Origin of the sequence: Thauera sp. SDU_THAU2 (assembly GCF_038260575.1) — a bacterium.
GTDB lineage: Bacteria > Pseudomonadota > Gammaproteobacteria > Burkholderiales > Rhodocyclaceae > Thauera.
The window spans coordinates 1,762,105-1,818,138 of the sequence record NZ_JBBWUN010000003.1 but is presented as its reverse complement, the minus strand read 5'-3'; the positions used below and the strand labels follow the sequence as shown (position 1 = coordinate 1,818,138).

The 56,034-nt window shown below is 64.4% G+C and carries 54 protein-coding genes, 1 tRNA gene and 4 pseudogenes (2 of these 59 cut by a window edge); 30 read left to right on the top strand and 29 right to left on the bottom strand.

All coding sequences use genetic code 11. The annotated features are described in order from the left end of the window. The 4 genes in view from AAFL97_RS09875 to AAFL97_RS09860 are tightly spaced (at most 29 nt apart) and all read left to right on the top strand, a layout consistent with a single transcriptional unit that may run on beyond the window. Window positions 1–598, top strand: partial view of an electron transfer flavoprotein subunit beta/FixA family protein gene (locus AAFL97_RS09875; RefSeq protein WP_263459647.1) — the 3' portion only. The gene continues 152 nt to the left of window position 1, outside the view; the window shows 598 of its 750 coding nt (coding positions 153–750); the start codon falls outside the window, past its left edge; the stop codon is at window positions 596–598. Further along, window positions 598–1,527, top strand: coding sequence for an electron transfer flavoprotein subunit alpha/FixB family protein (locus AAFL97_RS09870; protein WP_341644750.1), 930 nt, complete (start codon window positions 598–600; stop codon window positions 1,525–1,527). The genes AAFL97_RS09875 and AAFL97_RS09870 overlap by 1 nt, the downstream gene beginning before the upstream one ends. A gap of 27 nt (window positions 1,528–1,554) precedes the next feature. After that, on the top strand, window positions 1,555–2,220 hold the full coding sequence (locus tag AAFL97_RS09865; RefSeq protein WP_341644749.1) for an energy-coupling factor ABC transporter permease: 666 nt from the start codon (window positions 1,555–1,557) through the stop codon (window positions 2,218–2,220). 29 nt (window positions 2,221–2,249) lie between these two features. Continuing rightward, window positions 2,250–4,046 carry an acyl-CoA dehydrogenase gene (locus AAFL97_RS09860; protein ID WP_341644748.1) on the top strand — a complete coding sequence of 599 codons (1,797 nt, stop codon included), beginning with the start codon at window positions 2,250–2,252 and terminating at the stop codon, window positions 4,044–4,046. Window positions 4,047–4,185: 139 nt separating this feature from the next. Here the strand turns inward: AAFL97_RS09860 and AAFL97_RS09855 are convergent, their stop codons facing one another. Genes AAFL97_RS09855 through ompR form a run of 7 tightly spaced genes read right to left on the bottom strand, consistent with a single transcriptional unit; the run spans window position 4,186 to window position 8,848 of the window. Beyond that, the gene (locus tag AAFL97_RS09855; protein ID WP_341644747.1) at window positions 4,186–4,968 is read right to left on the bottom strand and encodes a peptidylprolyl isomerase; all 783 of its coding nucleotides are present in this window, start codon (window positions 4,966–4,968) and stop codon (window positions 4,186–4,188) included. A 10-nt stretch (window positions 4,969–4,978) separates the two neighbouring features. Continuing rightward, entirely contained in the window at window positions 4,979–5,269 is a 291-nt protein-coding gene (locus AAFL97_RS09850; protein ID WP_341644746.1) for a BolA family protein, read from the bottom strand. Further along, window positions 5,266–5,565, bottom strand: coding sequence for a YciI family protein (locus tag AAFL97_RS09845; protein WP_263459641.1), 300 nt, complete (start codon window positions 5,563–5,565; stop codon window positions 5,266–5,268). Before AAFL97_RS09845 ends, AAFL97_RS09850 begins: the two co-directional genes overlap by 4 nt. Beyond that, on the bottom strand, window positions 5,565–6,173 hold the full coding sequence (locus AAFL97_RS09840) for a septation protein A (RefSeq protein WP_341644745.1): 609 nt from the start codon (window positions 6,171–6,173) through the stop codon (window positions 5,565–5,567). Before AAFL97_RS09840 ends, AAFL97_RS09845 begins: the two co-directional genes overlap by 1 nt. A 24-nt stretch (window positions 6,174–6,197) precedes the next feature. Next, entirely contained in the window at window positions 6,198–6,659 is a 462-nt protein-coding gene (locus AAFL97_RS09835) for a group II truncated hemoglobin (protein ID WP_341644744.1), read from the bottom strand. Then, window positions 6,649–8,082 carry an ATP-binding protein gene (locus AAFL97_RS09830; protein WP_341644743.1) on the bottom strand — a complete coding sequence of 478 codons (1,434 nt, stop codon included), beginning with the start codon at window positions 8,080–8,082 and terminating at the stop codon, window positions 6,649–6,651. Before AAFL97_RS09830 ends, AAFL97_RS09835 begins: the two co-directional genes overlap by 11 nt. A gap of 7 nt (window positions 8,083–8,089) precedes the next feature. Then, complete coding sequence (gene ompR / locus AAFL97_RS09825; protein ID WP_068637850.1) at window positions 8,090–8,848, bottom strand: osmolarity response regulator transcription factor OmpR; 759 nt, start codon at window positions 8,846–8,848, stop codon at window positions 8,090–8,092. A 201-nt stretch (window positions 8,849–9,049) separates the two neighbouring features. On the opposite strand from ompR, the gene AAFL97_RS09820 reads away from it, so the two are divergent. Genes AAFL97_RS09820 through AAFL97_RS09800 form a run of 5 tightly spaced genes read left to right on the top strand, consistent with a single transcriptional unit; the run spans window position 9,050 to window position 11,489 of the window. Further along, window positions 9,050–9,415 carry a hypothetical protein gene (locus AAFL97_RS09820; RefSeq protein ID WP_341644742.1) on the top strand — a complete coding sequence of 122 codons (366 nt, stop codon included), beginning with the start codon at window positions 9,050–9,052 and terminating at the stop codon, window positions 9,413–9,415. A 34-nt stretch (window positions 9,416–9,449) separates the two neighbouring features. Beyond that, a complete protein-coding gene (gene tsaB / locus AAFL97_RS09815; RefSeq protein ID WP_341644741.1) occupies window positions 9,450–9,962 on the top strand; it encodes a tRNA (adenosine(37)-N6)-threonylcarbamoyltransferase complex dimerization subunit type 1 TsaB in 513 nt (170 codons plus the stop codon). Window positions 9,963–9,987: 25 nt separating this feature from the next. Then, the gene (locus tag AAFL97_RS09810) at window positions 9,988–10,140 is read left to right on the top strand and encodes a hypothetical protein (protein WP_341644740.1); all 153 of its coding nucleotides are present in this window, start codon (window positions 9,988–9,990) and stop codon (window positions 10,138–10,140) included. Between the two features lie 2 nt (window positions 10,141–10,142). After that, window positions 10,143–10,592 carry a ribosomal protein S18-alanine N-acetyltransferase gene (rimI, locus tag AAFL97_RS09805; protein WP_341644739.1) on the top strand — a complete coding sequence of 150 codons (450 nt, stop codon included), beginning with the start codon at window positions 10,143–10,145 and terminating at the stop codon, window positions 10,590–10,592. A gap of 15 nt (window positions 10,593–10,607) precedes the next feature. Next, entirely contained in the window at window positions 10,608–11,489 is an 882-nt protein-coding gene (locus AAFL97_RS09800; RefSeq protein WP_341644738.1) for a uracil-DNA glycosylase, read from the top strand. A 36-nt stretch (window positions 11,490–11,525) separates the two neighbouring features. Here AAFL97_RS09800 and lplT read toward each other — a convergent pair whose 3' ends face one another. Continuing rightward, window positions 11,526–12,776 carry a lysophospholipid transporter LplT gene (lplT, locus tag AAFL97_RS09795; protein ID WP_341644737.1) on the bottom strand — a complete coding sequence of 417 codons (1,251 nt, stop codon included), beginning with the start codon at window positions 12,774–12,776 and terminating at the stop codon, window positions 11,526–11,528. A gap of 166 nt (window positions 12,777–12,942) precedes the next feature. Here lplT and AAFL97_RS09790 point away from each other — a divergent pair, with 166 nt between their 5' ends. The 14 genes and pseudogenes from AAFL97_RS09790 to AAFL97_RS09725 all read left to right on the top strand — a co-directional run bounded on the left by AAFL97_RS09790 (window position 12,943) and on the right by AAFL97_RS09725 (window position 31,368). Further along, on the top strand, window positions 12,943–13,863 hold the full coding sequence (locus AAFL97_RS09790) for a LysR family transcriptional regulator (RefSeq protein ID WP_341644736.1): 921 nt from the start codon (window positions 12,943–12,945) through the stop codon (window positions 13,861–13,863). Window positions 13,864–13,876: 13 nt separating this feature from the next. Then, the gene (radA, locus tag AAFL97_RS09785; RefSeq protein ID WP_341644735.1) at window positions 13,877–15,247 is read left to right on the top strand and encodes a DNA repair protein RadA; all 1,371 of its coding nucleotides are present in this window, start codon (window positions 13,877–13,879) and stop codon (window positions 15,245–15,247) included. A 276-nt stretch (window positions 15,248–15,523) separates the two neighbouring features. Beyond that, a complete protein-coding gene (locus AAFL97_RS09780) occupies window positions 15,524–16,762 on the top strand; it encodes a polysaccharide export protein (RefSeq protein WP_341644734.1) in 1,239 nt (412 codons plus the stop codon). Window positions 16,763–16,826: 64 nt separating this feature from the next. Beyond that, entirely contained in the window at window positions 16,827–17,165 is a 339-nt protein-coding gene (locus AAFL97_RS09775) for a Wzz/FepE/Etk N-terminal domain-containing protein (RefSeq protein WP_341644733.1), read from the top strand. Further along, a complete protein-coding gene (locus AAFL97_RS09770) occupies window positions 17,162–19,075 on the top strand; it encodes a polysaccharide biosynthesis tyrosine autokinase (RefSeq protein WP_341644732.1) in 1,914 nt (637 codons plus the stop codon). Before AAFL97_RS09775 ends, AAFL97_RS09770 begins: the two co-directional genes overlap by 4 nt. 134 nt (window positions 19,076–19,209) lie before the next feature. Further along, window positions 19,210–20,778, top strand: coding sequence for an MraY family glycosyltransferase (locus AAFL97_RS09765; protein ID WP_341644731.1), 1,569 nt, complete (start codon window positions 19,210–19,212; stop codon window positions 20,776–20,778). Between the two features lie 37 nt (window positions 20,779–20,815). Beyond that, window positions 20,816–22,097 (top strand): annotated as a pseudogene (gene tviB, locus AAFL97_RS09760) (Vi polysaccharide biosynthesis UDP-N-acetylglucosamine C-6 dehydrogenase TviB). 191 nt (window positions 22,098–22,288) lie between these two features. Further along, entirely contained in the window at window positions 22,289–23,560 is a 1,272-nt protein-coding gene (locus AAFL97_RS09755; RefSeq protein WP_341644730.1) for an oligosaccharide flippase family protein, read from the top strand. Further along, window positions 23,557–24,675: an ATP-grasp domain-containing protein gene (locus tag AAFL97_RS09750; protein WP_341644729.1), complete on the top strand. Its 1,119-nt coding sequence runs from the start codon at window positions 23,557–23,559 to the stop codon at window positions 24,673–24,675. The genes AAFL97_RS09755 and AAFL97_RS09750 overlap by 4 nt, the downstream gene beginning before the upstream one ends. A gap of 183 nt (window positions 24,676–24,858) precedes the next feature. Continuing rightward, window positions 24,859–25,842 (top strand): glycosyltransferase, encoded by a 984-nt coding sequence (locus AAFL97_RS09745; RefSeq protein ID WP_341644728.1) that lies wholly within the window; start codon window positions 24,859–24,861, stop codon window positions 25,840–25,842. Between the two features lie 53 nt (window positions 25,843–25,895). Next, window positions 25,896–27,278 (top strand): hypothetical protein, encoded by a 1,383-nt coding sequence (locus AAFL97_RS09740; protein WP_341644727.1) that lies wholly within the window; start codon window positions 25,896–25,898, stop codon window positions 27,276–27,278. Between the two features lie 55 nt (window positions 27,279–27,333). After that, a complete protein-coding gene (locus AAFL97_RS09735; protein WP_341644726.1) occupies window positions 27,334–28,308 on the top strand; it encodes a glycosyltransferase in 975 nt (324 codons plus the stop codon). Window positions 28,309–28,564: 256 nt separating this feature from the next. Next, the gene (locus tag AAFL97_RS09730) at window positions 28,565–30,067 is read left to right on the top strand and encodes a heparinase II/III family protein (RefSeq protein ID WP_341644725.1); all 1,503 of its coding nucleotides are present in this window, start codon (window positions 28,565–28,567) and stop codon (window positions 30,065–30,067) included. Window positions 30,068–30,111: 44 nt separating this feature from the next. After that, window positions 30,112–31,368: a glycosyltransferase family 4 protein gene (locus AAFL97_RS09725; protein ID WP_341644724.1), complete on the top strand. Its 1,257-nt coding sequence runs from the start codon at window positions 30,112–30,114 to the stop codon at window positions 31,366–31,368. A gap of 6 nt (window positions 31,369–31,374) precedes the next feature. Here AAFL97_RS09725 and AAFL97_RS09720 read toward each other — a convergent pair whose 3' ends face one another. From AAFL97_RS09720 to AAFL97_RS09710, 3 genes are all read right to left on the bottom strand, one after another. Further along, on the bottom strand, window positions 31,375–32,097 hold the full coding sequence (locus tag AAFL97_RS09720) for an SIMPL domain-containing protein (protein ID WP_263459620.1): 723 nt from the start codon (window positions 32,095–32,097) through the stop codon (window positions 31,375–31,377). Between the two features lie 36 nt (window positions 32,098–32,133). Next, window positions 32,134–32,571, bottom strand: coding sequence for a low molecular weight protein-tyrosine-phosphatase (locus tag AAFL97_RS09715; RefSeq protein WP_341644723.1), 438 nt, complete (start codon window positions 32,569–32,571; stop codon window positions 32,134–32,136). A 72-nt stretch (window positions 32,572–32,643) separates the two neighbouring features. Then, window positions 32,644–33,408, bottom strand: a complete 765-nt coding sequence (locus AAFL97_RS09710; RefSeq protein ID WP_341644722.1) for a PEP-CTERM sorting domain-containing protein — start codon at window positions 33,406–33,408, stop codon at window positions 32,644–32,646. A gap of 205 nt (window positions 33,409–33,613) precedes the next feature. Between AAFL97_RS09710 and def the strand changes: the two genes are divergently transcribed. Beyond that, window positions 33,614–34,141: a peptide deformylase gene (gene def, locus AAFL97_RS09705; RefSeq protein ID WP_341644721.1), complete on the top strand. Its 528-nt coding sequence runs from the start codon at window positions 33,614–33,616 to the stop codon at window positions 34,139–34,141. 84 nt (window positions 34,142–34,225) lie between these two features. Next, a complete protein-coding gene (locus tag AAFL97_RS09700; RefSeq protein WP_341644720.1) occupies window positions 34,226–35,215 on the top strand; it encodes a diaminopimelate dehydrogenase in 990 nt (329 codons plus the stop codon). Between the two features lie 55 nt (window positions 35,216–35,270). Here AAFL97_RS09700 and AAFL97_RS09695 read toward each other — a convergent pair whose 3' ends face one another. Further along, complete coding sequence (locus AAFL97_RS09695; RefSeq protein WP_341644719.1) at window positions 35,271–35,435, bottom strand: hypothetical protein; 165 nt, start codon at window positions 35,433–35,435, stop codon at window positions 35,271–35,273. Between the two features lie 217 nt (window positions 35,436–35,652). Between AAFL97_RS09695 and AAFL97_RS09690 the strand changes: the two genes are divergently transcribed. Further along, a complete protein-coding gene (locus tag AAFL97_RS09690) occupies window positions 35,653–35,988 on the top strand; it encodes a hypothetical protein (RefSeq protein ID WP_341644718.1) in 336 nt (111 codons plus the stop codon). A 161-nt stretch (window positions 35,989–36,149) separates the two neighbouring features. After that, complete coding sequence (locus tag AAFL97_RS09685; RefSeq protein WP_341644717.1) at window positions 36,150–36,656, top strand: hypothetical protein; 507 nt, start codon at window positions 36,150–36,152, stop codon at window positions 36,654–36,656. Window positions 36,657–36,740: 84 nt separating this feature from the next. On the opposite strand, the gene AAFL97_RS09680 is transcribed toward AAFL97_RS09685, so the two are convergent. From AAFL97_RS09680 to AAFL97_RS09640, 9 genes and pseudogenes are all read right to left on the bottom strand, one after another. Next, window positions 36,741–37,286, bottom strand: a complete 546-nt coding sequence (locus AAFL97_RS09680) for a flavin reductase family protein (RefSeq protein ID WP_341644716.1) — start codon at window positions 37,284–37,286, stop codon at window positions 36,741–36,743. After that, window positions 37,283–38,506 (bottom strand): cyclopropane-fatty-acyl-phospholipid synthase family protein, encoded by a 1,224-nt coding sequence (locus AAFL97_RS09675; RefSeq protein ID WP_341644715.1) that lies wholly within the window; start codon window positions 38,504–38,506, stop codon window positions 37,283–37,285. Before AAFL97_RS09675 ends, AAFL97_RS09680 begins: the two co-directional genes overlap by 4 nt. A 234-nt stretch (window positions 38,507–38,740) precedes the next feature. Continuing rightward, a tRNA-Leu gene (locus AAFL97_RS09670) sits at window positions 38,741–38,826 on the bottom strand. A gap of 107 nt (window positions 38,827–38,933) precedes the next feature. After that, window positions 38,934–40,373: a mannose-1-phosphate guanylyltransferase/mannose-6-phosphate isomerase gene (locus tag AAFL97_RS09665; RefSeq protein WP_341644714.1), complete on the bottom strand. Its 1,440-nt coding sequence runs from the start codon at window positions 40,371–40,373 to the stop codon at window positions 38,934–38,936. A 51-nt stretch (window positions 40,374–40,424) separates the two neighbouring features. Further along, entirely contained in the window at window positions 40,425–41,312 is an 888-nt protein-coding gene (gene rfbD / locus AAFL97_RS09660) for a dTDP-4-dehydrorhamnose reductase (RefSeq protein ID WP_341644713.1), read from the bottom strand. Then, window positions 41,309–42,378 (bottom strand): annotated as a pseudogene (gene rfbB / locus AAFL97_RS09655) (dTDP-glucose 4,6-dehydratase). The gene rfbD and the pseudogene rfbB overlap by 4 nt, the downstream one beginning before the upstream one ends. Before the next feature lie 54 nt (window positions 42,379–42,432). Beyond that, window positions 42,433–43,525: pseudogene (locus AAFL97_RS09650) on the bottom strand (lipocalin-like domain-containing protein). Window positions 43,526–43,706: 181 nt separating this feature from the next. Next, window positions 43,707–46,286, bottom strand: coding sequence for an FtsX-like permease family protein (locus AAFL97_RS09645; RefSeq protein ID WP_341644712.1), 2,580 nt, complete (start codon window positions 46,284–46,286; stop codon window positions 43,707–43,709). Between the two features lie 78 nt (window positions 46,287–46,364). Then, window positions 46,365–47,042 carry an ABC transporter ATP-binding protein gene (locus AAFL97_RS09640; protein ID WP_341647132.1) on the bottom strand — a complete coding sequence of 226 codons (678 nt, stop codon included), beginning with the start codon at window positions 47,040–47,042 and terminating at the stop codon, window positions 46,365–46,367. A gap of 256 nt (window positions 47,043–47,298) precedes the next feature. Here AAFL97_RS09640 and hpnC point away from each other — a divergent pair, with 256 nt between their 5' ends. Genes hpnC through hpnE form a run of 3 tightly spaced genes read left to right on the top strand, consistent with a single transcriptional unit; the run spans window position 47,299 to window position 50,307 of the window. Continuing rightward, entirely contained in the window at window positions 47,299–48,132 is an 834-nt protein-coding gene (hpnC, locus tag AAFL97_RS09635) for a squalene synthase HpnC (RefSeq protein WP_341644711.1), read from the top strand. Further along, the gene (hpnD, locus tag AAFL97_RS09630) at window positions 48,129–48,962 is read left to right on the top strand and encodes a presqualene diphosphate synthase HpnD (RefSeq protein ID WP_341644710.1); all 834 of its coding nucleotides are present in this window, start codon (window positions 48,129–48,131) and stop codon (window positions 48,960–48,962) included. Before hpnC ends, hpnD begins: the two co-directional genes overlap by 4 nt. 4 nt (window positions 48,963–48,966) lie before the next feature. Next, window positions 48,967–50,307, top strand: coding sequence for a hydroxysqualene dehydroxylase HpnE (gene hpnE / locus AAFL97_RS09625; RefSeq protein ID WP_341644709.1), 1,341 nt, complete (start codon window positions 48,967–48,969; stop codon window positions 50,305–50,307). A 49-nt stretch (window positions 50,308–50,356) separates the two neighbouring features. On the opposite strand, the gene AAFL97_RS09620 is transcribed toward hpnE, so the two are convergent. From AAFL97_RS09620 to lpxA, 8 genes and pseudogenes are all read right to left on the bottom strand, one after another. Then, window positions 50,357–51,493, bottom strand: coding sequence for a M14 family metallopeptidase (locus AAFL97_RS09620; RefSeq protein ID WP_341644708.1), 1,137 nt, complete (start codon window positions 51,491–51,493; stop codon window positions 50,357–50,359). 23 nt (window positions 51,494–51,516) lie between these two features. Next, a pseudogene (gene yaaA, locus AAFL97_RS09615) lies at window positions 51,517–52,301 on the bottom strand (peroxide stress protein YaaA). A gap of 51 nt (window positions 52,302–52,352) precedes the next feature. Next, a complete protein-coding gene (locus AAFL97_RS09610; RefSeq protein ID WP_341644707.1) occupies window positions 52,353–52,541 on the bottom strand; it encodes a hypothetical protein in 189 nt (62 codons plus the stop codon). Further along, entirely contained in the window at window positions 52,538–52,825 is a 288-nt protein-coding gene (locus tag AAFL97_RS09605; protein WP_341644706.1) for a hypothetical protein, read from the bottom strand. Before AAFL97_RS09605 ends, AAFL97_RS09610 begins: the two co-directional genes overlap by 4 nt. A 108-nt stretch (window positions 52,826–52,933) precedes the next feature. Next, window positions 52,934–53,752, bottom strand: coding sequence for a TrmH family RNA methyltransferase (locus AAFL97_RS09600; protein WP_341644705.1), 819 nt, complete (start codon window positions 53,750–53,752; stop codon window positions 52,934–52,936). Further along, window positions 53,749–54,366 carry a ribonuclease HII gene (rnhB, locus tag AAFL97_RS09595; RefSeq protein WP_445954484.1) on the bottom strand — a complete coding sequence of 206 codons (618 nt, stop codon included), beginning with the start codon at window positions 54,364–54,366 and terminating at the stop codon, window positions 53,749–53,751. Before rnhB ends, AAFL97_RS09600 begins: the two co-directional genes overlap by 4 nt. Continuing rightward, on the bottom strand, window positions 54,363–55,514 hold the full coding sequence (lpxB, locus tag AAFL97_RS09590; protein WP_341644704.1) for a lipid-A-disaccharide synthase: 1,152 nt from the start codon (window positions 55,512–55,514) through the stop codon (window positions 54,363–54,365). The genes rnhB and lpxB overlap by 4 nt, the downstream gene beginning before the upstream one ends. Window positions 55,515–55,519: 5 nt before the next feature. Beyond that, on the bottom strand, window positions 55,520–56,034 hold the 3' portion of the coding sequence (gene lpxA, locus AAFL97_RS09585) for an acyl-ACP--UDP-N-acetylglucosamine O-acyltransferase (protein ID WP_341644703.1). Its footprint extends 256 nt past the window's final position; only the last 515 of its 771 coding nucleotides appear in the window; its start codon lies beyond the right edge, outside the window; the stop codon is at window positions 55,520–55,522.

Sequence of the window (56,034 nt, the reverse complement as noted above, 5' to 3'; positions counted from 1 at the left end):
AGCGGGCGTGGCCACGGAGGTGGTGGCGGTGAGCTGCGGCGTGGGCGCATGCCAGGAGACGCTGCGTGCGGCGCTGGCGATCGGCGCCGACCGTGCGATCCTGGTCGAGACCGATGCCGAGCTGCAGCCGCTGGCGGTGGCCAAGCTGCTGAAGGCGGTGGCCGAGCGTGAGCAGCCGACGCTGGTGATCGGCGGCAAGCAGGCGATCGACGACGACGCCAACCAGACCGGCCAGATGCTGGCGGCGCTGGCGGGCTGGCCGCAGGCGACGTTTGCCTCGAAGCTGGTGATCGCCGACGGCAAGGCGCAGGTCACGCGCGAGATCGACGGCGGGCTGGAGACGCTGTCGATTTCGCTGCCGGCGGTGGTGACGACGGACCTGCGGCTGAACGAGCCGCGCTATGCGACGCTGCCCAACATCATGAAGGCGAAGAAAAAGCCGCTCGACACGCTGAAGCCCGAAGAGCTGGGCGTGGATGTGGCGCCGCGGCTGCAGACGCTGAAAGTGGCCGAGCCGCCCAAGCGCAGCGCAGGTGAGCGGGTGGCGGACGTCGCCCAGCTGGTCGACAAACTCAAGAACGTTGCGAAGGTGATCTGATGACCATTCTCGTCATTGCCGAACACGACAACCAATCGCTCAAGGCCGCCACGCTCAACACCGTGACCGCGGCGACCAAGCTGGGCGGCGACATCCATGTGCTGGTGGCCGGTGCCGGCTGCGGCGCGGCGGCCGAGGCGGCGGCGAAGATCGCCGGCGTGGCCAAGGTGCTGGTGTGCGATGCACCGCACTACGAAGCGCAGACGGCGGAGAACGTCGCCGAACTGGTCAAGGGCCTCGCGCCGAGCTACAGCCACGTGCTGGCGCCGGCGACGCCGAACGGCAAGAACATGCTGCCGCGGGTGGCGGCGCTGCTGGACGTGGCGCAGATCAGCGACATCGTCGCCGTCGAAAGTGCCGACACCTTCGTGCGCCCGATCTACGCCGGCAACGCGCTGGCGACGGTCAAGAGCGCGGATGCGATCAAGGTCGTCACGGTGCGCACCACCGCCTTCGATGCGGCCGCAGAAGGCGGTGCCGCCCCGCTCGAAGCGCTGGCGGCGGGTGCCGACCTGGGCGTGACGGTGCTGGTCGGCCGCGAGCTGACCAAGAGCGAGCGCCCCGAGCTGGGTGCGGCCAAGGTCATCGTCTCGGGCGGCCGGGGCGTGGGCAGCGGAGAGAACTACCACCGGCTGCTCGAGCCGCTGGCGGACAAGCTGGGGGCGGCGCTGGGCGCGAGCCGTGCGGCGGTCGATGCGGGCTACGTGCCCAACGACTACCAGGTGGGGCAGACGGGCAAGATCGTCGCACCGCAGCTGTACATCGCGGTGGGCATCTCGGGGGCGATCCAGCATCTGGCGGGGATGAAGGACTCGAAGGTGATCGTGGCGATCAACAAGGATCCGGAGGCGCCGATCTTCCAGGTGGCCGACTACGGCCTGGTGGGCGATCTGTTCGAGGTCGTGCCGGAACTGACCGCCGCCGTCTGAGCGCGGCCAGCAACGGACAGCGTCGGCATGAACCTCGCAAGCTCGCTGTTTCCGGCGACCTGGCACTGGGTCATGCTGGCGCTGTCCGTGCTCATCCTGTCGAAGCTGTTGCTGCGTGCGCCGTGGCGGCGCCTGCAGAGCGGCTCGCAGCTCAATCTGCTGCTGGGCTTCATCGTCGGGCTGATGCTGCTGTGGAGCATGCGCGCGGGCGTGAAGCCCGGCCTGAACCTGCACATGCTCGGCGCGATGGCAGCGACCCTGATTCTCGGCCCCTGGCTGGGCTTGCTGGCGCTGGCGGGAGCTCTGACGGGAATCACCTTGAACGGGGCGGTGGAGTGGAGCGCATGGCCGATCAACTTCATCCTGATGGCGGCCATCCCGGTGGCCGTCGCGCACCTGCTCCAGCGCGCCATAGAGCGCTGGCTGCCGGCTCATTTCTTCGTCTTCATCTTCGTCACCGGCTTTGCCGGGGCTGCACTGACCGTCATGCTCCAGGGCCTGACCGCGTCGGCGGCGCTGGCCGCGGCAGGCGCCTATCCCGCCGATTACCTGCTGACGGAATACCTGCCCTATTTCCTGCTCCTCGGCTTTGCCGAGGCCTGGATCAACGGTGCGATCGTGACTTTGCTGGTGGTTTACCGGCCGGACTGGGTAGCCGGCTTCGATGACAATCGCTACCTGATCAACAAGTGATTCCAACAAACTGAGGAGATATCGAATCCATGAGCAATTACAACGCCCCGATTCGCGACATGCAGTTCGTGATGCGTGAGCTGGCCGGTCTCGACGAAGTCGCGCAGTTGCCTGGTAACGAAGAAGTCTCGGTCGACCTGGTCGATGCCATCCTCGAAGAAGCCGACAAGTTCGCCAGCGGCGTGCTCGCGCCGCTGAACCGGATCGGCGACCAGGAAGGGGCCAAGTGGAAGGACACCGAAGTACATACCGTGCCGGGCTGGAAACACGCCTACGACCAGTTCCGTGCATCCGGCTGGACGGCGATCGCCTGCGATCCCCGGTATGGCGGCCAGGGCCTGCCCAAGCTGCTGTCCACCGCCGTGATGGAAATGTGGAAGTCGGCCAACATGGCCTTTTCGCTGTGTCCGATGCTGACCACCGGCGCCATCGAGGCGCTGATGCTGCGCGGCACCGACGAGCAGAAGGACATGTACCTGCCGAAGATGGTCTCCGGCGAATGGACCGGCACCATGAACCTGACCGAACCCCTGGCGGGCTCGGATCTGGCTGCGGTGCGCACGAAGGCCGAGCCGCAGGGTGATGGCACCTACAAGATCTTCGGCCAGAAGATCTTCATCACCTACGGCGAGCACGACATGACCGACAACATCATCCATCTGGTGCTCGCCCGCCTGCCGGACGCGCCCGAAGGGGTGAAAGGCATTTCGCTGTTCGTCGTGCCGAAGTTCCTGGTCAATGCCGATGGCAGCCTCGGTGCGCGCAACGACGTGCATTGCGTGTCGATCGAACACAAGCTCGGCATCCATGCCAGCCCGACCGCGGTGCTCGCCTTCGGCGACAAGGGCGGGGCGATCGGCACCCTGGTGGGCGAACCGAACCGCGGCCTGGAGTACATGTTCATCATGATGAACGAGGCCCGCTTCGCCGTCGGCATGGAAGGCCTGGCCTTGTCCGAGCGCGCCTACCAGCATGCCCTGCAATATGCCAAGGACCGCATCCAGGGGACCGAGGCGGGTGTCCGCGGCGGCCCCAAGGTCAGCATCATTCACCATGCGGACGTCCGCCGCCTGCTGATGAACATGAAGAGCAAGACCGAGGCCATGCGTGCGCTGGCCTATGTGGTCGCCGCTGCCACCGACAAGGCCCACCACCATCCGGATGAAGCGGTCCGGGCGCTGAATCAGGCTTTCGTCGATCTGATGATCCCCGTCGTCAAGGGCTGGAGCACCGAGAACTCGATCGACGTCGCTTCGGACGGCGTGCAGGTTCACGGCGGCATGGGCTTCATCGAGGAAACCGGCGCCGCCCAGCACCTTCGCGATGCCCGCATCACGACGATCTACGAAGGTACGACCGCAATCCAGGCCAATGACCTGATCGGCCGCAAGATCGCGCGCGAGAACGGCGCCACCATCGCCGCGCTGATCAAGGTGATGCGCGGAGTCGAAGCCGAACTGTCCGCCGCCGGCGATGATGCCCTCGCCGCCATTGCCAGGCCGCTCGGTACCGGCATCACTGCGGTGGAGGAGGCGGTCGCCTACATCCTGGCCACTTACGGCAAGGACGTGAAGGCTGCGTCGGTGGGCTCGGTTCCCTTCCTGAAGCTGCTGGGCATCGTCGCCGGCGGCTGGCAGATGGGCCGTGCGGCGCTGGTGGCCAAGCGCAGGCTCGAAGCAGGCGAGAGCGAATCCGGCTTCTACCGGACCAAGATCGTCACCGCGCGCTTTTACGCCGATCACGTGCTGGCACAGGCGCCAGGCCTGGCCTACACCATCGTCAATGGTGCGGCGGCTGCACTCGAGCTGGCGGAAGAGCAGTTCTGAGCGGCGGGCAGGCCTTTCCCGCGAGGAGAGGCCGCCTTTTCACCGCAGCAGCCAAACGAAAGAGAGGCTGGATCACAACGATCCAGCCTCTCTTTTCGTTTTCGCAGGCAGGCCGAAGCCCGCCATGCGGGCAGGCGGATTATTCCACCTTGGCCTTGCTGCGCAGATCGAGCACGTGCTTCTCGATCTTCTGCTGCTGCAGGCGCTGCTGCAGCTGCGGCTTGACCTCGTCGAGCGGGGGAGCCTGCGTCGTGCGCACGTCGTCGAGCTGGATGACGTGATAGCCGAAATCGCTCTTCACCGGCGTGGGGGTGAACTTGCCTTTCTCGAGCTTGACCATGGCCTCGGAGAAAGGCTGGACGAACATCGCCGGGTTGCTCCAGCCCAGGTCGCCGCCGCGGTCCTTGGAGCCGGGGTCGCGCGATTCCTTGGCCACTTCCTCGAAAGGCGTGCCCGACTGCAGTTTGGCGATGATCGCCTTGGCTTCGTTCTCGGTCTCGACCAGCACATGGCGGGGCTTGTATTCCTTGTCGCCCATGCGGCTCTTGATCGCGTCGTATTCCTGCTGGATCTCGGCGTCGGTGACCGGGTTCTTCTGGACGAAGTCCTGCAGGTAGGCGCGGATCAGGATGGCCTGCTTGGCCAGTTCCATCTGGGTCTGAACTTCGGATTTCTTGGCAAGCCCTTGGTTGCTTGCCTCCTGGCTCAGGACTTCACGGCGGACGAGTTCCTCGCGCACCGCGTCCTGCAGCTGGGAGCTGTCCTGCGCACCCTGGGCGCGTTGTTCGGCAAGCATCGCTTCCGCGCGCTCGGCCGGGATGGCGACGCCGTTGACCTTGGCTACCGGGGCGGCCGCAGCGGCGGGAAAGGCGAGAAAACCAGCCAGCATGGCGATGGCGAGGCGGCTCGGGAAGCGTTTCATCGGTATTCCTTCAGGGGTGGGTTGCTTGGGTGGCCTCGTCGGCCGTCATTGCCTTGATGGCGAGCGCGTGAATGTCCTTTTTCATCATGTCGCCCAGGGCTTCGTAAATCATGCGATGGCGAGCGACCGTGCCGTGCCCGGCGAAGGCACTGGCGACGATGCGCAGGCCATAGTGGCCACCGCCGCTGCGTGCGCCTGCATGGCCGGCATGCAGGGCGCTGTCGTCGCGGACCTCGATCTCGTCGGGCGCAAAGGCCTCGCTCAGGCGCAGCCTGATCCGCTCGGCCGCCTCGGCGCTCATGGCAGGACCTTGCGGAAGGGGCGCACGCTGGTTTTCGCGAAGACGCCTTCGCGCACGTAGGCGTCCTCGGCCAGCCATTTTTCCGCGCTGGCCAGCGAGTCGAATTCGGCGACGACGAGACTGCCGGCAAAGCCTGCCGGCCCCGGGTCGGGCGAATCGATCGCAGGCATGGGGCCGGCGAGCAGCAGGCGGCCTTCGTCCTTCAGTGCCTGAAGGCGGGCCAGGTGTTCGGGGCGTACCGCCATGCGCCGCTCCAGCGTACCGGGCGCGTCTTCTCCGATCAGGGCGTAGAACATCAGTTTTTTTCCTCTTCGATATGGCGCGAAAGATAGAAGCCCTGGCCGAGCACGAAGGCAAGCATCAGGCCCATTCCACCGAACAGCTTGAAGTTGACCCAGGCTTCCTCGCTGAAGCTGTAGGCGACGTAGAGATTGAGCAGGCCCATGCCGACGAAGAAGCCCGCCCAGGCCAGGTTCAGGCGTGTCCAGACCTCGTCGGGCAACTGTATCTGCGCCTCCAGCATCTTGCGGATCAGGTTGCGCTTGAACAGCGTCGCCGAACCGATCAGCACGGCGCCGAACAGCCAGTAGAGCGCGGTCGGCTTCCACTTGATGAAAGTGGGGTTGTGGAAGAACAGGGTTGCGCCGCCGAACACGACGATGATCGCCAGGCTGACCCAGAGCATGGTGTCGACCTTGCGATGCTTGCCCCAGACGATGGCGATCTGCGCGAAGGTGGCGACGATCGCGACCGCGGTGGCGATCAGGATCGGCGCCTGTGCGACGTCGATGCCGTCTCCCAGCCATTGGGCCGCAAACGCATGGGAGGTTTCGGGCTGGGCACCGGCAAGTTTGTAGGCGGCGAAGAAGAGGATGACCGGAAGGAGGTCGAAGAGAAATTTCATGCGGTCGAATTATAGCGATAGTGTTCAAGCCTGCCCGTTGCCAAGCGTGTCAAGCGTCACGGCGGCACTTGTGGCTTCGTTTTCCGCCCGGTTGCGCATGTGGTTCGCGAGCGACGAAAACGCGCTGAGCAGGCTGGCGCGCAATGCGCCGTCGGCGACCTGCTCCTCGAGCGCCTGGCGCATGCAGAGCATCCATTCATCGCGCTCCCGGATGCCGATCGAGAACGGCAGATGCCGGGCCCGCAGGAAAGGATGGCCGTAGCGCTCGACGTAGAGGTTCGGCCCGCCGAGCCAGCCGGACAGGAACAGGAAAAGCTTTTCTTCCGAGCCCGAGAGGTCCTCGGCATGCATCCGGCGCACCGTCCAGGCTTCGGGCAGCGTGTCCATGAGTCCATAGAAGCGCCGGACCAGTTTGCGGACGGCGGCTTCGCCGCCCAGGCGCTCGTATGGCGTGGCGTTCGGCGGCAGGGCGGTATCAGTGGGCATGGGAGAAACTGTCATCCTGTGAACTCTGCATTCTAGCGCGCCCGCTCGGGTTTCCATCTGCCGGCAGGCACAGGATCGCTCTGAGGCCGCCGCCTTCGCGCGGCAGCAGATCCAGCCGGCCGCCATGGGAGCGCATCACCCGCTCGACGATCGCCAGCCCCAGGCCTGCTCCCTTGGTATTGCTCCTGGCCTTTTCGAGCCGGGTGAAGGGATGGCGCATGCGCTCGACTTCGTCTTCGGGAATCCCCGGGCCCCGGTCGGCCACTTCGACACAGACGAAACCGTCGTGCGGCCCGACCACGACGTCGAGCCGCTTGTCCTCTCCCGCATAGCGCAGGGCGTTGTCGATCAGGTTGGCGAGCGCCCGGCGCAGGGACAGGGCGCGGGCGTTGCATGTCAGGATTTCCGGCGTATCGAGCTGGAGATCGATTCCCCTCAAGCGGTAAGGCTCGGTAATTTCGCGCACCAATTGCACGACATCCACCGCTTGTGCGGGCTCCTGCGGCACGCCGCGGCCGAAGTCGAGGAACTGGCCGATGATCCGGTCCATCTCCTCGATATCCGACACCATCGCCGTGACCTCGCTGTCCGGCGCCCCCGACATCTCGACTCCCAGGCGCAGGCGCGCCAGCGGCGTGCGCAGGTCGTGGGACACGCCTGCCAGGATCAGCGCGCGATCCGCATCGGTGCGGGCGAGGTCGCCCGTCATCTGATTGAAGGCGTGGGCGACCACGGCGATTTCATGCGGACCGGACTCATCCAGCGGCGGCGGTGTCTGGCCGCTGCCGACCAGCCGGGCTGCGCGCGCCACCTGGCGCAGCGGCCTGCCCATCCACGAAGCGATCAGGTAGGCGCCGAGCATCGCGGCAAAGAGCGCACCGAGCCCCCAGACGAGCCAGTCGAAGGTGTCGGGGCTTTCGATCCGCTCGCCGGGCAGCATGACCCAGTATTCGTTGTGCTGATCGTCCGGGTCGAGCCGGAAGCTCACCCAGAAGCCATCGAGCGTCTTCCAGCGCGAAGCGAAGCGCGTGTGGCTTCCCAGCTGCCGGCGCACGTCGCTGGTGAGCAGGCGGTTCGGCCGCGTATCGGCCAGGGGTTCGACCTCGTCGGACGCTTCCGCCGGGTAGATGCGGATGCCTTCGAGCGCGGCAAGCTCGATCAGCAGATCGGTCCTGCGTCCCGCATCGGCATTGGTCAGTGCGGTGCGAGTCAGGTTTACGACCGAAACCACCATCTGCGCCACGTCGCGCGACCGGGCCGGCTCCTGGAAATAGCTGAAGATCTGGGACCAGGCGCCGAGCGCCAGGATCAGCAGCAAGGCGACGAGCAGGAAAGTCTGCCAGAGCAGGGTGCCGGGCAGACAGGCCTGCAGCAGGCGTGTCACCGAGCGCGGCCGGCGACCGGGGTGCAGCTTGGCGGACATGCCGCGCTTACTCGCTGGCGGCTGCCTTGCCTTCACCCGATTCGTTCTTGACGTCCTCCGGCACGAACACGTAGCCGAAACCCCAGACCGTCTGGATGAAGCGGGGCTTGGCCGGGTCTTCCTCGACGAGCTTGCGCAGGCGGGAGATCTGCACGTCGATGGCCCGGTCGAAGACCCCGTATTCGCGCCCTCTGGCCAGTTCCATCAGCTTGTCCCGCGACAAGGGCTGGCGCGGATGCTGCAGCAGCACCTTGAGCAGCGAGAATTCGCCGGTGGTCAGCTGGATCTCCTCGCCGTTGCGCTCGAGCAGGCGGGTGCCCAGATTGACGCTGACGTTGCCGAAAGCGACGATTTCATCCTCGGCGGTCGGTGCGCCGGGCAGGGTGTGCGGCTGCCGCCGCATCACGGCCTGGATGCGGGCGACGAGTTCGCGCGGATTGAACGGCTTGGCGATGTAGTCGTCGGCCCCCATCTCGAGCCCGACGATGCGATCCACGTCATCGCCTTTGGCGGTGAGCATGATGATCGGCAGATTGTTTTCTGCCGCACGCAGCCGGCGGCAGATGGCCAGTCCGTCCTCGCCGGGCAGCATCAGGTCGAGCACCATCAGGTCGAAGTGCTCGCGATGCAATGCACGATCCATCATCGGCGCGTCGCTCACGGCCTTGACCGCGAAACCTTGCTCCTGAAGATAGCGGGACAGCAGTTCACGCAGACGAGCGTCGTCGTCCACCAACAGTACGCGATAGCGGGTTTTCAGGTTCATGGAGCCAATCCTATCCTTCAAAACGCGAGCTTGCCAGTACCGGGGAAAGGCCGGTGCCGGCGGCCCGGTAACGCTTCGTAAGAGCGTGGCAAACAGGCAACACCGTTTTACAAAGCATCATCGGTACCGGCGCACAGGACTGTCACGCGACGCGGATTTACCGTATGTTCGGTTCACGATCGACGCGCAGTGCCTCACCCGATGACACCGACTTCCGCCTCCTCTGGTCCGTTCTACCGGTCTTCCGCCTCGCCGCATCATGGCCGATGCGTGATGGCCTGTGTGTTGTCGGTCTGTCTGCTCACCGCCGCCGGTATCGCCGAGGCGCGTACGCGCGGCGAGGATTCCGGACTGCCGAGCGGTCCGGTACCCATGCGCGAGGGGCTGCGCCACGAGGGCTTGCGCAACCATCTGCTGACCAGTTCCCACGAGCTTGGTGGCAAAGCCTCCGAACCCCGCCGTCTGAACGTGGAAGAGCGCAACGCTCTCCACCGCGATCTGCGCGATGCCATGCGCGGCGCCTATCCGGAACAGCCCGGCCCTTCCAGAAAGAAGAAGTCGCACTGAATCCCATGGTCCGAGCCGGTAGAATACCGGCACCATGAAAATCCTCGCACTCGAAGCTTCATCCGAACTGGCCAGCGTTGCGCTTCTCGTCGATGGTGCCATTGCCGCCCGCCGAATCGAAGGCGCATCACGGCATTCGGCGTCGGTGCTGAACCAGGCGCACGAGTTGCTGGCCGACGCCGGACTTGCCGTCTCCGCGCTCGATGCCGTCGCCTTCGGTGCCGGGCCGGGCGCTTTCACCGGGCTGAGGCTGGCCTGCGGCGTGGCTCAGGGGCTTGCCCTGGGAGCCGATCTGGGGATTGCCGCCATCGGCAGCCTCGATGCCATCGCACTGCAGACGGGGGCTGAAAGGGTGTTCGTGGCAACGGATGCGCGCATGGGAGAGGTCTATTGCGCCGCTTTCGAGACCGGCAAGGATGCGGTACGGGCGATCTCCCCCATTCGCTGCCTGGCGCCCGAGGATGTCGAGCTGCCTCCCGGATGCTGGGCGGCAGCGGGTTCCGCCTTCCGGGTCTGGCCCGATGCCCTGTATACGCGTTTCCAGTGACCGGCTTCCGGTCTGCCTGGATGGCTTGACTGCCCGGGCGGACGAAGTGGCACGGCTGGCAGCAGGATCGGCGGCGCGTGGCGACCTGGTATCGCCCGAAGCCGCGGCGCCGCTCTACATCCGCGACAAGGTGGCCCTGACCACGGCCGAACGCTTGGCGCGCGGCGGCAGGGCCTGAGCATGACGGGTCGTTGCGAATTCGTGCCGATGCAGGCGGAGCATCTCGACTGGATCGAAGCTCACGAGGCTTCGCTGCATGCGTTTCCCTGGAGCCGCGGCAACTTTCTCGATTCGCTGGCGGCGGGACACGGCGCATGGATCATGAAGGAGGAGGGCTGCATGCTTGCCTACGCCATCGTGCTCGCCGTTGTCGACGAAGCCCATCTGCTCAACATCAGCGTCATCCGCAGTGCCCAGCGGCGTGGACTCGGGCGCTTCTTCCTCGAATGGCTGCACGGCGACGCACGCAGCAGGGGGGCGACACAGTTCTTCCTGGAAGTGCGCCCGTCCAACGTCGCCGCCCTGTCGCTGTACCAGGCATTGGGCTACGAGCAGATCGGCCTGCGCAAAGGCTACTATGCCGCTGAGGGCGGCCGCGAGGACGCCGTCGTGATGCGGCGGGAGCTCTGACGAATGGCGGCACCCATGCGCAGGCCAAGCTCCCGGCGTGATGCGATCATCCGCGAGATGGGTTTGGGCCCGGTCTGGCGATTGCGGTCGGCAGGCGGGGAAGCCGACGATCAAAGCACTGCGGTGGCGGAAATGCCATCGCCGGCCGCGCCGCCGGTGGATGCGGCAGCCAACCCGCCATCCGCTCCCATGCGTTCGGCGCCGGCAGGCGGCGATGCGGCCTGGCACCGGGAACGCGCCCCTCGAACGGAAATCGCGCATTCGGGCTCCGCGACGCGCGCCGAACCCGTGCGGCCTGCTGCCGGCATGCCCGACCCCGGACGCTTGGAGCGCATCGCCGCGCTCGAATGGGACGCGCTGGAAGCCGACATACGCAATTGCCGGGCGTGTGTCCTGTGCGAGCAGCGCAAGCAGGCTGTGCCTGGCGTCGGCGACCGCGAGGCCGACTGGATGCTGGTGGGCGAGGGGCCGGGACGTGAGGAGGATCAGCGCGGCGAGCCTTTCGTCGGCCAGGCGGGCCGCCTGCTGGACAACATGCTTGCCGCGCTCGCGCTGCAACGCGGTGCCAATGTGTACATCGCCAATGCGGTCAAGTGCCGTCCGCCGCACAATCGCACGCCCGAAGCGGCGGAAATCGGCTCCTGCCTGCCTTATCTCGAGCGCCAGATCGAACTGGTCAAGCCCCGTCTGCTGCTCGCGCTGGGCCGCCCTGCGGCCCAGGCGCTGCTGAATACCGAAATCAGCATTTCCAGGGCGAGAGGCCGCATCTTCGACTACAAGGGCATTCCGGTGGTGGTCAGCTACCACCCAGCCTATCTGCTGCGCAATCCGCAGGACAAGGGCAAGGCCTGGGCCGATCTGTGCTTTGCCCGCAAAGTGATGCAGCAGGGAGGCTGAGCGGGCGGCAGGCCTGTGGCAGCGCCGCCGTGCCGTTCAATGGCTGCGGTCTTCGAGCAGGGCGGCGCTGTCGAATTCGCGCTGATTGGCTTCGTGGCGAAGCTTGACCAGCAGCATCGTGCCGGCGACGAACAGCCCGAACAGCACGATCACGGTATTGATCGACAGCCCCAGCATGATCAGCAGGGCGTAGGTGCCGGTCATGACCAGGATGGACAGGTTCTCGTTGAAGTTCTGTACCGCGATCGAATGGCCGGCGCCCATCAGGATATGGCCGCGATGCTGCAGCAGCGCATTCATCGGCACGACGAAGAAGCCGGCCAGCGCGCCGACCGTGACCATCAGCAGCATCGCCGCGCTGGTGCTGTTGACGAAGATCATCGAGATCACGCCGACTCCCATGGCGATGCCCAGCGGAATCACTCTGACGGATTTGCGCAGCGTCACGTAACGCGCGGCGACGATGGAGCCTGCCGCAACGCCCAGCGCGACGACGCCCTGCATCATCGATGCCTGGGACAGGCTCATGCCGAGATTGTGCTCGGCCCACTTGATCACGATGAACTGCAAGGTCGCGCCCGCGCCCCAGAACAAGGTGGTGACGGCCAGAGAGATCTGTCCGAGCTTGTCGCGCCACAGCAGGCGCAGACAGTGGTTGAAGTCGTGCAGCAGGTAAAGCGGGTTGCTCTTGAGCGGCTTGTGGTCGACGCCGGTATCGGGGATGTAGAGATTGAAGATGGCCGCAACCAGGTAAAGCGAGCCGATGACGAGCACGGCCGCCTCGAAAGGCGTATCGACGAAGGGCAGGCCGAGCCCCATCAAGCCGTCGGCGACGCCGTCGAGGATCATGAAGCCGCCCATCACGGTGCCGATGATGATCGCGCCGACGGTCAGGCCTTCGATCCAGCCATTGGCCACGACCAGCAGGCGGTGGGGCAGGTACTCGGTCAGGATGCCGTACTTGGCGGGGGAGTAGGCTGCCGCGCCCAGCCCGATCACCGCGTAGGCGAACAGGGGATGGGCGCCGAGGAACAGCATCAGACAGCCGCCGATCTTGATCGTGTTGCTGATCAGCATCACCCGCCACTTGGGCATGGAGTCGGCAAAGGCGCCGACGAAGGCCGCGAGTGCGACGTAGGAGACCGTGAAGAACAGCTTCAGGAGGGGCTCGTATTCCGACGGTGCAGCCATGTCCCGCAACAGGGCAATCGCGACGATGAGCAGGGCATTGTCCGCGAGCGCAGAGAAGAACTGCGCTGCCATGATGATGTAGAAGCCAAGCGGCATCGTGAATGTACCGGGCACCTGTGGTCGGGAAGCGCGGTTTATAACACGGATGGACGCTTGCCTGGGCCGCTGGAGGCGATCCTGCCCCATCGAGGGCACAGGATATCTGTCCAATGTGGAGCGGTTTGTGATCTAATCCACTTAATAAATCATACTTATCTACACCATGGCAGACCGCAGACTTCAGGTATTCCATGCCGTGGCCAAGCACGGCTCCTTCACCCGTGCCGCCGAGCATCTCTACATGACTCAGCCGGCCGTCACCTTCCAGATCAAGCAGCTCGAAGAGCACTTCGATACGCGTCTGCTCGACCGCGGCCACGGCAAGATCACGCTGACGCCCGCAGGCGAGCTCGTGCTGGCCTACGCCGAGCGCATCCTCGGGCTGTCGGCCGAGCTCGATTCGCGCGTATCCGAGTTGACCGACGAACTGGCGGGGCAGATCAAGATCGGCACCAGCACGACGATCGCGGCCTACTGGCTGCCGGCCGTGCTCGAAGGCTTCAAGCGCAAGTACCCGCGGGTGCTGCCTCGCGTAGTGGTCGGCAACTCCAAGCTGACCGAGGACAGCGTCGCCGCGCGCGACCTCGACATCGGCCTGATCGAGATCGTCACCGAACAGAACGGCATCGAGCGCCGCAGCGCCGCCCGCGACGAACTCATGGTCATCTGCAGCCCCGACCATCCGCTGGCGAAGTTCGACAAGCTGACGGCCAAGGATCTCATCGGCCACCCCTTCATCGACCGCGATCCGGGCAACGGCATCCGCCAGATCGCTGATGAGTTCTTCGAGGCCGCAGGCATCGCCGGGAGCGAAATCAATCTTTGCGCCGAACTCGGCAGCCTGGCGACGATCAAGCAGCTCGCGGCGGCCGGCCTGGGTTTCGCGATCGCATCGGACCGTGCCATCAGGCGCGACGTCGCCGAAGGGCGGCTGGCCGCGGTTCGCCTCGAGCCCCGCATCTACACGCCGCTCGAAGTCATCCTGCCGCGCGACAAGTTCCGCTCGCGCCTGATCACGGCATTCGCCGATTACGTCTGTGAGGAGTTCGTCCGGATGGCCGGCGACACGGACGCCGAGGGCTGATGGCAAAAGACTAATGGCAAAAGCAAGGACCGCCTACGTCTGCAGCGAATGCGGCGGGCAGGTGGCCCGCTGGCAAGGGCAGTGCCCGCAGTGCCAGGCCTGGAACACCCTGGTGGAGACCGCCATCACCGCCGCTCCGGCGGGAGGCGGGCGGTTTGCCGCACTGGCGGGCGAGACCAGCCGTCTCAGGCCCTTGTCGTCGCTGCAGCCACGCGAGGAGCCGCGCCAGCCGACCGGGCTCGACGAGTTCGACCGCGTGCTGGGTGGCGGCCTGGTCGCGGGCGGCGTCGTGCTGATCGGCGGCGACCCGGGCATCGGCAAGTCGACCCTGCTGCTGCAGGCGCTGTCGCATCTGTCCGGCACCCACAAGGTCGTGTATGTCAGCGGCGAGGAGTCGGGTGAGCAGGTGGCCTTGCGTGCCCACCGCCTGCAGCTGCCGCCATCCGAGCTGCAGATGCTGGCCGAGATCAATCTCGAGCGCATCCTGCAGGCCTTGCGCGAAGCCCGGCCACGCGTGGCCGTCATCGATTCGATCCAGACCATCTATTCGGAAACCCTGCAGTCCGCGCCGGGCTCGGTGGCGCAGGTGCGCGAGTGCGCGGCGCAGTTGACGCGCTTTGCCAAGCAGAGCGGCACCAGCCTGATCCTGGTCGGCCACGTCACCAAGGACGGCACGCTGGCCGGCCCGCGCGTGCTCGAGCACATCGTCGATACCGTGCTGTATTTCGAAGGCGACACCCATTCCAGCTTCCGGCTGATCCGGGCCTTCAAGAACCGCTTCGGCGCAGTCAATGAACTCGGTGTGTTCGCCATGACCGAGCGGGGCCTGCGAGGCGTCTCCAATCCTTCGGCGATCTTCCTGTCGCAGCACGCCCAGCAGGTGGCGGGAAGCTGCGTGCTGATCACCCAGGAGGGCACGCGCCCACTGCTGGTCGAGATCCAGGCCCTGGTCGATTCGGCGCAAAGCCCCAATCCCCGGCGCCTGTCGGTGGGCCTGGAGCCGACCCGGCTGGCGATGCTGCTGGCCGTCATGCATCGCCATGCGGGCGTCGTGTGCTACGACCAGGACGTGTTCGTCAATGCCGTCGGCGGCGTCAAGATCACCGAGCCGGCAGCGGATCTCGCCATCCTCTTCGCCATCGTCTCGTCATTGCGCGACCGCCCGCTGCGGCAAGGGCTGGCGGTTTTCGGCGAAGTGGGGCTCGCAGGCGAAATCCGTCCGGCGCCCCGTGGCCAGGAGCGGCTCAGGGAAGCGGCGAAGCTCGGCTTCGATACCGCCATCATCCCCAGGGCCAATGCGCCGCGCCAGGCGATCGAAGGCCTGGACGTGATCGCCGTCGACCGCGTCGAAGAAGCGCTCGAGCGGATGCGCGAACTGGCTTAGCACATCTGTCACATCCCTGCCTCAAGCTTGTCCGCAGTTCGCTCCGAACGTCGGCGTTTACATGCAGAAGCAATAATGAAAGCATGAGTGCTTAGCATCCGTGTATTATTGTGCACTGCAAGGCGCTGATAAATAAAAATTAGCCGCCTGTTCCTATATTTTTTTGACATTCCTGTTTTTTGATTGCAAGCCGATTGTTTTTGGCGTTTTTCGTTGTTTTGATAAACATCGGAGGCGCCGGCCGGCGATCACGGTGGTTTTGGATAGGGCTGCTTAATGAAAGGCAAATGGCTGTCGTCATCATTTTCCGGGCTGTCGCCCGCCATGACCACCAGCGGAAAATGGTTCGTACGGACGGGGTTGATTGCAGGCCTGGCGGGAGCGCTGTCGGCATGCACGGTGATCCCCGGCACTTCCGCCTGGGATATGCGGACGACTTCTTCAGTGCCTTTGCCGATCGTCGATGACGAAGCCCGCCAGTCCGAGCCCGTTCCGGACAACGTCACCATCACTCCGATCACGGCCGATCTGATCATCGCTCAAATCCGCAATGCCGAGCCCGGCTTCCGCTCGACGCAATCCGGCGGCCGCACCGCGGTACGGCCGGCGACCGTGCCCGACTTCGGCCTTGCCCATCAGGACTACGAGCTTGGCCCCGGCGACATCATCAACGTCATCGTCTGGGACCATCCCGAGATCACCATTCCTGCAGGTTCCTACCGCTCTGCCGAGCAGTCCGGCACCCTGGTCGCCGACGACGGAACCATCTTTTTCCCTTACGCCGGAACGCTCAACGTGGCGGGCAAGACGCCTCGCCAGGTGCGCGAGATCCTGGCCCAGCGCCTGTCCAAGGTCATCGAGAACGTCCAGCTCGACGTGCGCGTCGTGGCCTTCCGCAGCAAGCGCGTCTACGTCGTCGGCGAAGTCAGAGAGCCGGGCCTGCAGCCGATCAACGACATCAAGATGACCCTAGTCGAGGCGATCAATCGCGCCGGCGGCATCACCATCGAAGCAGACCACGGCAACGTGCTGCTCACACGCGGCGGCCAGACATGGCGCGTCGACCTGCAAGCCTTGTACGAAGACGGCGACGTGTCGCAAAACGTCGAGCTGCAGCCCGGCGACATCGTCAACGTGCCCGATCGCCAGCTCAACAAGATCTTCGTGCTGGGCGAGGTCAGGGAGCCCGGTTCGTTCGTCATGAACAAGCGGCGCACGACGCTGGCCGAAGCGCTCAGCGAAGCAGGCTTCGTCAACCAGATCACGTCCGATCCGAGCTGGATCTACGTGATGCGAAGCGACAACGGTACCTCCGAACTCTTCCATCTCAACGCCAGCTCGCCTGATTCGCTGCTGCTGGCCGAAGGTTTCCCGCTGCGCCCTCGTGACATCGTCTATGTCGACGTGGCCGCCGTCGCACGCTGGAACCGTGTCGTCAGCAACATCCTGCCGACATCGCAGATGCTCAACCTGCTCGGCGAAACGCGCTATCCGCTCTTCAACGGCCGCCAGTAACAAGAACGCCATCTGCTACGCACACTATTGCGCTTGATCGAACCCATTTCAGGAAGCTCCACTTTTGGCTCGACAGACTCCGCACACCGTTCCCATCAACGAAGCCCAACGCAACCACGCGCCCGGCCAGCGAGGCAAGGCGGACGATTTCATCAATCTGGGTGAAATCATCGCCACCTTGTTCGAATACAAGTGGCTCATCCTCGCCATCACCGCTCTTGCGATCTCCGTGGGCGTGTTCGTCGCACTGGTGTCCACCCCCATCTATCGTGCCGACGCCATGCTGCAGGTGGAGGACAAGGGCAAGGCCAAGGGGGAATCGCCGCGCTGCGCGATGTCGAGGCCGTGCTGGGCGATTCGACCTCGGTTGCCGCAGAACTTGAAATCCTGCGCTCACGCATGATCCTCAGCCGCGTCGTCGAGCGCCTCAGCCTCACCATTGCCGCCGAACCACAGTATTTCCCGATCGTCGGTCGCGCCATGGCTCGTCGCCACGCCAATGCCGATGCGCCGGCCGAACCGCTCCTCGGCTTGTCCAGCTATGCCTGGGGAGGCGAACGCATCACGCTGCAGAGCCTCGAGGTAGTGCCGGATCTCGTCGGTGCGCCGCTGACCCTCGTCGTGGAGGAGGGCGAGCAGTTCCGGCTTCTCGATGATGACGGCAACCTGCTCGCGCAAGGCGCCGTGGGCACCCCGGTCACCGGCGAGCGCGTCAGCCTGTTCGTGGCCGAGCTCGTCGCGCGTCCCGGAACCCGTTTCGAGGTGTCTAGGCGCGGCCAGGCCGAGGCGATCGCCTCGCTGCGTGATGCGCTGGAGGTACGGGAACGCGCCCGCCAGTCGAACGTGATCGAGGTCGCTTTCTCCGACGCCGACCGTACCCAGGCATCGGCGATCCTGAACGAAGTGCTCAATGCCTATGTACGACAGAACGTGGAATACCGCTCCGCGGAAGCCGAGTCCACGCTGGCTTTCCTCGAGGCCCAGTTGCCGGAGCTCAAGAACGAGCTGGATACGGCGGAAGCCGCCTACAACAACTACCGCCAGAACCGCGGATCCATCGATCTGACGATGGAAACGCAGGCGATGCTCAGCTCCATCGTCAAAGTGGACAACGACATCGTCGTGCTGCAGCAGAAACGCGATGAGCTTCGCCAGCGCTTCACTGCCGAGCACCCGCAGGTCCAGTCGGTGGACTCGCAGATCGCCCGCCTGCGGGCGCTGCGCAGTACCCTGGACAAGGACGTTTCCCGCCTGCCGGATACGCAGCAGACGGCGCTGCGCCTGCATCGCGACGTCGAGGTGTCCACCGCGCTCTACACCAACCTGCTCAATAGCGCACAGCAACTGCGCGTCGCCCGGGCGGGCACGGTAGGCGACGTGCGCATCATCGACAGTGCGGTGACCGCACGCCAGCCCATCGCTCCACGCAAGGCGCTCATCGTCCTGTTGTCGGGGGTGATCGGCGCGCTGATCAGCCTGGGCACGGTCTGGGCGATTCGCGCCCTGCGGGTGGTCGTCGAGGATCCGGAGACCATCGAGCGCGAACTCTCGCTACCCGTGTATGCCACCGTGCCGGAGAGCAAGGCCGAGGAAGAGGTCGATCGCCGCATCAAGCGCGGCAAGAGTGCCGGAGAACTGCTGGCAGTGACGCATCCGGACGACGCTGCGGTGGAAAGCCTGCGCAGCCTGCGCACCACGCTGCATTTCGCCCTGCTGGGCGCAGATCGTGGTTCGGTACTCATCACCGGTCCGGCGCCGGGCGTCGGCAAGAGCTTCGTTTCCAAGAATCTGGGTGCCGTGCTGGCCCAGAGCGGCAAGCGCGTCATCATCGTCGATGCCGATTTGCGCAAAGGGCACATCCACAAGGAATTCGCGCTGCCGCGCAATGGCGGGGTTTCCGAGTTCATCACCAGCGGCCTGCCATTCGAATCGATCGTGCGTCCGACCCTCGTGGACGGTCTATCCATCGTCACGACCGGCCAGATCCCGCCGAACCCTTCGGAGCTGTTGATGCATGAGCGTTTCGCGGCGCTGCTGCATGGCCTGGAGGCGCAGTGCGATGTGCTGATCGTCGACGCGCCTCCCGTACTTGCCGTGTCCGATGCCGCGATCGTCGGCCGCCTGACGGGCGCCACGCTTCTGGTCGCGCGGGCAGGCCGCCATCCGATCGGCGAGCTGGACCAGGCCGTCAAGCGCCTGGAGCAGGGTGGCGTGAGCGTCAAGGGATTCGTTTTCAACGGCCTGGACCTGCAGCGGCAGCGGCACCGCTTCGGCTACCAGGGTTATCAGTACCAGTACAAATATTCCGCCTGAGCACCAGGCAAGCACCACCACACACGGACGCCCCCAATCTACAGGCGCCCGCCTGACGGCACTTCAGCTTCTCGAGCGCGCACCCCCCGGCGTCGCCTCGCCGGGTGTGTTCGACTTCAAAAAAGGAGGCTCTCATGATGCATGGGCTCATCGTTCTACCGCTGGCGATCCTGGTTTCCGCCATCGTCATACGCGCCATGATCGCGCTGGCTCCGCGCGCGGGCTTGATCGACCACCCCGGAGAGCACAAGCAGCACGAACACGTCACGCCCTTCATCGGCGGCTTCGGAATAATGGCCGCATTGCTGCTCGCGGTCGTGATGCTGATCAGCCTTTATCCCGCGCAGACGACTGCGTGGATCTCGCTGCTGATCTGCGGCGGCACGATGTTCCTGGTGGGTCTGATGGACGATCGCTGGAAGCTCGGCTTCAGGATCCGGCTCGTCGTTCAGGCCGTGCTGGCCTTGCTCATGGTGTACGGCGGCGCCATTTCGCTGACCAGCCTGGGCAACGTGGTGTTCACCGGCAACGTCGCGCTCGGCGCCCTGGCCGTGCCATTCACCGTCTTCGCCGCCATTGGCGGCATCAATGCGCTCAACATGGTCGATGGCATCGATGGCCTGGTCGGCACCATCGCCGGCATCACGCTGCTTCTGATCGCGCTGATGACGGGCTTCGGCGGGGACGGCCCGATGCACCTGCTGTCGATGGCCCTGCTGGGCGGAGTAGGGGGGTTTCTGTGGTTCAACATGCGTCATGGACGGCAGCACCGCGCACGTACCTTCATGGGCGACAACGGCAGCATGACGCTGGGGCTGCTGATCGTATGGCTGCTCATCAGCCTGACCCAGGGAGAAAATGCGCTGATCAGCCCCGTCGCCGCGCTGTGGCTGTTCGCCATCCCGCTCATCGACACGCTCAGCGTCATGGTGCGCCGAGTGCTGATGGGGCAGTCTCCGTTCACACCCGATCGCTACCATTTGCACCACCTGCTTCAGCGAGCAGGCTTTCGCGTCGAGGACGTGGTGACGTCCATAGGCTTGCTGCACCTCGTACTGGGAGGAATCGGCGTCAGCGGCCTGCTCTGGGGCGTGCCCGAAAGCGTGATGTTCATGGCCTTTCTGTGCCTGTTTGCCGCTTACGTCACGGTCACTGCACGGCCATGGCGTTTCGTGCCTGCACTGCGCGGCATCCACCGTTACCTGGATCTCGCGCCTGCCGCCAACTGCGGCGTGTTCTTCGGCAACTGCGCGCTCGAGCATGTCGAGCAGATCAATGAACTGGTCGCGCCTCAGCTCCGCGACAACACCGCTTTCCGGACTCGCCTGTATCAGCGCATGGAGGCCGATGGCAACCCTGGGATGCGATATGCCGTGGTGGAGATCATGCTCGACGACGAAACTGCGCCCCTGACCCATCAAATCGAATATCTGCGTCTGATACGAAAAGCGCTGCATCCGTATAACGGAGTCTATATTCGCAGCTACGTCCATCGAGATCCTTTCAATGATCGCCGGATCAATCTGGATGAGCCCGCAGTCGAGATGCGGGTACGCAGCCGCCGGCAACGCAAGCGCGAACTGCTGGAGGAGTCCTTCACTTACGTCGATCATGGCCGAATCCTCGATCAGGACGTCAAGCACAAGAAGACGGAAGGTGAGGACCCCGTCGGTGCTCCCGACACCCTGATTGCAAGACACTGATTTCCATTTTTTTCATACACGCGAAGTCTCAACCATCATGACTGTCCAATCCCTCGATCAGATCAAGCTCGCCGTCATCGGCCTGGGCTACGTCGGCCTGCCGCTGGCGGTGGAATTCGCCAAGCAGCGCGACGTGCTCGGCTTCGACATCAATCAGGCACGCATCGACGCCCTCAAGGGCGGCCACGACGCCACGCTCGAAGTCTCGGACGAAGAACTGCGCGAAGCCACGGGGCTGCGCTACAGCGCCAACACGCAGGACCTGGCCGCCTGCAACGTCTTCATCGTCACCGTGCCGACGCCGATCGACGAGCACAAGCAGCCGGACCTGACTCCGCTGGTCAAGGCCAGCGAGACCATCGGCAAGGTGCTCAAGAAAGGCGACATCGTCATCTACGAATCCACCGTCTATCCCGGCGCCACCGAGGAAGACTGCGTGCCGGTGCTGGAGCGGCACTCCGGGCTGCGCTTCAACGTCGATTTCTACGCCGGCTACAGCCCCGAGCGCATCAATCCGGGTGACAAGGAGCACCGCGTCTCCACCATCCGCAAGGTCACCTCCGGCTCCACGCCCGAGGTCGCCGACCTGGTCGATGCGCTGTACCGCCAGATCATCGTCGCCGGCACCCACAAGGCCGAAAGCATCAAGGTCGCCGAGGCGGCCAAGGTCATCGAGAACACCCAGCGCGACGTCAACATCGCACTGATCAACGAGTTGGCCATCATCTTCAACCGCATGGGCATCGACACCGAGGCGGTGCTGAAGGCGGCCGGCAGCAAATGGAACTTCCTGCCGTTCCGCCCGGGCCTGGTCGGCGGGCACTGCATCGGCGTGGATCCGTACTACCTCACCCACAAGGCGCAGTCCATCGGCTACCACCCTGAGATCATCCTCGCAGGCCGGCGGCTCAACGACGGCATGGGCGCCTACGTGGTGTCTCAGCTGGTCAAGGCGATGCTCAAGCGGCGCATCCAGGTCGAAGGCGCGAAGATCCTGATCATGGGCCTGACCTTCAAGGAGAACTGCCCGGACCTGCGCAACACGCGGGTCGTGGACATCGTCAAGGAACTGGGCGAGTACGGCATGGCGGCCGATGTACGACCCCTGGGTCGATCCGGCCGAAGCCGAGCACGAGTACGGCATCACGCCGATCCAGATCCCGGCGCCGGGCACCTACGACGCCATCGTCGTCGCCGTGGCCCACGACCAGTTCAAGACGCTCAGCGACCAGGGCATCCGCGCGCTGGGCAAGCGCCAGCACGTGCTGTACGACCTGAAGTATGTGCTGCCGCGCGATGCAGCCGACCTGAGGCTGTAATCATCCCGCCGGCAAGCCGATGATGGCCGATCCGGGCGGCACGGAGAGCGTGCTGCATCGGGTCGTGCCGGCACCGGGCACTCCGGCCTGAGCATGGAAAGCCGCTGGTCTGATCGGCAACGTGCCGCCATGCGGCACGCTTGCAGGGCCGAGCCGAACTGCGGAATGGCATCTGGCAAACAACGCTCAAAGTGAAATCGAAAATCGTCAAGTCGGTCGCCACCATGGCGGGAGGCACTGCCCTCGCTCAGGCGATCACCATCCTCTTCACGCCGATCATTACACGGCTTTTCCCGCCGGAAGCCTATGGTGCGCTCGGCACCTTCTCTTCGCTGATCACGATTCTCGTCCCACTTGTCGCCTTGTCCTACCCCATGGCGATCGTGCTGTCCCGCGACGACGGCGAGGCCGCCTCGCTGACCCAGCTATCCAGCCTGATCGCGCTCATCTTTGCCGCAGTCACGCTTTTCCTGGCCTTGATGTTCGAGGCCGAACTGCTCGATTACATGGGGATGGGGGATTTCTCCGGACTACCGTATCTCCTTGCCTTCGCCGTACTGTTCTCGGGTTTGGCTCAAGTGTTCAGAAGCTGGCTTCTGCGCGAAAAGGATTTCTCCTCGCTGGCGCGGATGGAAGTGATCAACTCGCTCTTCAACAATGTCTCGAAATCCGCCCTCGGCTTCTTCTTTCCGCTTGCCGCGGTGCTGATCGGGATATACGCATTCGGCCAGGCCGTGCAGACCTTGCTCTATACGCTCGGCCTCAAGGCGAGGCGCGGCCTGGCGGCCCTGGGCACATTCGACGCGCTCGCCAACGCTCCGGCCGTCGCACGAAAATTCAGTGATTTCGCGCTTTATCGTGCGCCTCAAGGGTTCATCAATGCCATCGCGCAAAGCCTGCCGATTCTGGTTCTCGGCCTTGCGTTCGATCAGGCGGTGGTCGGTTATTATGCGTTGGCGAAGAGCATATTGAGCGCTCCGCTGACGCTGGTCGGCAAATCGGTTTCCGACGTCTTCTATCCACGCCTGGCGGAAGCCGTGGCCGAGAAGGAAGACGTCAGCCGCCTGCTCGTCAGGTCGACCGTCATCCTCTTCGGTATCGCTGCACCGCCCTTCGGTGTGGTGTTCTTTTATGGTCCGGAGCTCTTCTCCTTCGTCTTCGGCGCCCAATGGCACAACGCCGGCGTGTTCGCCGGCTGGATTTCCATCTGGCTCCTGTTCGGCTTCATCAACAGGCCATCGGTTTCTGCCATCGCCCCGCTGGGGATACAGAAGTTTCTGCTCGGCTATGAAGTGCTGAGCATCGTCACGAAGGCCCTGGCGCTGGCCTTCGGGATCCTCGTTCTCAAGGATGAAACGATATCCGTGGCTCTTTTTTCCTGCGCCGGAGCGATCGTGAATCTGTATCTGGTGATTCACGTCATCCGGAAGGCCCGGTCCACCAATGAGGCTAATCAGTCGTGATCAGGCAAGAAGATCAATACCCGGGCAGTAATTATGCCGTGAGCGGGAATACGGGCACGCACGGGGTGCCGGCCTCACGCAAGCTGTACATCGTCGAACGGAAAGGCTCGTTTTCAGACGAGTGGATCGAATACTGCTCCAAAGCTGGAGTGGATTTCGAGACCGTCGACCCTTATCGGAGCGACCTCGTTTCGAAGATCCGCGATGGTGCGGCTTTTCTATGGCATTGGCGCCATGACTCCTACAAGGATCAGCTCTTTGCCCGTCAGCTGTTCTCGGCGCTGGCAAGCACCTCGATTCGGACGTATCCGGATATCCAGACCTGCTGGCACTTCGACGACAAGGTCGCACAGAAATACGTTTTCGAGGTGGCAGGCCTGCCTGCGGCAAAATCCCACGTGTTCTACGATCAGGCGTCGGCGGACGCCTGGCTGCAAACCTGCTCCTATCCGGTCGTTTTCAAGCTGCGCGGTGGAGCGGGCGCCCTGAACGTACGGCTGGCGAGGACACGAGCCGAGGCGCGAAAATTCGTCAGGAAAGCCTTTGGTACGGGTTTCCCGTACTTCGAAAGATGGGAGATCTTCAAGCAGAGCATCTGGCGCGCGAAGCGCGACAGGACCCCACGTTCGATGGCTGCAGTGCTTTATCACCTTGGGCGTTCCTTGCTGCCCTTCATTCGCGACAAATCCGACCTCCATCCGCGGGAAATCGGATATGCCTACTTCCAGGAGTTCATCCCTGACAACAGATTCGACGACAGGCTGGTCGTCGTCGGCGATTTCTGCTTTGCAGTACGGCGCTTCTGCAGGACGGGAGATTTCCGCGCATCCGGTTCCGGTTTGAAGAGCTATGAGCCGGAAGTGTTTCCCAAGGCTTCGATCGAACTCGCGTTCAGGCTCGCAGACACCCTGAAAATGCAGAGCGTTGCGATCGATCTTGTGTACACGGCCAATGGTGAACCCATGGTCGTCGAAATCAGCTTTGGCTGTGTGACGTCGGTCTATCCGGGGTATTTCGATCGAAGCGGAAGCTGGCACGATGGCGAGACGAGCATGCCCGTCAAGATTCTGGAAAGGCTGATCGCGTCCGTCGACCTGTCGCCCAAGTCGATGTGATGAATCATTTTCCGTGGAACACACGAACATTGGCAGGCTCCAGGACCCGATGAAGCTTCTATGTGTAATCGATTCGCTCGGCTCGGGCGGGGCACAACGTCAGTTGGTTAACCTGGCATGCGGCCTGAAGGCTCGTGGCCATATCGTGGATGTGTTCATCTACTATCCCCACCAGGATTTTTCTTGCCCGAGCTGGCTGAAGCGGGCGTGGCGGTGCATGCGCTCCCCAAGAAGGGAAAACTGGGCGTCAACGTGCTCGTTGGACTCGTGCGCCTGCTGCACGCAAGGAAATACGATGCGCTGATTTCGTTTCTCGATACGCCAAACGTGTACTCCGTCGCGGCGTCGATTTTCTCTCCGCGCTTGAAGCTCGTCGTATCGGAGCGCTCCAGCCATCACCACGACAAGAACAAATACCTCGCCTTGGGAAAGCGGCTTCTGTACGGCTTCGCAGACAAGGTGGTGGCCAACAGCAGAAGCCAGGCCGAATGGCTACGGCGGTTTCCGTGGCTCCGCGGGAAAACCATGGCGATCTACAACGGATTCCCAATGGCAGGCCAGGCCGCCGGCGACGAAATTCCGCCCATGGGCTTCCTGGTTGTCGGTCGGATTGGCCCCGAGAAGAACGGCATTCGATTGGTCGAGGCCCTGGAACTTTTTCGCCGGAAGCACGGCTACGTGCCCGATATCTCATGGGCAGGCAAGGAGGACATTCTTCCTGCTGGACAGCGCTACGTTTCCGCCCTCAGAGCCATTCTTGACAAGTATCCCGGAGTAAGGGCGCAATGGAAGTGGCTTGGTGAGCGGCGGGACATCATGGATCTTTTGCGCGAGCATCGGGCGCTGATACATCCATCGCTGTATGAGGGCCTGCCGAACGTGGTCTGCGAGGCTTTCATTGCCGGACGCCCGGTGATTGCATCGAGCGTCTGCGATCATCCATTTCTTGTCGCCGAGCCGGTTCGCGGATTCGTCTTCGATCCGCTGGATCCGGTGCAGATCTGCAAAGCCATTGAGCATGTCGTCTTCCTTCCGGAGCAGCAGTGGCGGGAAATGTCTGAAAATTCCCTGAATTACGCTCGGAGTCAACTGGGGGTGGATAGAATGGTCGAGGAGTATGAGGCCTTGCTTGGTGGGGCTGGACGCTCCTTGCAGCCATTCTCTTGAAAAGAGAGTCGCATTCGAACTTCTTTCATGATAAATATTTCGCGAGAAACCTGGTGAATAGCTTCTTCGCCCTGTCCATTCTCCTTGGAGCGGGTTTTTTTCTTAATGTTCTTGCATATGGCACGATCGAGCCGTTCGTGGCATCGGCGCTGCTTTTTTTCCTGAGCTCGCTTTTCATTGTCCCGCTGAACGGTTCTCGGTCCCAGGAGTACTCCACCTTCGGCCTGGTTTTTCTTGTCTGTTTCGCCGTGGCAGGCATTGCGGCAATCTACGCGAACTTTTTCTTCGATCAGGTTCAACTGCACGGCGATGCAGGCCGTTTCTTCGACTATGCGACAGGAAAAGGAAGCGGCCTGACACTTGCGGAACTGCGAGAGGTTCATGAGGGTTCTCTGGCAATCGCGTTCTGGTCGGAGATCTACGATTTTTTTGCTTTTCTGGGCTTCCAGAAGGAGCGTTACATCGGGATTGCGGTGAATATCACTTCCGTCTCGATGACTGCAGCGATCGGTGTACGCATCGTCAGATGCGTTTATGGCGACGACTCTCTGAAATTTCGACTTTTCAAGATACTGGCGGCATGCTGTGGCTTGTTCTGGATGTTCGCGGCCATACACCTTCGTGATGCGGTTGTGTTGCTGCTCGTCACTTTCCTGGTTTTCTTATGGGTCAAGGCGCTCAGGGCACCGCGTTTTGGCTTGAATCTCGTCCCTCTTGTCGTGGCCAATGTCGCGGGTGCAACGATTCTGGGGTTTCTTAGAACCGAGTTTTCCTTCGTTCCTTTTGCGATGGCCTTGTGCGCCGTCACTGCGCTCCTGATCGGCAACGCCGGTGGCCGAGGAAAAGGCGGCCTCTACTTGATGGCCGTCCTTGCAGGTGCGTGTGTCATAGGGCTGCTTGTTGTTTTTGGCGACCAGATCCTGGATCGGCTCGTCAAGGGGAACGAAGCGTATCTTGGCATGAGCGAAGGCCAGCATGGATCGGGGTCACTCGGGATGACGCTGATCGTCAAGCAGCCATTGCCGATCAGGCTGATCCTCGGCTCGCTCTATCTTCTCGTATTTCCCGTGCCGGTATGGTCGGGGTTCGAGGTGGCAAGCGCCATTCATGCCCTTCGATCCGTCAACGCAATTTACTTTTATTTCGTGACGCCGCTTCTGTGGCTTGCCTTGCTGGAGCTTGCAAGGGATCGCTCGAAAAGGACGCCGGAGATTCTCTTTCTGGCCTTTCTGGGCGGAGGGATGATGTTCGCGATAGCGGCAACCAGCCTGGAGCCTCGGCACTTCGGCGCCTTTCTGGTGCCCTTGCTGGTTTTCGCTCTCCAGCCGGACATGTCGGACCATCTCATGCGGGCCAGGTACAAGAGAGTGACAGGCGTGGTTCTGGCAGCTGCGGTCGTTCTGCATCTGTTATGGGCCGGCGCCAAGTTTCTTTAGGACATGAACCAGAGAGCGAACGCTCAGGGTCTTTTCTTCAACTCCCGGATCCATCATGAAAGTCGTTGTCGTTGGTCGCTTTCCTCCACCTTACGGCGGAGTGAGCATTTTCGTTAAGCGAAAATACGAGTCGATGCGTTCAGCCGGTGCTGGATATGTCGACTTGAGGAGCCGGTGGTGGCCGGTGAAGCTGTTCTGGCTTGTCATTTCCTCGCGATGCGAGTTCTATGTGAATACGGGGAATATCCATTTTCTCCTTGCATGCTATCTGCTTGGCGCCCTCAGGCGTTCCTATATTTACGATCACAACGCCTCCCGGCGAAACTGGGGCAGGGGCCGGCTGGAAAGGCTTTACATTTTTCTGGTGAAGAGTGCGTTGGGGGTCAGGGTTGTTCACCAACACCTCAAGGCTGGATATGAGAGCAGGGGGTTGGGGCACAAGGTCGAAGTGGAGAGCCCCTTTTTGCCGCCGGTGGAGTCTGAGCAGGCGGAGATACTGAAAAGCTACCCGAAAGAGGTCGTGGATTTTCTGGCAAGCACGCATGGCTTGAAGATGGCGCTTTCCGCGTCCGTGTATGTACGGGATGGTGCCGGGCGCGACGTTTATGGCATCGATGCGCTCATCGAGGCGCTCGAATATCTCCAGGGAGCGGGATGCAAGCCGCGCTGCCTGCTTGCAATCGCGGAGTTCGACGAAAGCCTCCTGCCCCGTGATCTGGCTGTGCGCATGGACAGGCTGGCGTCGGCCGGAGTGCTTGTGAAAATGCTGGGGCAGTATCAGTTCTGGCCGGTATACAAGAGGGTGCATGTCTTTCTTCGCCTCACCTCGACCGACGGAGACAGCATCAGTATCAGGGAGGCCATTCATTTCGGCTGCCCTGTCCTTGCATCCGATGTCGTACCCCGCCCGGATGGCGTGAAGCTCTATGGATATGGCAACCAGGACGAATTGAACGCGCTGCTTCACGGTTTGAAGAACGGCTCGGAGCAATCCGAATCGCCGATGCGGATTTTGAATCAGAACACATGAGAGACTGCCATGCAGACAGCGCTCTCTTGTTGGTGAGCCGAGTCGAACGACGATGGATCTATTGAGCAAGGCGGGACTCTATTGGCGCACCTTGCGCCATCTGCGGCCGGTGCAGTTCTATGGCCGGATATGGTTCCGATATTCACGGCCCAAGCCTGACTTGCGTCCGGCGCCTGCCCTTCGTGCCCATAGGGGTACGTGGCAGGCAAGCGCACGGCGACTGGCGAGCATGAATGGACCGCGGCAATTCGTTTTCTTGAACGAGCCGGGCGGACTGGACGAGATCGGCTGGGACGGACCTCAGCGTGAAAAGCTGTGGCGCTACAACCAGCACTATTTCGATGATCTCAACGCGATCGGTGCCGAGCAGCGGTACGCCTGGCATGCCGCCCTGATCGAGGATTGGATCCGGCACAATCCGCCCGGGCAGGGTAACGGCTGGGAGCCGTATCCGCTTTCGCTGCGCATTGTCAATTGGATCAAATGGGCGCTGGCCGGCGGAGAGCTGCCGCCGGCGGCACGGCACAGCCTGGCAGTGCAGGCGCGCTGGCTGAGCAAGCGGCTGGAGATCCATCTGCTGGGCAACCATCTGTTTGCCAATGCCAAGGCCTTGATGTTTGCCGGCCTGTTCTTCGAAGGCGCGGAGGCAGACGGCTGGAGAAGGACGGCGCTGAGAATTCTGGCGCGCGAGATATCCGAACAGATACTGGCCGATGGCGGCCACTTCGAACTCAGTACGATGTATCACGTGCTGGCCCTGGAGGATGTGCTCGATCTGGTCAATATCGCCGCTTGCCATGAATCAGCGGCACCCGAGGATTGCGCGCTGGTCCGTGCCTGGCTAGTGCCGAAGGTTGCGGCGATGATGCATTGGTTGCGGACGATGTGCCATCCGGACGGCGAGATCTCTCTGTTCAATGATTCAGCGATCGGCATTGCCCCCTCGGTGGCCGAGATGGAAGCGTACTTCGCGCGCTGCTTTCCGGCCGTGAGCGTGCCGATGCCGGAACCGATGAAAGTATTGGCAGCCAGTGGCTATGTGCGGCTGGCATCGGACGCAGCGCTTGCCTTGCTGGATGTGGCACGGGTGGGGCCGGATTACCTGCCAGGGCATGCGCATGCCGACACACTGAGCTTCGAGCTGTCCTTGTTCGGGCAGCGCTTCCTGGTGAATGGCGGAACTTCGTGCTACGGCACGAGTGCCGAACGCCTGCGCCAGCGCGGTACCGCAGCACACAACACGGTGATTGTCGATGGCATGGATTCGTCCGAGGTGTGGGGCGGCTTTCGAGTCGCGGGGCGCGCATATCCGCGTGGGCTGACATGCAGGGAGGAGGGTGCCTGCCTGCAGGTGAGCTGCAGCCACGACGGCTATCGCCGGCTGAAAGGGCGTCCGCTGCACACGCGGAGCTGGTTCCTGCAGCCTGGTGAGCTGAGCGTCATGGATGGCTTGACGGGTGCTTATGCCGAGGCGGTGGCGCAGTATCGCTTCCATCCCGATGTGGCACTTTCGATCGAGGACGATGGACGCCGGGGGAGTGCCGTGCTGCCAGGCGGCCAGCCCGTGGAATGGGCGATCGAGCGCGGCGTGGGGGAACTGGTGGAATCCTCGTGGCATCCCCACTTCGGCGTGTCGAGGCCGTGCAGGCTGCTACGCGTGCGGATGGTGGACCGAAGTGCCCATGTACGCTTTTCGTGGCCTGCGGAAGATGCCGATTCGTACGCGACCAAGCATGCCACTCATGCCGCAGCCTTGTAGTCGCCATTCAATAGATCCAATACTCAATCATTGCCGCCATCCCTATGCACATTCTTTTTCTGACTGACAATTTCCCGCCCGAGGTGAATGCCCCGGCCAGCCGTACTTTCGAGCATTGCCGCGAGTGGAGGAACATGGGTCACGAGATCACGGTGATCACTTGCGCGCCGAATTTTCCCAAGGGCAAGGTCTTCGATGGTTATCGAAACCGCCTGTGGCAGGCGGAGGAGGTCGAAGGCATCCGCGTGATTCGGGTATGGTCCTACATCACGGCAAACGAGGGTTTCGTGAAGCGCATCCTGGACTACCAGAGCTTCATGCTGTCGGCAGTACTGGCCAGCCCCTTCGTGCGCAAGGTCGACCTGATAGTGGGCACGTCGCCACAATTCTTCACCGCATGCGCGGCATATGCGGCGAGTCGGATGAAGCGTGTGCCCTGGGTATTCGAGCTGCGCGATCTCTGGCCGGAGTCGATCCGTGCGGTAGGGGCGATGAAGGAATCGAAAGCGCTGGATCTCGTCGAGAAGCTCGAGCTTTTTCTGTATCGGCAGGCGAACGCAGTGGTGACGGTGACCAACGCCTTTCGCGAGAACCTGATCAGGCGCGGAATCGACGGGCAAAAAATCGATGTCGTGACCAACGGTGTCGATATCAGCCGCTTCAAACCCCGGCAGAAGGATGCCGAATTGCTCGCTCGGCTGGGGCTGGAGGGCAAGTTCATCGCCGGCTACATCGGCACGCATGGAATGGCGCATGCGCTGGATACGCTGCTGGAAGCCGCCGCCAAGCTGAAGGCCTTGCCCGATGGCGACCGATATCGGCTGCTTCTGCTGGGTGACGGCGCTTGCAAGGCGGATCTGGTACTGAAGGCGCGGTCGATGGGGCTGGACAACGTTGTGTTCGTCGATTCGGTATCCAAGCAGGAAGTCGTGCGCTATTGGTCCCTGCTCGACGTGTCGATCATCCATCTGCGCAAGACGGAGCTCTTCACGACGGTGATCCCATCGAAACTGTTCGAATGCATGGGCATGGGCATTCCGGTGCTGCACGGTGTCTCGGGCGAATCGGCCGATATCGTGCAAGAGGAAGGCGCAGGCATCGTTTTCGAACCGGAAAACGCAGATGCGCTCTGCGACGGCGTGGTGAGGATGTTCGAGGATCGGACAGCGTACGAGCGATACCGCAGCAAGGGGCTGGGAGGGGCCCGGAAGTATGACAGAAAGGAATTGGCGCGACGGATGCTGACGGTGCTGGAGGCCGTAGTGGATGATGCTCGGGGCAAGAAGCGGTTTGCGCGATGAAAGGGGCTATTCCAGCCCGAATTCGAACGTACTGACAACGCGCAAGCGCTTGCCGATGGTACGCGAGCTGTCCATGTCGCTGCCGTCGTCGTCCAGGATGCGGATGGCGCCCTGATTTGCGCTCTTCAATGGCCCGAGACGGGCGCCGGCATCGGCCGCGAACTTGCCGGCCTGCTCGCGTGCGCTGCGTGTAGCTTCTTCCAGCAACAAGGGCTTGATGTCGTTGAAGCCGCGCAATTGATAGCGCGGCCATTCCCCCTGGCCATCTCCGCCGAGCTGGATGCCGGCAGCAATCAAGGGGTCGACCTTGTTCGAGGCAGCGGCGACGGCATCGACCCGAGCAGATTTCACCGTGACTTGCCCCTGGCCGTTGAAACGCAGGGCGACACGCTCGGGGCCATATTCGCGTGCGAGAAGATCCTGCACCTGCAGCGGACGTATCTCGATCTCCGCATCCTCGAACCCCTGGCTGTGCAGGAAGGACACGATCTGCTCGCGATCCGTGGTCAGCGCTCGTTGAACGGTGCCGAACTCATCTGCCGCACGGCGGAAACTCAGGGTCCATACCGCGAAATCACTCTTTACGTCACGTTCGGCAAGGCCTTTCACGGTGATGCTGCGATCGGCCATCCTGAAGTGCTCGATCCCCTTTCCCACCTGAAAGCCTGCAAATGCAACACCGCCGGCGAGCAGCAGGGCAGGAAGCAGGCCGATTCGTGTTTCAGACATGAGAGGGCTCCAGGCAGGTCGGGGAAGGGGACAGCATCAAATCCTGGCGATCCATTGCTCGACGGCTTCGGCAATGATGTCATAAGCCAGTTGGTGGGCTTCCTGCGGCTCGCGATAGGGGTCGGGCACTTCGGCCTTGCTCCAGTGGCCGAGCAGGAAGGTCTTGCCGCGCGTGGTTGGATCGAGGTCGTTCGTGTAGTCGAGATGATGCTTTTCCATGCCGAGAATGAGATCGGCCCAGCGCGTCAACTCGAGGTTGAGCTGTTGTGCCCGATGGCCACCAAGATCGATCTGGTGCAGGCCGGCCACCTGCTGGGTAGTCTGGTCGGCACTGTGATCGACGAGAGCGCCAATGCCGGCGGAACGAACGAGAACCTTCTTGCCCTGCGCCTGTGCGCGGTCGCGGAGAAGGGCTTCGGCCAATGGGCTGCGGCAGATGTTGCCCGTGCAAAGGATAAGTATCTTTTCGAACATGGCCCTAGCGTAAAAAAAACCGACGCCCTCCGTCGAGGGCGTCGGTTTCGAGATGTTACTGAAGCAACGGGATCAGGCGGCTTGCTTACGGCGGCGGAGTACGGCGAGACCAGCCATGCCCAGGCCCAGCAGGGCCAGGGAAGCGGGTTCGGGCACCTGAGTCGAGGTCGGCGTTGCAGTGATCGCCAGATTGTCGATACTGAAGCTGCCGCCGATGACGGGAACGTTGCCGATGAAGTCGAGCAGGAGCTGACCTGCGCCAGGCCAGCCAGCAGCAGTTTCAGTGACCTCCAGAACGACCGATGTGTCAGTGATCGTGCCTTCGACGCTGAAAGTGCCGGCTCCCGACGGATCGACGAACGAAGTCCCCAGCAGGGAATTCAGGAAGCCGAGAATACCCATGGTCGTGGAGCCATCGTAGCCACCGCTGAAACTGACGCCGATGGGGGAGGTGACGGCACCAGCACCGAAGGCGAAGGGGTAGTTGCCCTCGGCCAGGCCACTGAAGCTGACGTCGCCGGTGAACAGCGAGGTGAGGCTGCTTGTCGTGAACGTACGGCTTCCGAGCAGCGGAACGGTGAGCTCGACCGAAGCGCTTCCACCCGAGGTGCCGGGCCCGGCGCTGATTTCATAGCTGCCACTCGGACCAACGTTGACCACGCCGCTGCCTGAAAGGCCGGTGAGGCTGACCGTGTAGGTGTTCGGCGAGCCGTCGGCAAATCCAGCGATGCTGAAACCGCCGCTGAGGCTGTTGACCTGACTGACATAAGCAGCCGATGCTCCGGCACTGAAGGTTGCGAGAGCCGCGGTGGCAGCGATGAAGGCAGTTTTCTTCATGAGTGATTCCTGTCTGTACGTCACGGCTGGCGTGTGGCCAGAGTGCGAGGGTTTAACGTCGTCGCAACGTGAAGGTCGCAGGCCATTCTAAAGCAATATTTACACCAACTTGATCAAATAGCTGAAATAAATAATATTTCCATGACTGTTTCAAAAAGTTTGCAGCACGAGTGTAAATTATCCCGACAAATTTCTGGTGAAAACAATGGTTGCTCGCACCCTCTTGCGCATGGGAGATCCGCGTCTCCTCGAACAGGCCAAACCCGTCACGTCGTTCGGAACGCCTGAACTGGACGAATTGATCGCCGACATGTTCGACACGATGACCGCAAATGGCGGTGTTGGTCTGGCGGCGCCGCAGATCGGCGTCGGCCTGCAGCTGGTGATTTTCGGCTTCGAGCACAGCGAACGCTATCCTGACGCCCCGGCAGTACCGCGCACGATCCTGCTGAATCCGGTCATCACGCCGCTGGACGACATGATGGAGGAGGGGTGGGAGGGTTGTCTGTCGGTCCCCGGGCTGCGTGGCGTGGTGGCACGCCATCGACGCATCCGCTACCAAGGCTTCGACCCGCAAGGGAAGTCCATCGATCGCGTGGCCGAGGGTTTTCATGCCCGCGTAGTGCAGCATGAATGCGATCATCTCGCCGGGGTGCTGTATCCGATGCGGATCAGCGACTTCACCCGCTTCGGGTTCACCGACGTGCTGTTTCCAGACATGGAAGGGCGCTGAGCGCGGGACCGGACATTGCACGCGTGCCCATGAGCAGGGCGCTGCGCGAGCATTCATTCTCTCAAAGTTGGAGTGAGCTTCCTGATGGACAACACGCAAATCCGCATCGGTATCGCCGGCTACGGAAACCTGGGGCGCGGCGTCGAGGCCGCCATCGCCAGGAACCCGGACATGACCCTGGTCGGCGTATTCACTCGCCGTCCGCCGGAGTCGGTGAAGCCGTTGTCCGCACAGACCCCGGTACGGCCCATCGATGCATTGTCCGACCATCGTGACACGATCGACGTCCTGATTCTATGTGGCGGCTCCAAGGACGATCTGCCACGTCAGGGACCGGAGATGGCGGCAAGGTTCAACATCGTCGACAGCTTCGATACGCATGCGCGCATCCCGGAGTACTTCGACGCGGTCGACGCGCCGGCACGCGCAAACGGCAAAACGGCCTTGATTTCCATCGGCTGGGATCCAGGCATGTTTTCCATCAATCGCCTGTATGGCGAAGCCTTGCTGCCCGATGGCACAACGTACACGTTCTGGGGCAGGGGGCTGAGCCAGGGGCATTCCGATGCCATCCGCCGCGTGCCCGGGGTTAAGGCGGGGGTGCAGTACACGCTGCCGTCACAGGACGCGATCGAGCAAGTGCGCAGTGGCTCGCGCCCCGAACTGACGATCCGTCAGAAACACACGCGTGAATGTTACGTCGTGTTGAACGAAGGCGCCGATGCAGCCGAAATCGAGCAAGCCATCGTCACCATGCCCAACTATTTCGCCGATTACGACACCACGGTCCATTTCATCAGCGAAGAGATCTTGCTCCGCGAACACAAGCGCATGCCGCATGGCGGCTTCGTCATTCGCAGCGGCAACACCACGGAAGCGCACGCCCAAGTGATCGAGTATTCACTCCAGCTCGAAAGCAATCCCGAATTCACCGCCAGCGTTCTGGTGGCCTATGCGCGGGCAGCCTATCGGCTGAACGTACAGGGCCAGTTCGGCGCCAAGACCGCCTTCGATGTGGCGCCCGGGCTGCTGTCGATCAAAACACCGGCTCAACTGCGCAAAGAGCTGCTTTGATCGGTTCATTTGCATGTTGACCGGAAAGGACGATCAGCCCACGGCCACCAGGCGTTCAGTTGTGTGCAGAGGAAGCCGGCGCTGACGGCCCTGCGGTCCCCGATACTTGAACGGGCTGGATGCGGATATGCGTCGGTGCCTTGCTGGTGAACAGCAACAACGACACGATACCGAGGAACGCGATCAGCGCAGCGAGCGTGACCAAGACATTGGTTTTCATGGAGAGCATGGTAGCCAGACAAGGGGGTGACATCCATGACGCCGATCACGCTGAAGCACTGAATTTTCATGTTCGCTGGTCGATCGGGAGGCGGGCCAGAAATAGTCACCTCGAGAGTGCATCAAAACCGCGATAATTTGTATTATGTAAACTTTTAAACACAAGCTCCGCAAGATCAAGACTGCTTTCCTGGCTCTTCTCATTAGAGTGTCGCCCCATGCCAACCACTAAGCTTAGCCCCGGTTCCCTTCGACAAGGTCAGGTTCTCGACCTGGCCGAGTTGCTGGGCTCCGAATGGGAAGGCTTCAGCCTAGCAGCCGATGGCCTGCAGCATCCAGCATGGCGCCGGCCGTTCTCGTGCGGCGAGTTGCGCGCCATGTTCTGGCGGTGTCAGCAAGTCACAATCCTCGAGCACGAACTAGCACGCACCCGAGCCGAGATCGAGCACGCCCAGGTGGCCAGCGATGCCGCCGAGCAGCGCGCGGCATGGTATCGCAAACAGTTGATCCTGGAGTCCCGGCTCGGTGCAATGCTGAACCGTTTGATCGCCTGAATCACTCCGCCCTGGCTTGCCTAGCCACTACCGTCTCGTCGTAGCGCGGGCCGTGCTAGAGACTTCCGCCTTGGTTGGTATGACACATCCCGGCGGTCAACACCGATCCATCGTGACCAACGTCATGCAGGAAATGTAACAGCGACATCTATCATCCGGGCATGAAGAAAGACAGCATCATCGCCGCTCTGCTGACCGCCGCATTATTCTCGACGATCGGCTACTTCGTCATGCAGGAAGACCAAGCGCCGCCGCTGCCTCCAGTCGTGCAAGCGCCTGAACACCCTGCCCCGGCTAGCGTGCCGGCACCGCTCCAGCAACAGCACACGAATGGCTTGTACAAATGCGTCATGGCCGGTCGGACGATCTACCAGGACCGCCCGTGCGAGGAAGGCCAGCAAGCGATGCTGGGAGGCACGATGTCTGTCGTTCCCCGCCATCCGATTCCGCCACGTCAGCAACAGGCGGCAGCACCGGCGCCAAGTCGTCAGCGCGTGGCAAAGGTAGAGCCTCAGCCGCCGAAGGAGCCTCCAAGCTGCGTATGGCTTCGCAAGCGCATACGTCAGATCGACGCACAAGCCCGCCAGAAATCCACCCAAAGCCTAACCGACGAACGTCGAGAAGTAGGAAACCGGATGTCTGAGCTGAAGTGCAGTCACATGGACTAGGCGCACGCCGTGATTGCTCTCCCATTTGCTCTTCCTCTGTCCACCTCCGCCACACGGTGTGGGAGCGACTTTGCTCGACGTTGCCTAAACCCCATCAGGCAGCTTCGACCGCATCGCCTCCTTGCGGTCGAAACGCTCGCCATCGGCGACGAAAGTGCCGTCGCCGATGGCATGCAGCATGCGCTGGTCGGATTTCTGGTGATCGACATACGCGGCCAGGCCGTCGAGTACGACGATGCCGTGCGGAGCGATGATCTCTGCGACCCGGCATTCGATGTTGGCGAGGCATTGTGCGATCAGCGGGGCCTGCACGTGCTTGCCTTTGCAGGGTGTGAGGCCGAAGCGCGTGAACTTGTCGGTATCCGCGCCCGAGCAGGTGCCGATGCCGATCACGGTGTCGAGCATGTCGGCGGACGGGATGGCGATGACGCATTCGCGCGTTTCCTCCAGCGCGGTGAATGAGTGGTTCCATGCACCGGTGCAGATTGCAAAGCGCGGCGTGAAGTCCAAGACCATCGTCCACGAGATGGTCATGATGTTGCTTTTGCCCGCATGGCGCGTCGTGACGAGCACGACCGGGCCGGGTTCGAGCAGCGTGAAGATCCTTGCAGCGGCAAGGGGTTCCATCATGCTGGAGTCCTCCACATATGCTCACGGCTCCAGCGCTGGGCCGAAAAACCCTTGACCGCACGCTTGGCCGCCAGCAGTTGATGAGCGGAGATCCAGCCATACTCGAAGGCTTGAGCGCTACCGGCCATGTAGATCCGCCACACGCGATAGGTCCGCTCTCCGACAAGCCGGATGGCACCATCGTGGTGCGCATCGAGGCGCTCGACCCAATGCTGCAGCGTTCGCGCGTAATGGGGACGCAAGCCCTCGACGTCGAAAACCTCCAGTTGTTGATTTTCCATCGCTGCGGCTGCCTGGGCCATGATCGGCAGCTCTCCATCGGGAAACACATAGCGGTCGATGAAGTCGCCCGCGCCGTCTCTGACTGCCTCATCCCCCGCGCGGGTGGTGATGCCGTGGTTCAACACCAGGCCGTCATCCGTCAGCAGCCGACTGATGGTGCCGAAATATACGGGCAGATTGCGTATGCCGACATGTTCGAACATGCCCACCGACGCGATCTTGTCGAATACCCCCTGGCCCGGGATGTGGCGATAGTCCTGCAGACGCACGTCGATTGCCCCTTCCAGGCCCAGTTCGCGGATGCGCTGCCGTGCGTAGATGAACTGCTGTTCGCTCAATGTCACGCCGGTGGCCTTCACCCCGTAATGACGATGAGCCCACAGCAGCAGCGCACCCCAGCCGCAGCCGATGTCGAGGAAGCGCTCTCCCGGCTCGAGCTGGAGCTTGCGGCAGATGAGGTCGAGCTTGGCTTGCTGTGCCTGCTCCAAGGTCTCCGATCCGCTCGGAAAATAGGCGCAGGAATAAACCATCTCGGGGTCGAGCCACAACCGATAGAAATCGTTCGAGACGTCGTAGTGATGCGCGATGGCCCGTTTGTCGCTGGCCGGCTTATGCCGCCAGAGGCGCCATCCCGTGATCCGGTTCAGCAGACGCCGATGGGCACTCCCGGCATGCGCGAGTTCGATCGCCAGTCGGACGATGTCCAGCGCGCTTCCTTCGACATCGATCTCGCCGTGGATGTAGGCTCGCGCAAGCGTGCCGAGATCGGGGGGCAGCAGTTTGAGCGCCGTTTCGGGATGCGGAAGACGCAAGATGACCGAGGCCGGACCACTGCCCAGCGTTTCAGTACGGCCATCTCCCAATTGCAGGCCCAGCGCCAGACCGCGATCGGCGACGAGTCGGCGCAATGCCTCGACAAGGGGCGAAGAAGAATCCATGCACGCCTCCTGAAGCCTGACCAACATCGGATCATGTTGGAAAATCCAGGTGCAAGAGAGCCGCATAGCGTGCCCTGCAGGTTCGCCGGTCTGCGCTTTCGAAGCAGCGTTCATCGGCATGCAGCGGCGCGCGCATCCGCGGCATCGCCACGCAGACGCATTAGCGTCTCTGCTGCTGATTCTTGCAAAACAGGCAGGGTTTTGCAAAACGAGACGAAGTACGTTGAAACCCGATGGTGCGGGGGAAGAGACTCGAACTCTCACGCCTTGCGGCGCTGGAACCTAAATCCAGTGCGTCCTACCAATTCCGCCACCCCCGCATCGGCAGCGAAGCGGGCCGCATTATACATGGTCTCTTCGCGGACCTGCCCGCGGTTCGGCCCCGGGAAGGGCAGCCACGCTCGCAGCAGCCCTCCCCCTTCCAGCCTCAGTTCGAACTGCGGCCGTAGGTATCCTCGAAACGCACGATGTCGTCCTCGCCGAGATAGCTGCCGGACTGCACTTCGATGATCTCCAGCGGCACCTTGCCCGGATTCGCCAGCCGGTGCGTATGTCCCAGCGGAATGTAGGTCGACTCGTTCTCGGCCAGCAGGAAGACGCGCTCGCCGTTGGTGACTTCGGCCGTGCCCTTGACCACGATCCAGTGCTCGGCGCGGTGGTGGTGCATCTGCAGGCTGAGCTTGGCGCCCGGGTTGACGACGATGCGCTTGACCTGGAAGCGCTCGCCTTCGTCGATCGAGTCGTACCAGCCCCAGGGGCGATAGACCTTCCGGTGGCTCTGCGTCAGGCTCCGGCCTTCGGCCTTCAGGCGGGCGACGACCTTCTTCACGTCCTGGGTGCGGTCCTTGTGCGCCACCATCACCGCATCGGGCGTCTCGACGACGATCATGTCCTCGCAGCCGACCGCAGCCACCAGCCGGTCGTTGGCATGCACCAGGGTATTGCGGCACCCCTCGAACAGCACTTCGCCACGGCCGGCATTGCCCGCCTCGTCCTTGCCGGATACCGCCCACAGCGCATCCCAGGCGCCGACGTCCGACCAGCCTGCCGACATCGGCACGACGACGCCTTTGCCCGCTTCCGGTGCGTTGGCCAGGCGCTCCATGACGGCATAGTCGATCGAGTCGCTCGGGCAGCGCTCGAAGGCACCCTGCTCCAGGCGGATGAAATCGGCATCCGGCTTGCGGCCGTCGTAAGCGGCCCGGCAGGCCTCGGCGATGTCGGCCCTGAAACGCTCGATGGCGCGCAGCCAGACCGAGGCCTTCATCATGAAGATGCCGCTGTTCCAGAAATATTCGCCGCTTTCGAGATAGCGCTGGGCGGTGTCGACATCCGGCTTCTCGACGAACTCGGCCAGTTCGCGCCCTCCGCCGATCGCCTGGCCGGCGCGGATGTAGCCGTAGCCGGTCTCTGCGCGATCGGGCACGATGCCGAAGGTCACCAGCATGCCGTCCGCGGCCAGGCTGCTGCCCTGCGCGATGGCTTGCTGGAATGCGGCGAGATCGGTGATGACGTGGTCGGCCGGCATCACCAGCAGCACCGGATCGCCCTCCTCCAGTGCCGCGAGCGCTGCCAGGGTCAGCGCCGGTGCGGTGTTGCGGCCGAAAGGCTCGAGCACGATCTGGGGCGAACGCACGCCGATCTGGCGCAGTTGTTCGGCAATGATGAAGCGATATTCCTCATTGGTCACGACGAGCGGGCGTCGATCGACTTCGCCGCCGGCGAAGTCGTCGAGGCGGACAGCGGTTTCCTGCAGCAGCGAGCGCTCGCTGGTCAGCGGCAGCAACTGCTTGGGATGGTTCTCGCGCGAGGCCGGCCACAGCCGGGTACCCGAGCCACCGGAAAGAATGACGCTCTTGATGATCATGTCGATAGGATTCCAGTCGATTGTTCGAAATTGATCGGTAGTCGATCGCCCTCAGCCGAGCTCGTCCAGCATGCGCGCCACGCCGTCGCGCCAGTCGGGCAGGTGCAGGTCGAAACGCTCGCGCAGGCGCCGGGTGTCGAGACGAGAGTTCAGCGGCCGCGTCGCCGGCGTCGGATAGCTCGAGGTCGGTATCGGCGCGATCTCACGCACCGCCAGTGCCTTGCCGCCAGCGCGGGTGCGGTCGATGACGAAGCTGGCGTAGCCGTGCCAGCTCGTCTGTCCGCCGGCAGCCAGGTGGTAAGTACCGCCATGGCCGCGCCCGCCCATCGTGCGGCGAATGGCATGGGCGCTGACGTCGGCAATCGGATCCGCGCCGGTCGGTGCGCCGATCTGGTCGTCGATGACGGTCAGGCGTTCCCGTTCGGCGGCCAGGCGGAGCATGGTGCGGGCAAAGTTGCCGCCCCGCGCGGCATGGACCCACGAGGTACGGAAGATCAGGTGGTCGCAGCCGCTGGTCCGGATCGCGTCCTCGCCGGCGAGTTTGGTCGCACCGTAGACGGACAAGGGCGAAGGCAGGTCGTCTTCGCGCCACGGGCGCTCGCCGCTGCCATCGAAGACGTAATCGGTCGAATAGTGCACCAGCAATGCACCGAGCGCAGCTGCCTGCCTGGCAAGCACACCCACTGCGTCGGCGTTGATTCGGTGGGCACGTTCCGCGTCGTTTTCCGCCTGATCGACGGCCGTGTAGGCCGCGGCATTGACGACGAGATCCGGTGCCAGGCGCTGCACGCTGTCGGCCAGTGCATCGAGTCGTTCCAGGTCGCCGCACAGGCCGTCGCTACCGTGGCGGTCGAGCGCAATCAGCTCGCCCAATGGCGCCAGCGCACGCTGCAGCTCCCAGCCCACCTGGCCGTTCTTGCCCAGCAGCAGGATCTTCATGCCGCCTGCCCTCGCGTGCCGTAGTTGGCCGCCACCCAGTCGCGGTAGGCACCGCTCTGCACATCCGCGACCCATTGCGGATTGTCGAGATACCACTGCACCGTCTTGCGGATGCCGCTGTCGAAGGTCTCGGCCGGCCGCCAGCCCAGTTCGCGCTCGATCTTGCGGGCATCGATGGCGTAGCGCCGGTCGTGCCCCGGGCGGTCGGTGACATGGGTGATGAGCCGTGCATGGCTGCCGTCGGCCGAGGGGCGCAACTCGTCGAGCAATGCGCAGACGCCGCGGACGATGTCGATATTGGTCTTTTCGTTCCAGCCGCCGATGTTGTAGGTCTCGCCCGGCGTGCCGCGCGCCAGCACCTCGCGGATCGCAGCGCAATGATCGGTGACGTACAGCCAGTCGCGCACGTTGAGGCCGTCGCCATACACCGGCAGCGGCTTGCCCGCCAGCGCATTGACGATCATCAGCGGAATCAGCTTCTCCGGAAACTGGCGAGGACCGTAGTTGTTCGAGCAGTTGGTGGTCAGCACCGGCAGGCCGTAAGTGTGGTGCCAGGCGCGCACCAGATGATCGCTGGCCGCCTTGCTGGCCGAATACGGGCTGTTGGGCTCGTAGGCCTTGGTTTCGGCGAAAGCAGGGTCGTCGGCGCCCAGCGAGCCGAGACTTCGTCGGTGCTGATGTGCAGGAAACGGAAAGCGGCCTGCTCCGCGGCATCGAGCGACGCGTGATGGGCACGCGCCGCCTCGAGCAGCGTGAACGTGCCTTCAACATTGGTGCGGACGAAATCACCCGGGCCATGGATCGAGCGGTCGACGTGGCTCTCGGCGGCGAAATGCACGATCGCGCGGGGCCGGTAGGTCGCCAGCAGGCGGTCGACCAAGGCGCGGTCGCAGATGTCGCCCTGCACGAAAACATGGCGTGGATCGTCCCGCAGGCTCGCCAGCGTCTCGAGGTTGCCGGCATAAGTCAGCAGGTCCAGGTTCAGGATGGCTTCGTCATCACCTGCAAGCCAGTCGAGGATGAAGTTGGCGCCGATGAAGCCCGCACCGCCGGACACGAGGATCAAGATCAAGCTCCGCTTGGGTCGAATGGCGGGATTATCGCATCATCGAAGCGGCGGCTACATCTCCAGGCGTTCCGCATAGCCGGTCATTTCGAGATAACCCTGACCGATTTCACGTTCACCGCCGTCCTCTGCCTGCTCGGACAGGCGCACCGCGCCTTCCCAGCACGGCGCCGGTCGATGCGCTGCTGTCGAGCTCCTGGTCGTCCATCAGCGGGCGCAGGCCGAGCGTGCGTCCGTCGGCAAGGTGCAGGCGCCACTCCACCGGGTAGCGTGTGCCGGTGCGTGTGGATGTCCAGTACCGCAGCGGCTCGAAGCGTACTTCGTCGGGCGCAAAGCTCCGCGCCCGGCCAACCGCATCGGCCAGCGTCCCCGCGGCCCACATCGCGCCGCCTTCGCCATCGCGCATCTGGAACAGCATCAGCGAACCGCCGTCATGCAGGTTGATGCCGATCCAGTCCCAGCCGCGCGCGCCCTGCGGCAGGATCTCCGAGGACCATTCGTGATCCAGCCAGGCATGGCCGTCCACGTCCAGAACCTTGCTGCCCAGGCGCAAGCTGCCCGACACGCCGAGCTGCGGCCGGCTGTAGTAATGGCTGGCGTTGAGCGGGTCCGGCGCCTTCTGGCTGAAACCCTGGCGGCCATTCAACAAGGGCGGCCGGCGGGAGTCGAAGCGCAGTTCGAAGCCGAATTCCTCCGTCTCGATGCGGCTGTGGTAGCGATCGCCACTGTTCCCGTCCCCCTCCTCCGGTTCCATCGACAGCGACCAGCCATCGATCTCGACATCCGTCCGGCCGGTCGCGGCGCCTGCCAGGCCGGGCCAGGCCCGTGCCGAACGTTCGGCATGGAGCAGGCGACCATTCGCCGGATCGGCCACCGCGGCATGGGCGAGGACGAGCTGGCGCGGCGCGAAACGGCTGGGGTTGTCCTCGCCGATCAGGGTGCGCACCCGGAAGAAGGTGAGCTGGAAGCCGCGCTCCGCGCCTGCGCCATCGCGCAGCCAGCCGGTGATGTACCACCACTCGGTACGGTAGTCCGGGTGGGCGCCGAAGTCATCGGGGAAGACCAGCGGCTTGCCCGGCACCACGGCCGGGTAGCCATCGGCTGCCGACGCGGATCCTGAATCCTGTGCATGAATCTCCGGTGGCAGGCACGACAGCAAGGCGATGACGACGGCGAACGCACACAGCGAGCGTCGGGCGATGTCCGCTCCGAAGCGCCTCCAGATACCGCGCGACTGCCCGGCACGTCGTATCACCATCGACATTCCCTCTCCAGCATCCGCCTTCGCACGCATCATCCAAGCGCTCCGCCTGCCTGCACCGCCGCATTCACCAGTCGGCCTTCACCGCCTGCACCGAGGACCCTCGCATCGCCCGCGCCCCGGCCAGCCGTGCAACCAGTGCAGCCAGCGACACCAGCACGGCGGCAAACAGCGCCAGCGCAGCCCACGGTACGGCCAGGTCCATGCTCCAATGGAAACTCTGCCGGTTGACCACCTCGATCAGGATCCATGCCATCGCCCCGCCCGCCAGCAAGCCGCAGGCCACGCCAAACCCGGCGGTCAGCGCCCCTTCGGCCGCGATCAGGCGCCCGACCTCCCCGCGTGTGAAACCCAGATGGCGCAGCATGCCGAACTCGCCTTCGCGCGTGCCGGCCAGCGCGGCGAAGGTGGTGGCGATGCCGAACAGGCCGATCATCACCGTCACCGCTTCCATCAGATAGGTGATCAGGAAAGTCCGGTCGAAGATCTGCAGCGTGGTGGCGCGGATTTCGCCCGGCAGCGCGATGATCAGGCGCCCGGGGCCGAAGCGGGCGTTCAGCGCATCGGCCACCGCGCCGGCATCGGTGCCTTCCTCGAGCCGGATCGCGGCGTCGTTGACGCGATCGTCGCCGGTCAGGGCGCGGTAGTCCGCCGGCTCGATCAGCGCCGCACCGTACTGGCGCGAATAATCCCGCCAGACGCCGGCAACGACGAAACTCTGCTGGCGGCCGGCCAGCGGCAGCGTCAGGCGGTCGCCGACGCCCAGCCCCAGACGATCGACGGCAGCTTCGGAAATCCACGCCGGCGGCAAGCCGCTCTGCCCCGGTTTGCCGCCGTCCGGGCGTCCGCTCGAACCCGCGACCAGCGGCAAGCCCCAGTTGCCGTCGACCGGGCGCGCCAGCAGGCTGAACACCGGCTCCTCGTCCGACAGCCGCAAATTCAGCAGCCGTGTCGTATCCACCGAAGCCACGCCCGGCACCGCGGCAATGCGTGCCAGCGCATCGTCATCCAGATAGCCGCTGGCCGCCGAGCTCGAAGCCCGCACATACAGGTCGGCCGGCAGCACCTGGGCCAGCCAGTCATCCACCGACACCCGGAAGGAGCTGACCATGATCGCCATCGCCGATGCCAGCGCCACGCTGGCGACCACGCCGGCAGCGGCCACCACGGCCTGGCCGGGCGTGGCCGACAGGCGGGCATGGGCCAGGCGCCAGATCACCGAGCGCGTCCGCCCCAGCAGCGGCAGCAGGCTCTGCGCCAGCGCAGGCAGGAGCAGCACTGCCGCCATCAGGCTCAGCGCCACCGCAGCATAGCCGCCGAGCGGAATGCCGCCGGCCGGCGGCAGCATGCAGGCGAGTCCGGCGGCTGCCGCCAGCAGCAGCGCCAGCGGCAGGCGCCCCCGCATATGCGGCAAGCCGGCATACTGCGCTTCGCCGGCCCTCAGCGCCCGGGCCGGTGCGACCTGCGACGCTGCCCGGGCCGGCAGCCAGCTACCGAGCACACCGGCCACACCACCCAGCAGCAGGTATCCTGCGGCAAGCAGGGCATCGAACTGCAGCTCGGGTCGGCTACCGCGGAAAAAACCTGCGCCCAGGTCGCCGCCGACCAGCCTGAAGGCCAGCGCAGCAAGCGCATGGCCGAGCATCACGCCGATCGCACCGCCCACCAGCCCCAGTACCACCCCTTCGGCCAGCAGGCCGCGCAGCAATTCGCGCCTTTCCATACCGAGCGCACGCAGCAGGGCGAACTCCCGCCGTCGCCGCGCCACCGACAGCACCTGGGTGGAAAACACCAGGAACGCGCCGGTCAGCAGTGCAATGGCCGCCAGCATCGTGAGATTGACCCGATAGGCGCGCGACAGCGCACTCGCCTCGCCGGCCACGGCCTCCGGTACCTGCAGTGCCAGTCCGGGCGGCAGCAGCGGCGACAGCGCCAGACGAGCGGCTTCGGCACTCAGGCCAGGAGCGAGCTTGAGATCGATGCGGCTCAACACGCCGATGCGTCCGAACACCTGCTGCGCACCACCGATGTCCATCACCGCCAGTTCGGCACCGCTCAAGGGCAGTTCGCCGGCCAGACGCAGCTCGATCCCGCTGATACCGGACTGGACGGTCAGCACGCCATCCCGCAGCGCGGGCCCGGCCATCTCCCCGTTGCCCAGGCGCGACGGCAGCTCCAGGCGGGCGCGGGCATCCGCGCTCACGAAGATGTTGCGCGGCTGCAGCCCGGCAAGACGGCCGTCGCCGTCCACCAGCGCCGGGTCGGCCCGCGGCCGCAGCAAGGCCTGCATGCGGGCAACGCGGAACATGTCGACACCGAGAATCTCCAGCGTATCCTCCCGCCCCGGCAGCCGTGCCTCGATGCGCAGCACCGGGCTGGCTTCGGCGATCTCCGGGCGCCTGGCGAGCACCGGATAAATGGCCTCGTCGAAGCCCTCGCGCGGTCCCACCAGTTGCAGGTCGGCTTCGCCCGCCAGCGTGCGCAGGCCGCGGCCGAATTCGTCGATGGCCGCGCCGTGGATCAGTTGCACCGCCAGACCCAGCGCCACGCCGAGCGCGATCGCCAGCAGCGACAGCGCAGTCGCCAGGCGATGGCGCAGCAGGCTGGCGAGGAAGAGCCGGCGCGAGGTCGCGCCCACCAGGCTCACTGGACTACCCTCCTGTCTCTGTGCGACATCCTCCCCGCGGGAGGATGAGCGCCCCTTCGGGCGGCCGGGCGGCGGCGCTCATACGCGCTCCGTGACGTCCGCCAGCCCCTGCGGCCCCAACTCCAGCACCCGGTCGGCACGCTTCGCGGCCAGGCGGGAATGCGTCACCAGCACGCCGGCGGCGCCGCCGGCCCGGATCTGCCCGAGCAGCAGATCGAGCACTTCGCCGGCCCGTGCCGGGTCGAGGTTGCCGGTCGGCTCGTCGGCCAGCACCAGCTTCGGGGCATGGATCAGCGCCCGCGCAATCGCCACGCGCTGCATCTCGCCGCCCGACAGGGTGTGCGGCGCATCGTCGGCCCGTCCTTCCAGGCCCACGCGCGCCAGCATGGCGCGGGCGCGCTGATCGGCCTGGCGCTCGTCGACCTTCAGCAGCCACAGCGGCAGTGCCACGTTCTGCGCCAGCGACAGATGCGGCAGGATGTGAAAAGCCTGGAAGACGAAGCCGTAGGCCTCCCGCCGCAGCCGGGCCATCGCATCGTCGTCCAGCCCGCCGATGTGTTGCCCGCCCAGTTCGACGTGTCCGCCGTCGAACGGCTCCAGCCCCGCCAGACAATTGAGCAGCGTCGATTTCCCCGCCCCGGATTCACCGACGATCGCCACGCATTCGCCGCCCGCGACCTGCAGTTCCAGCCCTTCGAACAGAAGGCGTGGCGGGGTACCGGGAAGCGTCTTGCGCAAGGCGCGGGCAGTCAGCATGAGGTCGGTCAGGGCAGGAGTGGAAAGAGAGGTAAAGAAGGGGCCGTAAAGTCCGATTGTGTCATCGCAGCGTTGAAATTGCTGCGATGCCTGCCAAATCGACTGCCGGACCGCGCCGAAGCCCGGCGGGACCACCATACCGGCTGCCGCCATCCCTGCTCGATCCGGGATAGGGGCGAATCACGTATATACTCCGCCCGCCGAGCCGCGCAGGGCTGCCTGCCCACAACGTGGCATCGCATCTTCATCGCCAGGCATGCCGGTCGACCACTACGAGAATTTTCCTGTCGCTTCGCTTCTGCTGCCGCCGCGCCTGCGCGAGCCGGTCGAGGCCATCTACGCCTTCGCCCGCAGCGCCGACGACGTCGCCGACGAAGGCGATGCGCCGGCCGTCGCCAGACTGGCCCGGCTGCACGACTATCGTCTGGCGCTCGAAGCCTGTGCGCGCGGCGAAGTCGTGCGCGACGAAAGCCTGGCGCCGATGTTCGCCCGCCTGGGACGTGCGATCGCGACACATGCACTGCCGGTGCAGCCTTTTCGCGACCTGCTCGACGCCTTCGCCCAGGACGTCGGCAAGACGCGCTACCGCGACTTCGCCGAGCTGCGCGACTATTGCCGGCGCTCGGCCGATCCGGTCGGCCGCCTGCTGCTGCACCTGTACGCCGCCGCCACGCCGGAGAATCTCCGCCGCTCGGACGCCGTCTGCACCAGCCTGCAGTTGATCAACTTCTGCCAGGACGTGGGCGTCGACTGGCGGAAGCAGCGCATCTACCTGCCGCAGGACGACATGGCGCGCTTCGAGATCACCGAGGGCGACATCGACGCCGGCCGCTGCGATGCCCGCTGGCAGGCGCTGATGGCTTTCGAAGTGCAGCGCGCCCGTGCCATGATGCTCGACGGCGCGCCGCTGGCGCTGGCCCTGCCCGGCCGCATCGGCTGGGAGCTGCGCCTGATCGTGCTCGGCGGCCTGCGCATCCTCGAACGCATCGAAGCCGCCGGCTACGACGTCTTCCGCCACCGGCCGGTACTCGCCCGGCCCGACTGGCTGCGCCTCGGCTGGCGCGCCCTGAACTACCGGAACATCGCATGAATCCGCACGACTACTGCCAGGACAAGGCCGCCAAGAGCGGATCGAGCTTCTACTACAGCTTCATGTTCCTGCCGCCCGACAAGCGCCAGGCGATCACCGCGCTGTATGCCTTCTGCCGCGAGGTCGACGACGTCGTCGACGAATGCCACGACCTGTCGCTGGCCCAGACCAAGCTCGAATGGTGGCGCAAGGAAGTCGCGCGCACCTGGGCCGGCAACCCGACCCATCCGGTCGGCCAGGCGCTGAAGGACGTGCTGCCGCGTTTCGCGCTGCCGCAGGAGCAGTTGCTGGAGATCATCGACGGCATGGCGATGGACTTGTCGCAGACGCGCTACCTCGACTTCAAGGGCCTACAGCTCTACTGTTACCGGGTCGCCAGCGTGGTCGGCCTGCTGGCGGCCGAGATCTTCGGCTACCAGGACCGCCAGACGCTGAAATACGCCCACGACCTCGGCCTCGCCTTCCAGCTCACCAACATCATCCGCGACGTCGGCGAAGATGCCCGCCGCGGCCGCATCTACCTGCCGATCGAAGACCTGCAGCGCTTCAACGTGCCGGCCAAGGACATCCTCGAAGCTCGCCATTCCGACGCTTTCCGCGAGTTGATGGCTTTCCAGGCCGAACGCGCGGAGCATTTCTACGACCAGGCTTTCGCCCAGTTGCCGGACATCGACCGCAAGACGCAGCGCCCCGGCCTGGTGATGGCGGCGATCTACCGCACGCTGCTGCGCGAGATCGCCGCCGACGGCTTCCAGGTGCTGGACCGCCGCACCTCGCTGACCCCGCTGCGCAAGGTCTGGCTGGCCGGCACCACTTGGTTCAAGGGCTGAGCCGATGAGCGTGCCGACCGTGGCGGTGATCGGTGCCGGCTACGCAGGCCTCGCCTGCGCGGTCGAACTGGCGCGCGCCGGTGTGCATGTCACGGTGTTCGAGCGCTCGCACACCCTGGGCGGGCGGGCGCGGGTGGTGGCCAAGGACGGCTGGCGCGTCGACAACGGCCAGCACATCCTGATCGGCGCCTATACCGAACTCACCCGCCTGCTGCGCACCACCGGCTGCTCGCCCAAGCAGCTCGCCCACCTGCCGCTGACCCTGCACGTGCCGGGCAGGATGAGGCTGAAGGCAGCGGCGCTGCCCGCGCCTTTCCACCTGGCCGTCGGCCTGCTGCGCGCCGAAGGCCTGAACTGGGCCGATCGGCTGGCGATGCTGCGCCTGATGCGCTGGCTCAAGAAGCAGGGTTTCCGCTTGCCGCCGGAGATGACGGTCCGCGGCCTGCTGCGCGAGACGCGGCAGACGCCCGTGCTGGCCGAACTGATATGGGAACCCTTGTGTGTCGCTGCGCTGAACACGCCGGCTGCCGAAGCTTCGGCCCAGGTCTTCGCCAACGTGCTGCGCGACAGCCTGGCCGCCTCCGCCAGCGACAGCGAACTGCTGATCCCGCGCGTCGACCTGTCCGAACTGTTCCCGGTGCCGGCGGCCCGCTACCTCGCCACCCGGCGCGGCAAGCTGCGCACCGGCAACGCGATCGAGGCGATCCAGCCGGTCGACGGCGGCTTCCGCCTCGAAGGCGACCCCGGCAGCCGGCCCTGGCCGCATGTCGTGCTTGCCACCGCGCCCCATCACGCCGGCGCCCTGCTCGCCTCCACCGGCCAGTGCGAGCGCCTCGCCGCGCAGATCGACGCCCTGCCTCACGAACCGATCGTTACAGTCTATCTGGCGCTCGGGAAAGGGCAGAAGCTGTCCGAACCGATGATCGGCCTCGACAGCGGCACCACCGCCACGCTGACGGCCGGCCCGGCACAATGGGCTTTCGACCGTGGCCAGCTGGGTGGGCCGGAAGGCCTGATCACCTGCGTCATCAGCGCCCACGGGCCGCACGAGGCGCTGCCCCGCAACGAACTGATCCTGGCCACGCATGCGCAACTCGAACGGCAATTGGGCCGCAGGCTGCCCGCGCCCGAGTGGTCGCAGGTCATCGTCGAGAAACGCGCCACCATCGCCTGCCGGCCCGGCGTCTTCCGCCCCGGCATGCGTACGCCGCTACGCGGCCTGTGGCTGGCCGGGGACTATCTCGACTCCCCCTACCCCGCCACCCTCGAATCCGCCGTGCGCTCGGGCACGGCCTGCGCGGCGGCCATCCTGGCCGAGCTGGGAATGAAGGCGACCTGGCTGTAACAACCCCGGAGCCAGGGACCAGGTCGCGCTCTGTCGCGGTACTGATCCGTCAACCGGGGCTTTCATCGTCCCTGGAAACGTGGCACAGGATTGCATCGAGCATCGACGCACCCAGCCGCTTGCTGCGCGCGCCGTTCCAGCCAGCCTGTTCATCGGGCAGGTTCGCGTTGTCCTTGAACGGCATTTCCAGCGTCAATGACACGCAACCGAAGTGATTGGCGACCCACTTGCTGGCGAGCGTCAGAAGTTCCTCGCCGAAGCGGCCGGGCTTGTAGCCCTCCTCGGTCTGGAAATCGGGAGCCGCGATGGCGAAAGCCTCGATGAAGCGTGCCTGCTGCTGCGCTGCCTGTGCGGTGAAGCCGGGCACTTCCTCGGCGGTCGAGAAAAAGACGTAGGGCAGCGCCTCGTCGCCGTGGATGTCGAGGAAAAGCCCGCAGCCGGTGCGCTGCATTTCCCGTCGCACCAGAAAGACCTCCGGACTGGCGGCCGGATCGGGCTCGCGCCACTCGCGATTGAGATTGCGCCCGGCCGCATTGGTGCGCAGATTGCCGCGTACCGCGCCGTCGGGGTTCATGTTGGGCACGATGCAGAAGCGCGCCTGCTCGCGCAGACGGCGGGCGACGGCGTCGAAAGGATCGAGCAGGCGCTCGAGCAGCCCTTCGACGAACCACTCGGCCATCGTTTCCCCGGGATGCTGGCGGGCGATGATCCACACCGGCACCACGTCGGGCCGGCCGACGGTGACGAGGTCGATATCGCGGCCATCGACGCTCGCACCGAGCTTGCTCACGCTGGCGAAAGGCGAAGCTTCGGCATGGGCCAGCAGATCGAGATGGCGCTCGTGCGAATACGGCTCGAAATAGGCGTAGTAGACGCTATTGCGCTCGGGCCTGTGCTCGACGATCAACTGGCCGTTCTCGTAGCGGGTGCCGGGGACGCGGAACCAGTCGCGGCGATCGTAGGACGCCACGCAGCGGTAAGCCGGCCAGCCGTCCGGGTAGGCGGCCTGCGAGGCGTTCTCGAACACCATGCGCACTGCCCTGCCCGCAGCACCCGTCAGGCGGAAATGGAACCACTGGCGGAATTCGGCCGCATTGTCTGCACGCAGGCGCAGGCGGATGTCTTGCGGATCGTCGAGGCTGATCACCTCGATCGCGCCGGAATCGAAGCATGAACTGATGCGCATGGAAGCCTCCTCAGCCACTGCGCTCAGGCCTCGCGGCGGCGGAACACCAGCCGGTCGTCGTCCGAGGCTTCGGCTGCGAAGGCATAGCCTTCGGCAGCGAAACCCTTCACCCCGTCGACGTCGTCGATGCGGTGCTGGATCAGGTAGCGGCTCATCAGGCCACGCGCGCGCTTGGCGTAGAAGCTGACGATCTTGTAGCGGCCTCCTTCCAGTCCTCGAAAGCGGCGCTGACCAGCCTGCCCTTGAGCTTGGCCGGCTTGACCGACTTGAAATACTCGTCGGAGGCGAGGTTGAACAGGATCGGCTCGCGCCCCGCATCGGCCTCGGCGGCGAGCAGGCGGTTGAGTTCGTCGGTGATGCGATCGCCCCAGAAGGCGTACAGATTCCTGCCGCGGGCATTCTCCAGCCGGGTGCCCATTTCCAGGCGGTAGGGCTGCATCAGGTCGAGCGGGCGCAGCACGCCGTACAGGCCGGACAGGATGCGCAGATGCTCCTGTGCCCAGTCGAGCTGCTGCGGCGTCAGGCTGTATGCGTCCAGGCCCTCGTACACGTCGCCGTTGAAGGCGAATACCGCCTGCTTGGCATTGTCCGGCGAGAACGGCTGCGACCACTGTTCATAGCGCGCGGCGTTGAGGCTGGCGAGCGCGTCCGACAGCGACATCAGCTCCGCGATCTGCGCCGGCGAGCGCTCGCGCAGGATGGCGATGAGTTCGGCGGATTGGTCGAGGAAATCCGGCTGGGTGAAGCGCGGCGTGGCGGGCGGCGTCTCGTAGTCGAGCGCCTTGGCGGGGGAAATGACGAAGATCATGGGCAGGTCACGGCCGGCAGGAAGAAGCGCCCAATGTTAGCAAACGGCGCGCTACATCACCGCGCGCAACAGCCCCATGAGTTCGTCGATGCGCTTGAGGCCGGCCCGGTTCTCGGCGATCGACGAGCGCCACTCTTCGCTCAGTACTTCCAGTTCGGCGCGCTGTTGGGACGCGCCGATGCGCTTCACCAGATCGAGCTTGCTGTACGGGCCGTGATAGGCGCGCAAGGTGTTGATCATGAAATTGCGTGCCTTCTCCAGGTCCTTCGACTGTGCCTGTACCTGCACCGAGGCCTTGGCCGGCGAGACGGAATCCGCTTGTTCCGCTGCCGCGACGATGAAACCCGCATCACCAGTTGGGCAAGCGTGCCGTCGATGTCGGGATCGCCCGCCAGAGCGTGCAGTTCATCCCTGGAGCGCTGTCCGTCGATCAGGATCAGCAGTCGCCGCGCACGCTGGCCGACGGCCCCGCTGCGATTGGCGATTTCGCCCACCCCTTGCGGGGTCTTGAAGTAGATCGTCACGCCTCATCTCCTCGGCAAATGCGGCTTTCCACCGTCTGGCCATGCATGCCGCAACGCATGTCGCGGGCGAGCACCGGCGGATAGCATCATGTGCCGGGAAAATGGCTGTCAATCGCCGCCTGGAGAGGAATGTGACGCACTTAACGCACGTCGCTGCCGAGCCTGTTCGAACAGGCAGACCGCCACGGCCGCGGCGACGTTGAGCGACTCGATCGCGTCCGTGGTCGGAATCACCACGCATTCGGAGGCAAGGGCGAGCAAGGCCGACGACAGGCCCTGGCCTTCGGCGCCGAACAGCCAGGCCGTCGGGCGGCGCAGTTCGATGTCGTACAGGCTGCGCGCATCAGGCCTCAGTGCGGTGGCCAGCACCGGACCGGGAAAATCACGCAGCGCCTGCAGCACATCGACCCGTTCGCGGATGCGCAGGCCGAAGTGCGCACCCATGCCGGCGCGCAGCACCCGTGGCGACCAGGCGCCGGCGCAGCCTTCGGCGAGCAGCACGTCGCGCACGCCGGCCGCCGCCGCAGTGCGCAGGATGGTGCCGAGATTGCCGGGGTCCTGCACCGCATCGAGCACGACGACGTCCCTGGTCAATGCTTCGGCCGGCGGTTCGGCCGGCAGATCGATGACGGTCACGAGGCCGGAGGGTGTGTCGACCGGGCTGATGTGGGCGAACAAGGCGTCGGGGAGTTGGTAGCGCGGCACCTCGGCCGGACAGCGTGCGAGCAGGTCCTGGATTTCTGCACTGGCAAGGCCGCTCTCGGCGACGACGACGCCTTTCAGCGGCCACTGGCGCAGCAGCGCGGCATCCAGCAGGTGCGCACCATCGAGCAGCGTCTCGCCATGCTTGCGCCGCTCGCGGGCGGAGCCGGCCAGCGCATGCAGGCGCTTGACCAGCGGGTTCTCGCGTGAAGCGATCGCTTTCATCGCCCAGCGGCGTCGAGCAGGCGCCGAACGGGCGCGAAGCTGCGGCGGTAGAAATCGGCGACGCCGTGCTGTTGCAGCGCCTGCAGGTGGGCGGCCGTGGGATAGCCCTTGTGCGCGGCGAGCCCGTATTGCGGCCATGACGCGTCGAGCTCGCGCATGCCGGCGTCACGGACGGTCTTGGCGAGGATGGAAGCAGCCGAGATCGAAGGTTCGGTGGCGTCGCCCTTGACGATGGCGCGCGCAGGATAAGGCAGGCGGGGGCAGCGGTTGCCGTCGATCAGCACTTCGGCCGGCGCCACGCCCAGCCCCGCGACCGCACGCTGCATGGCCAGCATGCTGGCGTGCAGGATGTTGAGGCGGTCGATTTCCTCGACATTGGCTTCGGCGACCGCCCAGGCCAGCGCACGCTCGCGGATCAGCACCGCCAGGCGCTCGCGCGCACGCTCGCCGAGCTTCTTGGAATCCGCCAGGCCGTCGATCGGGCGTGCGGGGTCGAGGATCACCGCCGCGGCGACGACCGGCCCGCACAAGGGGCCGCGCCCGGCCTCGTCCACACCGCATACCAGCACCTGTCCCGGACATGCCGCAGCAGGCATGAAAAGGTCTGCGCTCACGTCGTCCTGCCGTTCAGGTAAGGCAGGATGGCTTCCGCTGCCTTCCGTGCCGTGTCCTGCCGCAGGGTCAGGTGCAGCTCGGTGAAGCGCAGCTCGAGCGCCGCGCAGCGGTCGGCGTCGTCGAGCCAGGCCTCCAGCGCCGCGGCGAGATTCTCCGGCGTCGCATCGTCCTGCAGCAGTTCCGGCACCAGGCCTTCGTTGCACAGGATGTTCGGCAGGCCGACCCACGGCAGGTAGGCCATGCGCTTCATCAGCCGGTACTGCCAGTCGCCGATGCGATAGGTGATCACCATCGGCCGCTTCAGCAGCGCGGCTTCGAGGCTTGCGGTGCCGCTCGCGACCAGCACCGCGTCGGCGGCGGTCATGGCCTCGACCGCATGGCCGAACAGCATGCGGATGGGCAGTTCCGTCGCCTGATTGCGGTGCAGCGCCTCTTCGAAGATCAGGCGGGTCTCGCGCGTCGCCAGCGGCACCAGGAAACCCAGGCCGGGGTCGCGTTCGAGCATGCGGATCGCGGTGGCGATGTAGATGTCGGCCAGGTTGCGCACTTCGGACTGGCGGCTGCCCGGCAGCATCGCCACGATCCTGCTGTCGGGGTACAAACCCAGCAGCTCACGCGCCGCGGCGCGGTCGGGGCACAGCGGAAACACGTCCGCCAGCGGATGGCCGACGTAGCTGACCGGCACGCCGGCCTGCTCGTACAGCGCCGGCTCGAACGGGAACAGGCACAGCATGCGGCTGACCGAGCGCGCGATGCGCTTGATGCGTCCGCCGCGCCAGGCCCAGATCGACGGGCTGACGAAGTGGATCGCCGGAATGCCCGCGTCCTTGACCTTGCCTTCCAGCCACAGGTTGAAGTCGGGCGCATCGACGCCGATGAAGGCTGCCGGCCGCTCCTTGCGGACCTGCGCCAGCAGGCTGCGGCGGATGCCCGACAGCTCGCGGTAGCGCTTCAGCGCATCGACATAGCCATGCACTGCCAGCAGTTCGCAGGGCCAGCGCACGTCGAAGCCTTCGGCCTGCATCTTCGGCCCGCCGATGCCGAAGAATTCGGCATCGGGCAGGTACCGGCGAATGGCCCGGATCAGATGGCTGGCGAGCAGGTCGCCGGATGCTTCTCCGGCGACCATCGCGATGCGAACGGTCATGGCGCTCAGCGGACGATGCCGCGGCCGGAGTCGGCGATGAACTCGGACAGCGGGCCGGCCTCGGCATGCTCGGCCGCGATCTCGGCGACGCGCTGGCGCGCTTCGTCCAGCGTCAGGCCGCTGCGGTACAGTGCCCGGTAGGCACGCTTGATCGCGGCGATGCCTTCGCTGCCGTAGCCGCGGCGCTTGAGGCCTTCGCTGTTGATGCCGTGCGGCTTGGCGGGATTGCCGGCGACGGTGACGAAGGGCGGCAGATCCTGCAGCAGCACGGTGCCGACGCCGCAGAAGCTGTGCGCGCCGACGCGGCAGAACTGATGCACGCCGGTGAAGCCGCCGAGGATCGCCCAGTCGCCGACATGGACGTGGCCGGCCAGCGTCGCGTTGTTGGCGAAGATCGTGTGGTTGCCGACCTGGCAGTCGTGCGCCACATGCACGTAGGCCATGATCCAGTTGTCGTCGCCGACGCGGGTGACGCCCCCGTCCTGGCTGGTGCCGACGTTGAACGAGCAGTACTCGCGGA

Excerpts from the sequence above, each read along its gene's own strand:
- AAFL97_RS09695 (WP_341644719.1), bottom strand. The coding sequence starts at position 35,435 with ATGAAAACCAATGTCTTGGTCACGCTCGCTGCGCTGATCGCGTTCCTC.
- AAFL97_RS09600 (WP_341644705.1), bottom strand. The coding sequence starts at position 53,752 with ATGAAAGCGATCGCTTCACGCGAGAACCCGCTGGTCAAGCGCCTGCAT.
- lpxB (WP_341644704.1), bottom strand. The coding sequence starts at position 55,514 with ATGACCGTTCGCATCGCGATGGTCGCCGGAGAAGCATCCGGCGACCTG.
- AAFL97_RS09820 (WP_341644742.1), top strand. The coding sequence starts at position 9,050 with ATGACACCGACTTCCGCCTCCTCTGGTCCGTTCTACCGGTCTTCCGCC.
- AAFL97_RS09855 (WP_341644747.1), bottom strand. The coding sequence starts at position 4,968 with ATGAAACGCTTCCCGAGCCGCCTCGCCATCGCCATGCTGGCTGGTTTT.
- AAFL97_RS09770 (WP_341644732.1), top strand. The coding sequence starts at position 17,162 with ATGATCCTCAGCCGCGTCGTCGAGCGCCTCAGCCTCACCATTGCCGCC.
- AAFL97_RS09680 (WP_341644716.1), bottom strand. The coding sequence starts at position 37,286 with ATGATGGAACCCCTTGCCGCTGCAAGGATCTTCACGCTGCTCGAACCC.
- AAFL97_RS09870 (WP_341644750.1), top strand. The coding sequence starts at position 598 with ATGACCATTCTCGTCATTGCCGAACACGACAACCAATCGCTCAAGGCC.
- AAFL97_RS09735 (WP_341644726.1), top strand. The coding sequence starts at position 27,334 with ATGAAAGTCGTTGTCGTTGGTCGCTTTCCTCCACCTTACGGCGGAGTG.
- ompR (WP_068637850.1), bottom strand. The coding sequence starts at position 8,848 with ATGAACCTGAAAACCCGCTATCGCGTACTGTTGGTGGACGACGACGCT.
- AAFL97_RS09790 (WP_341644736.1), top strand. The coding sequence starts at position 12,943 with ATGGCAGACCGCAGACTTCAGGTATTCCATGCCGTGGCCAAGCACGGC.
- AAFL97_RS09845 (WP_263459641.1), bottom strand. The coding sequence starts at position 5,565 with ATGTTCTACGCCCTGATCGGAGAAGACGCGCCCGGTACGCTGGAGCGG.
- AAFL97_RS09765 (WP_341644731.1), top strand. The coding sequence starts at position 19,210 with ATGATGCATGGGCTCATCGTTCTACCGCTGGCGATCCTGGTTTCCGCC.
- rfbD (WP_341644713.1), bottom strand. The coding sequence starts at position 41,312 with ATGAAGATCCTGCTGCTGGGCAAGAACGGCCAGGTGGGCTGGGAGCTG.
- AAFL97_RS09865 (WP_341644749.1), top strand. The coding sequence starts at position 1,555 with ATGAACCTCGCAAGCTCGCTGTTTCCGGCGACCTGGCACTGGGTCATG.
- AAFL97_RS09780 (WP_341644734.1), top strand. The coding sequence starts at position 15,524 with ATGAAAGGCAAATGGCTGTCGTCATCATTTTCCGGGCTGTCGCCCGCC.
- lplT (WP_341644737.1), bottom strand. The coding sequence starts at position 12,776 with ATGCCGCTTGGCTTCTACATCATCATGGCAGCGCAGTTCTTCTCTGCG.
- rimI (WP_341644739.1), top strand. The coding sequence starts at position 10,143 with ATGACGGGTCGTTGCGAATTCGTGCCGATGCAGGCGGAGCATCTCGAC.
- AAFL97_RS09710 (WP_341644722.1), bottom strand. The coding sequence starts at position 33,408 with ATGAAGAAAACTGCCTTCATCGCTGCCACCGCGGCTCTCGCAACCTTC.
- AAFL97_RS09720 (WP_263459620.1), bottom strand. The coding sequence starts at position 32,097 with ATGTCTGAAACACGAATCGGCCTGCTTCCTGCCCTGCTGCTCGCCGGC.
- hpnC (WP_341644711.1), top strand. The coding sequence starts at position 47,299 with ATGCCGGTCGACCACTACGAGAATTTTCCTGTCGCTTCGCTTCTGCTG.
- AAFL97_RS09800 (WP_341644738.1), top strand. The coding sequence starts at position 10,608 with ATGCGCAGGCCAAGCTCCCGGCGTGATGCGATCATCCGCGAGATGGGT.
- AAFL97_RS09725 (WP_341644724.1), top strand. The coding sequence starts at position 30,112 with ATGCACATTCTTTTTCTGACTGACAATTTCCCGCCCGAGGTGAATGCC.
- AAFL97_RS09835 (WP_341644744.1), bottom strand. The coding sequence starts at position 6,659 with ATGCCCACTGATACCGCCCTGCCGCCGAACGCCACGCCATACGAGCGC.
- hpnE (WP_341644709.1), top strand. The coding sequence starts at position 48,967 with ATGAGCGTGCCGACCGTGGCGGTGATCGGTGCCGGCTACGCAGGCCTC.
- AAFL97_RS09850 (WP_341644746.1), bottom strand. The coding sequence starts at position 5,269 with ATGAGCGCCGAGGCGGCCGAGCGGATCAGGCTGCGCCTGAGCGAGGCC.
- AAFL97_RS09640 (WP_341647132.1), bottom strand. The coding sequence starts at position 47,042 with ATGCTGACTGCCCGCGCCTTGCGCAAGACGCTTCCCGGTACCCCGCCA.
- AAFL97_RS09665 (WP_341644714.1), bottom strand. The coding sequence starts at position 40,373 with ATGATCATCAAGAGCGTCATTCTTTCCGGTGGCTCGGGTACCCGGCTG.
- AAFL97_RS09840 (WP_341644745.1), bottom strand. The coding sequence starts at position 6,173 with ATGAAATTTCTCTTCGACCTCCTTCCGGTCATCCTCTTCTTCGCCGCC.
- tsaB (WP_341644741.1), top strand. The coding sequence starts at position 9,450 with ATGAAAATCCTCGCACTCGAAGCTTCATCCGAACTGGCCAGCGTTGCG.
- AAFL97_RS09610 (WP_341644707.1), bottom strand. The coding sequence starts at position 52,541 with ATGATCAACACCTTGCGCGCCTATCACGGCCCGTACAGCAAGCTCGAT.
- AAFL97_RS09700 (WP_341644720.1), top strand. The coding sequence starts at position 34,226 with ATGGACAACACGCAAATCCGCATCGGTATCGCCGGCTACGGAAACCTG.
- AAFL97_RS09620 (WP_341644708.1), bottom strand. The coding sequence starts at position 51,493 with ATGCGCATCAGTTCATGCTTCGATTCCGGCGCGATCGAGGTGATCAGC.
- radA (WP_341644735.1), top strand. The coding sequence starts at position 13,877 with ATGGCAAAAGCAAGGACCGCCTACGTCTGCAGCGAATGCGGCGGGCAG.
- def (WP_341644721.1), top strand. The coding sequence starts at position 33,614 with ATGGTTGCTCGCACCCTCTTGCGCATGGGAGATCCGCGTCTCCTCGAA.
- AAFL97_RS09830 (WP_341644743.1), bottom strand. The coding sequence starts at position 8,082 with ATGTCCGCCAAGCTGCACCCCGGTCGCCGGCCGCGCTCGGTGACACGC.
- AAFL97_RS09685 (WP_341644717.1), top strand. The coding sequence starts at position 36,150 with ATGAAGAAAGACAGCATCATCGCCGCTCTGCTGACCGCCGCATTATTC.
- hpnD (WP_341644710.1), top strand. The coding sequence starts at position 48,129 with ATGAATCCGCACGACTACTGCCAGGACAAGGCCGCCAAGAGCGGATCG.
- AAFL97_RS09860 (WP_341644748.1), top strand. The coding sequence starts at position 2,250 with ATGAGCAATTACAACGCCCCGATTCGCGACATGCAGTTCGTGATGCGT.
- AAFL97_RS09675 (WP_341644715.1), bottom strand. The coding sequence starts at position 38,506 with ATGGATTCTTCTTCGCCCCTTGTCGAGGCATTGCGCCGACTCGTCGCC.
- AAFL97_RS09715 (WP_341644723.1), bottom strand. The coding sequence starts at position 32,571 with ATGTTCGAAAAGATACTTATCCTTTGCACGGGCAACATCTGCCGCAGC.
- AAFL97_RS09690 (WP_341644718.1), top strand. The coding sequence starts at position 35,653 with ATGCCAACCACTAAGCTTAGCCCCGGTTCCCTTCGACAAGGTCAGGTT.